General features: G+C 63.5%; 54 protein-coding genes, 2 tRNA genes and 1 pseudogene. 35 read left to right on the top strand and 22 right to left on the bottom strand.

Features of this window, described 5'->3' with window-relative positions; genetic code table 11:
• Positions 1 to 45: 45 nt before the first annotated feature.
• The 3 genes from tatA to tatC are packed head-to-tail and all read left to right on the top strand — an operon-like array spanning position 46 to position 1,636.
• Positions 46 to 282, top strand: coding sequence for a Sec-independent protein translocase subunit TatA (gene tatA, locus HFL01S_RS09695; RefSeq protein WP_066257828.1), 237 nt, complete (start codon positions 46 to 48; stop codon positions 280 to 282).
• Between the two features lie 59 nt (positions 283 to 341).
• Positions 342 to 842: a Sec-independent protein translocase subunit TatA/TatB gene (locus HFL01S_RS09690; protein ID WP_066257827.1), complete on the top strand. Its 501-nt coding sequence runs from the start codon at positions 342 to 344 to the stop codon at positions 840 to 842.
• Positions 842 to 1,636 (top strand): twin-arginine translocase subunit TatC, encoded by a 795-nt coding sequence (gene tatC / locus HFL01S_RS09685; protein ID WP_066257826.1) that lies wholly within the window; start codon positions 842 to 844, stop codon positions 1,634 to 1,636. The genes HFL01S_RS09690 and tatC overlap by 1 nt, the downstream gene beginning before the upstream one ends.
• On the opposite strand, the gene HFL01S_RS09680 is transcribed toward tatC, so the two are convergent.
• Entirely contained in the window at positions 1,637 to 2,782 is a 1,146-nt protein-coding gene (locus tag HFL01S_RS09680; RefSeq protein ID WP_066257823.1) for a trypsin-like peptidase domain-containing protein, read from the bottom strand.
• A gap of 175 nt (positions 2,783 to 2,957) precedes the next feature.
• Here HFL01S_RS09680 and HFL01S_RS24650 point away from each other — a divergent pair, with 175 nt between their 5' ends.
• The 3 genes from HFL01S_RS24650 to pdxA all read left to right on the top strand — a co-directional run bounded on the left by HFL01S_RS24650 (position 2,958) and on the right by pdxA (position 5,057).
• Positions 2,958 to 3,107, top strand: coding sequence for a DUF3149 domain-containing protein (locus tag HFL01S_RS24650; RefSeq protein ID WP_079366775.1), 150 nt, complete (start codon positions 2,958 to 2,960; stop codon positions 3,105 to 3,107).
• A gap of 98 nt (positions 3,108 to 3,205) precedes the next feature.
• Complete coding sequence (locus HFL01S_RS09675; RefSeq protein ID WP_066257995.1) at positions 3,206 to 3,991, top strand: Nif3-like dinuclear metal center hexameric protein; 786 nt, start codon at positions 3,206 to 3,208, stop codon at positions 3,989 to 3,991.
• A 58-nt stretch (positions 3,992 to 4,049) separates the two neighbouring features.
• Positions 4,050 to 5,057, top strand: coding sequence for a 4-hydroxythreonine-4-phosphate dehydrogenase PdxA (gene pdxA / locus HFL01S_RS09670; protein WP_066257822.1), 1,008 nt, complete (start codon positions 4,050 to 4,052; stop codon positions 5,055 to 5,057).
• A 52-nt stretch (positions 5,058 to 5,109) separates the two neighbouring features.
• Here the strand turns inward: pdxA and mscL are convergent, their stop codons facing one another.
• A complete protein-coding gene (gene mscL, locus HFL01S_RS09665; protein WP_066257821.1) occupies positions 5,110 to 5,523 on the bottom strand; it encodes a large conductance mechanosensitive channel protein MscL in 414 nt (137 codons plus the stop codon).
• A gap of 235 nt (positions 5,524 to 5,758) precedes the next feature.
• On the opposite strand from mscL, the gene petA reads away from it, so the two are divergent.
• The 6 genes from petA (at position 5,759) to HFL01S_RS09635 (ending at position 9,992) form a co-directional block, all read left to right on the top strand.
• Complete coding sequence (gene petA, locus HFL01S_RS09660; RefSeq protein WP_066257820.1) at positions 5,759 to 6,367, top strand: ubiquinol-cytochrome c reductase iron-sulfur subunit; 609 nt, start codon at positions 5,759 to 5,761, stop codon at positions 6,365 to 6,367.
• A 39-nt stretch (positions 6,368 to 6,406) separates the two neighbouring features.
• The gene (locus HFL01S_RS09655; protein ID WP_066257817.1) at positions 6,407 to 7,843 is read left to right on the top strand and encodes a cytochrome b; all 1,437 of its coding nucleotides are present in this window, start codon (positions 6,407 to 6,409) and stop codon (positions 7,841 to 7,843) included.
• Positions 7,844 to 7,866: 23 nt separating this feature from the next.
• Positions 7,867 to 8,622 (top strand): cytochrome c1, encoded by a 756-nt coding sequence (locus HFL01S_RS09650; protein WP_066257816.1) that lies wholly within the window; start codon positions 7,867 to 7,869, stop codon positions 8,620 to 8,622.
• A gap of 117 nt (positions 8,623 to 8,739) precedes the next feature.
• Positions 8,740 to 9,351, top strand: a complete 612-nt coding sequence (locus HFL01S_RS09645; protein ID WP_066152914.1) for a glutathione S-transferase N-terminal domain-containing protein — start codon at positions 8,740 to 8,742, stop codon at positions 9,349 to 9,351.
• A 50-nt stretch (positions 9,352 to 9,401) separates the two neighbouring features.
• Positions 9,402 to 9,902 carry a ClpXP protease specificity-enhancing factor gene (locus HFL01S_RS09640; protein WP_157538821.1) on the top strand — a complete coding sequence of 167 codons (501 nt, stop codon included), beginning with the start codon at positions 9,402 to 9,404 and terminating at the stop codon, positions 9,900 to 9,902.
• A 14-nt stretch (positions 9,903 to 9,916) separates the two neighbouring features.
• Positions 9,917 to 9,992 (top strand) — tRNA-Thr (locus tag HFL01S_RS09635).
• 10 nt (positions 9,993 to 10,002) lie between these two features.
• On the opposite strand, the gene HFL01S_RS24645 is transcribed toward HFL01S_RS09635, so the two are convergent.
• Positions 10,003 to 10,425, bottom strand: coding sequence for a DciA family protein (locus HFL01S_RS24645; RefSeq protein WP_245644770.1), 423 nt, complete (start codon positions 10,423 to 10,425; stop codon positions 10,003 to 10,005).
• On the opposite strand from HFL01S_RS24645, the gene HFL01S_RS09630 reads away from it, so the two are divergent.
• From HFL01S_RS09630 to HFL01S_RS09610, 5 genes are all read left to right on the top strand, one after another.
• Positions 10,375 to 11,325 carry a M23 family metallopeptidase gene (locus HFL01S_RS09630; protein WP_066257815.1) on the top strand — a complete coding sequence of 317 codons (951 nt, stop codon included), beginning with the start codon at positions 10,375 to 10,377 and terminating at the stop codon, positions 11,323 to 11,325. The two genes, HFL01S_RS24645 and HFL01S_RS09630, sit on opposite strands and share 51 nt — an antisense overlap.
• A gap of 161 nt (positions 11,326 to 11,486) precedes the next feature.
• Positions 11,487 to 14,231 carry a preprotein translocase subunit SecA gene (gene secA / locus HFL01S_RS09625; protein ID WP_066257812.1) on the top strand — a complete coding sequence of 915 codons (2,745 nt, stop codon included), beginning with the start codon at positions 11,487 to 11,489 and terminating at the stop codon, positions 14,229 to 14,231.
• A 26-nt stretch (positions 14,232 to 14,257) separates the two neighbouring features.
• Positions 14,258 to 15,505, top strand: a complete 1,248-nt coding sequence (gene argJ, locus HFL01S_RS09620) for a bifunctional glutamate N-acetyltransferase/amino-acid acetyltransferase ArgJ (protein ID WP_066257808.1) — start codon at positions 14,258 to 14,260, stop codon at positions 15,503 to 15,505.
• Between the two features lie 16 nt (positions 15,506 to 15,521).
• A complete protein-coding gene (locus tag HFL01S_RS09615; protein ID WP_066257806.1) occupies positions 15,522 to 16,400 on the top strand; it encodes an ATP-binding protein in 879 nt (292 codons plus the stop codon).
• Complete coding sequence (locus HFL01S_RS09610) at positions 16,397 to 16,867, top strand: NUDIX domain-containing protein (RefSeq protein WP_066257804.1); 471 nt, start codon at positions 16,397 to 16,399, stop codon at positions 16,865 to 16,867. The genes HFL01S_RS09615 and HFL01S_RS09610 overlap by 4 nt, the downstream gene beginning before the upstream one ends.
• A 6-nt stretch (positions 16,868 to 16,873) precedes the next feature.
• On the opposite strand, the gene HFL01S_RS24640 is transcribed toward HFL01S_RS09610, so the two are convergent.
• The 8 genes from HFL01S_RS24640 to HFL01S_RS09575 form a co-directional block, all read right to left on the bottom strand.
• Positions 16,874 to 17,062 carry a DNA gyrase inhibitor YacG gene (locus tag HFL01S_RS24640; protein ID WP_084383188.1) on the bottom strand — a complete coding sequence of 63 codons (189 nt, stop codon included), beginning with the start codon at positions 17,060 to 17,062 and terminating at the stop codon, positions 16,874 to 16,876.
• Between the two features lie 8 nt (positions 17,063 to 17,070).
• Positions 17,071 to 17,826 carry a cell division protein ZapD gene (zapD, locus tag HFL01S_RS09605; RefSeq protein ID WP_066257803.1) on the bottom strand — a complete coding sequence of 252 codons (756 nt, stop codon included), beginning with the start codon at positions 17,824 to 17,826 and terminating at the stop codon, positions 17,071 to 17,073.
• Positions 17,827 to 17,865: 39 nt separating this feature from the next.
• Positions 17,866 to 18,456 (bottom strand): dephospho-CoA kinase, encoded by a 591-nt coding sequence (gene coaE, locus HFL01S_RS09600; protein ID WP_066257801.1) that lies wholly within the window; start codon positions 18,454 to 18,456, stop codon positions 17,866 to 17,868.
• A gap of 14 nt (positions 18,457 to 18,470) precedes the next feature.
• Positions 18,471 to 19,313 (bottom strand): prepilin peptidase, encoded by an 843-nt coding sequence (locus HFL01S_RS09595; RefSeq protein WP_066257800.1) that lies wholly within the window; start codon positions 19,311 to 19,313, stop codon positions 18,471 to 18,473.
• Positions 19,314 to 19,318: 5 nt separating this feature from the next.
• Positions 19,319 to 20,536, bottom strand: coding sequence for a type II secretion system F family protein (locus HFL01S_RS09590; RefSeq protein ID WP_066257798.1), 1,218 nt, complete (start codon positions 20,534 to 20,536; stop codon positions 19,319 to 19,321).
• A gap of 30 nt (positions 20,537 to 20,566) precedes the next feature.
• On the bottom strand, positions 20,567 to 22,303 hold the full coding sequence (gene pilB, locus HFL01S_RS09585) for a type IV-A pilus assembly ATPase PilB (protein WP_066257796.1): 1,737 nt from the start codon (positions 22,301 to 22,303) through the stop codon (positions 20,567 to 20,569).
• 152 nt (positions 22,304 to 22,455) lie between these two features.
• A tRNA-Pro gene (locus HFL01S_RS09580) sits at positions 22,456 to 22,532 on the bottom strand.
• A 47-nt stretch (positions 22,533 to 22,579) separates the two neighbouring features.
• The gene (locus HFL01S_RS09575; RefSeq protein WP_066257795.1) at positions 22,580 to 23,509 is read right to left on the bottom strand and encodes a polyprenyl synthetase family protein; all 930 of its coding nucleotides are present in this window, start codon (positions 23,507 to 23,509) and stop codon (positions 22,580 to 22,582) included.
• Positions 23,510 to 23,791: 282 nt separating this feature from the next.
• Here HFL01S_RS09575 and rplU point away from each other — a divergent pair, with 282 nt between their 5' ends.
• From rplU to proB, 4 genes are all read left to right on the top strand, one after another.
• Positions 23,792 to 24,103 carry a 50S ribosomal protein L21 gene (rplU, locus tag HFL01S_RS09570; protein WP_066257794.1) on the top strand — a complete coding sequence of 104 codons (312 nt, stop codon included), beginning with the start codon at positions 23,792 to 23,794 and terminating at the stop codon, positions 24,101 to 24,103.
• A gap of 13 nt (positions 24,104 to 24,116) precedes the next feature.
• Positions 24,117 to 24,374, top strand: a complete 258-nt coding sequence (rpmA, locus tag HFL01S_RS09565) for a 50S ribosomal protein L27 (RefSeq protein ID WP_066257792.1) — start codon at positions 24,117 to 24,119, stop codon at positions 24,372 to 24,374.
• A 99-nt stretch (positions 24,375 to 24,473) separates the two neighbouring features.
• Positions 24,474 to 25,550, top strand: a complete 1,077-nt coding sequence (gene cgtA, locus HFL01S_RS09560) for an Obg family GTPase CgtA (protein ID WP_066257991.1) — start codon at positions 24,474 to 24,476, stop codon at positions 25,548 to 25,550.
• Between the two features lie 18 nt (positions 25,551 to 25,568).
• Positions 25,569 to 26,744 (top strand): glutamate 5-kinase, encoded by a 1,176-nt coding sequence (gene proB / locus HFL01S_RS09555; RefSeq protein WP_084383187.1) that lies wholly within the window; start codon positions 25,569 to 25,571, stop codon positions 26,742 to 26,744.
• Positions 26,745 to 26,766: 22 nt separating this feature from the next.
• Here the strand turns inward: proB and HFL01S_RS09550 are convergent, their stop codons facing one another.
• Positions 26,767 to 27,405 carry an RNA pyrophosphohydrolase gene (locus HFL01S_RS09550; protein WP_066257790.1) on the bottom strand — a complete coding sequence of 213 codons (639 nt, stop codon included), beginning with the start codon at positions 27,403 to 27,405 and terminating at the stop codon, positions 26,767 to 26,769.
• A gap of 176 nt (positions 27,406 to 27,581) precedes the next feature.
• Between HFL01S_RS09550 and HFL01S_RS09545 the strand changes: the two genes are divergently transcribed.
• Positions 27,582 to 29,327, top strand: a complete 1,746-nt coding sequence (locus tag HFL01S_RS09545) for a proline--tRNA ligase (RefSeq protein WP_066257788.1) — start codon at positions 27,582 to 27,584, stop codon at positions 29,325 to 29,327.
• Between the two features lie 73 nt (positions 29,328 to 29,400).
• The gene (locus HFL01S_RS09540; protein ID WP_369407721.1) at positions 29,401 to 30,030 is read left to right on the top strand and encodes a lytic transglycosylase domain-containing protein; all 630 of its coding nucleotides are present in this window, start codon (positions 29,401 to 29,403) and stop codon (positions 30,028 to 30,030) included.
• A 12-nt stretch (positions 30,031 to 30,042) separates the two neighbouring features.
• Here HFL01S_RS09540 and HFL01S_RS09535 read toward each other — a convergent pair whose 3' ends face one another.
• The 5 genes from HFL01S_RS09535 to hemA all read right to left on the bottom strand — a co-directional run bounded on the left by HFL01S_RS09535 (position 30,043) and on the right by hemA (position 34,922).
• Entirely contained in the window at positions 30,043 to 31,047 is a 1,005-nt protein-coding gene (locus tag HFL01S_RS09535; protein ID WP_066257784.1) for an AAA family ATPase, read from the bottom strand.
• 194 nt (positions 31,048 to 31,241) lie between these two features.
• Positions 31,242 to 31,565: a Grx4 family monothiol glutaredoxin gene (gene grxD, locus HFL01S_RS09530; protein ID WP_066257782.1), complete on the bottom strand. Its 324-nt coding sequence runs from the start codon at positions 31,563 to 31,565 to the stop codon at positions 31,242 to 31,244.
• 56 nt (positions 31,566 to 31,621) lie between these two features.
• The gene (prmC, locus tag HFL01S_RS09525; RefSeq protein WP_066257780.1) at positions 31,622 to 32,464 is read right to left on the bottom strand and encodes a peptide chain release factor N(5)-glutamine methyltransferase; all 843 of its coding nucleotides are present in this window, start codon (positions 32,462 to 32,464) and stop codon (positions 31,622 to 31,624) included.
• Positions 32,461 to 33,561 (bottom strand): peptide chain release factor 1, encoded by a 1,101-nt coding sequence (gene prfA, locus HFL01S_RS09520; RefSeq protein ID WP_066257779.1) that lies wholly within the window; start codon positions 33,559 to 33,561, stop codon positions 32,461 to 32,463. The genes prmC and prfA overlap by 4 nt, the downstream gene beginning before the upstream one ends.
• 86 nt (positions 33,562 to 33,647) lie before the next feature.
• Positions 33,648 to 34,922: a glutamyl-tRNA reductase gene (gene hemA, locus HFL01S_RS09515; protein WP_066257778.1), complete on the bottom strand. Its 1,275-nt coding sequence runs from the start codon at positions 34,920 to 34,922 to the stop codon at positions 33,648 to 33,650.
• 50 nt (positions 34,923 to 34,972) lie between these two features.
• Between hemA and HFL01S_RS09510 the strand changes: the two genes are divergently transcribed.
• Positions 34,973 to 35,242 carry a hypothetical protein gene (locus HFL01S_RS09510; RefSeq protein WP_066257776.1) on the top strand — a complete coding sequence of 90 codons (270 nt, stop codon included), beginning with the start codon at positions 34,973 to 34,975 and terminating at the stop codon, positions 35,240 to 35,242.
• A 15-nt stretch (positions 35,243 to 35,257) separates the two neighbouring features.
• On the opposite strand, the gene ugpQ is transcribed toward HFL01S_RS09510, so the two are convergent.
• From ugpQ to ugpB, 5 genes are all read right to left on the bottom strand, one after another.
• Positions 35,258 to 36,004: a glycerophosphodiester phosphodiesterase gene (ugpQ, locus tag HFL01S_RS09505; RefSeq protein WP_066257774.1), complete on the bottom strand. Its 747-nt coding sequence runs from the start codon at positions 36,002 to 36,004 to the stop codon at positions 35,258 to 35,260.
• Complete coding sequence (locus tag HFL01S_RS09500) at positions 36,001 to 37,005, bottom strand: sn-glycerol-3-phosphate import ATP-binding protein UgpC (protein WP_066257771.1); 1,005 nt, start codon at positions 37,003 to 37,005, stop codon at positions 36,001 to 36,003. Before HFL01S_RS09500 ends, ugpQ begins: the two co-directional genes overlap by 4 nt.
• 8 nt (positions 37,006 to 37,013) lie before the next feature.
• On the bottom strand, positions 37,014 to 37,868 hold the full coding sequence (ugpE, locus tag HFL01S_RS09495; protein WP_066257770.1) for a sn-glycerol-3-phosphate ABC transporter permease UgpE: 855 nt from the start codon (positions 37,866 to 37,868) through the stop codon (positions 37,014 to 37,016).
• Between the two features lie 9 nt (positions 37,869 to 37,877).
• Positions 37,878 to 38,759, bottom strand: a complete 882-nt coding sequence (ugpA, locus tag HFL01S_RS09490; protein WP_066257769.1) for a sn-glycerol-3-phosphate ABC transporter permease UgpA — start codon at positions 38,757 to 38,759, stop codon at positions 37,878 to 37,880.
• Between the two features lie 98 nt (positions 38,760 to 38,857).
• Positions 38,858 to 40,177 (bottom strand): sn-glycerol-3-phosphate ABC transporter substrate-binding protein UgpB, encoded by a 1,320-nt coding sequence (ugpB, locus tag HFL01S_RS09485; RefSeq protein ID WP_245644777.1) that lies wholly within the window; start codon positions 40,175 to 40,177, stop codon positions 38,858 to 38,860.
• A 196-nt stretch (positions 40,178 to 40,373) separates the two neighbouring features.
• On the opposite strand from ugpB, the gene HFL01S_RS09480 reads away from it, so the two are divergent.
• The 11 genes and pseudogenes from HFL01S_RS09480 to HFL01S_RS09430 all read left to right on the top strand — a co-directional run.
• A complete protein-coding gene (locus HFL01S_RS09480; RefSeq protein ID WP_066257765.1) occupies positions 40,374 to 44,264 on the top strand; it encodes a DUF3683 domain-containing protein in 3,891 nt (1,296 codons plus the stop codon).
• A gap of 17 nt (positions 44,265 to 44,281) precedes the next feature.
• Positions 44,282 to 44,695: a gamma-butyrobetaine hydroxylase family protein gene (locus HFL01S_RS09475; protein WP_066257763.1), complete on the top strand. Its 414-nt coding sequence runs from the start codon at positions 44,282 to 44,284 to the stop codon at positions 44,693 to 44,695.
• 20 nt (positions 44,696 to 44,715) lie between these two features.
• Entirely contained in the window at positions 44,716 to 45,447 is a 732-nt protein-coding gene (gene ubiE / locus HFL01S_RS09470) for a bifunctional demethylmenaquinone methyltransferase/2-methoxy-6-polyprenyl-1,4-benzoquinol methylase UbiE (protein WP_066257761.1), read from the top strand.
• 159 nt (positions 45,448 to 45,606) lie between these two features.
• Positions 45,607 to 46,089 (top strand): annotated as a pseudogene (locus tag HFL01S_RS09465) (Tim44 domain-containing protein); the annotation flags it as partial.
• Positions 46,090 to 46,123: 34 nt separating this feature from the next.
• A complete protein-coding gene (locus HFL01S_RS09460) occupies positions 46,124 to 46,696 on the top strand; it encodes a ubiquinone biosynthesis accessory factor UbiJ (RefSeq protein ID WP_245644769.1) in 573 nt (190 codons plus the stop codon).
• The gene (gene ubiB, locus HFL01S_RS09455; RefSeq protein WP_066257757.1) at positions 46,693 to 48,258 is read left to right on the top strand and encodes a ubiquinone biosynthesis regulatory protein kinase UbiB; all 1,566 of its coding nucleotides are present in this window, start codon (positions 46,693 to 46,695) and stop codon (positions 48,256 to 48,258) included. The genes HFL01S_RS09460 and ubiB overlap by 4 nt, the downstream gene beginning before the upstream one ends.
• Positions 48,259 to 48,417: 159 nt before the next feature.
• The gene (locus HFL01S_RS09450; protein WP_066257755.1) at positions 48,418 to 48,723 is read left to right on the top strand and encodes an FmdB family zinc ribbon protein; all 306 of its coding nucleotides are present in this window, start codon (positions 48,418 to 48,420) and stop codon (positions 48,721 to 48,723) included.
• A gap of 22 nt (positions 48,724 to 48,745) precedes the next feature.
• Positions 48,746 to 49,411 carry a DUF502 domain-containing protein gene (locus tag HFL01S_RS09445; RefSeq protein ID WP_066257753.1) on the top strand — a complete coding sequence of 222 codons (666 nt, stop codon included), beginning with the start codon at positions 48,746 to 48,748 and terminating at the stop codon, positions 49,409 to 49,411.
• A gap of 48 nt (positions 49,412 to 49,459) precedes the next feature.
• On the top strand, positions 49,460 to 51,262 hold the full coding sequence (aspS, locus tag HFL01S_RS09440; protein WP_066257752.1) for an aspartate--tRNA ligase: 1,803 nt from the start codon (positions 49,460 to 49,462) through the stop codon (positions 51,260 to 51,262).
• A 67-nt stretch (positions 51,263 to 51,329) separates the two neighbouring features.
• Positions 51,330 to 51,800, top strand: coding sequence for a dihydroneopterin triphosphate diphosphatase (nudB, locus tag HFL01S_RS09435; RefSeq protein ID WP_066257750.1), 471 nt, complete (start codon positions 51,330 to 51,332; stop codon positions 51,798 to 51,800).
• 215 nt (positions 51,801 to 52,015) lie between these two features.
• Positions 52,016 to 55,043: DUF4347 domain-containing protein (locus HFL01S_RS09430; RefSeq protein ID WP_157538820.1), on the top strand; the 3,028-nt coding region annotated here is incomplete at its 3' end.

The raw sequence follows: 55,043 nt of genomic DNA, 5'->3' as shown, positions 1-55,043 counted from the left end.
CATTGGCGCCAGTCGCGCATTCACACAACGTTTCTGGAGATACTCATGGGCTCTTTCTCGATTTGGCATTGGCTGATCGTGTTGCTGATCGTGGTGATGGTGTTCGGCACCAAGAAGCTGAAGAACATCGGCTCCGACCTCGGTGGCGCCGTCAAAGGCTTCAAGGACGGCATGAAGGACGGTGGCCAGACGACCGCTGATGCAACCCCGGCTGCTCAGGTCGGTCAGGATGGCCGCAGCGAAAAGACCACCATCGACGTCGAAGCCAAGCAAAAGAGCTGAGTCACTACGGTGCACGCCCATTGGTGCGCCGTATGTGACTTTCTGCCGCACACCGATCCATGATTGATCTCGGTATCTCCAAGCTTGCGCTGATCGGTGCGGTGGCGCTCATCGTCATCGGCCCCGCGAAGCTCCCGCGTGTGGCTCGCACGGTCGGGACGCTGTTGGGCAAGGCCCAGCGCTACGTGGCCGACGTGAAGGCGGAAGTCGGCCGTTCCATGGAGCTCGAAGAGCTCAAGAAAATGAAAGAGTCGGTGGAGACGGCGGCGCGCGACGTGGAGTCGTCGGTCGCCTCCGGTGCCGGCGATTTCGAAAAGTCGTGGTCCGAAGCCACCTCCGGTCTGGATGGATCGGCGTTTTCCTCCGACACCTCGGAAGCTCTGTCCCGGCTTGGGACCGACAGCTTCCCGTCTTATAAGCACCCCCGGAAGAACTGGCGCATCAAACAGAAAGCGATGCCCCAGTGGTACAAGGCCCGCACGGGCGTGCGTACGCGTGCCCAATCCGGTGCGGCCCGCGTGGCCCGATTCCGCCCGCGCCCCTCTTCCGCTTCCCGCTGATGTCCGATCCTGACAAATCCACCGACGAGCTCGCCGGTTCAGAGCAGCCGTTTGTCCAGCACCTCATGGAGCTGCGCGACCGGCTGCTCTATGGCATCGCCGGTCTGGGGGTCTGCATGGCTTTGCTGGCCATCTGGCCCGGTCCCAGCGGACTGATTGATCTGATTGCGGTGCCCATCCGGGCGCACATGCCGCCCGATGCCAAGCTGATCGCCGTGGGGGTGTTTTCGCCGTTTTTTGTGCCGCTGAAGGTGCTTGCCATGGGGGCATTGCTGCTGTCGCTGCCCTGGTGGATGTATCAGATCTGGGCGTTTGTAGCACCGGGGCTGTACAGCCATGAGAAGCGGTTTGCGGTTCCTCTGATCATCCTAGGCAGCTTGCTGGCATACGTGGGCATTGCGTTCGTCCAGTTTTTCGTGCTGGACAAGATGTTCGGCTTCATCCAGCAGTTCACCCCCCAGAGCGTGGCAGCCACCCCCGACATTGCCTCTTATGTGGAAGCAATCCTGTCGCTCTATCTCGCCTTTGGCCTGGCGTTCCAGGTGCCGATCGTGGTGGTGCTGCTGGTGAAGATGAACATGGTCAGCGTCAAGCAGCTGAAGGAGTTCCGGGGTTACTTCATCGTGGTGGCGTTCGTAGTCGCCGCCGTTGTGACCCCGCCAGACGTGATTTCACAGCTCGCGTTGGCGGTGCCCATGTGCCTGCTGTACGAACTGGGCATCTGGGGCTCGCAGTGGTTTGTGCGCAATACCAAGGCCCCCGACGAATCTGTGAAAGACGGCGCGGCGTCCTGATCAGCGGCTGGGCTGGGGCCTGGGCAGGTTGCGCTTGCCCGGCGTGATCTGGATGCGCTGTTTTCCGTCCTTCCTGACGATCTCCAGACTGGAGGGCACGCCCGGAGCGAGAGCTGCCACGGCAGACAGCAACTGGGACACGTTGCTGACCGGTGTGTCTCCCACCTGGGTCACCACATCGCCAGGACGGATGCCAGCCTGGGCGGCCGGACCGTTCTGCAGCACGCCGGTGATGATGACGCCCGTGCCTGAGGGTATCGAGAAGCTCTCGGCCAGCTCAGGGGTCAGATCCTGAGGTTCCACACCAATCCAACCTCGGGTGACCTTGCCATCGCGCACGATGGCGTCCATCACGCTGCGTGCGGTGGAGGTAGGGATGGCAAATCCGATGCCCATCGATCCACCCGAACGGGAATAGATCGCGGTGTTGATGCCCATCAGGTGTCCGTGGATGTCCACCAGCGCACCGCCCGAATTGCCCGGGTTGATGGCCGCATCGGTCTGGATGAAATTCTCGAACGTGTTGATGCCCAGCTGGGTGCGTCCCAGGGCACTGACGATGCCGCTGGTCACGGTCTGACCAACTCCGAAGGGGTTGCCAATGGCCAGCACCTGGTCGCCAATGAACAGCGCCTCGGAATTGCCCAGGGTGATCACGGGCAGGCCACCGAGATTGATCTTCAGGATGGCCAGATCGGTTTCCGGGTCGGTGCCGATGACCTGGGCGGTGCTTCGGCGTCCATCGTTGAGCACCACCTCGATCTGGTCCGCTTCTTCGATCACGTGGTTGTTGGTCAGGATGTAACCCGCTTCACTCACGATCACGCCCGAACCCAGGCCGGCTTGGGGTTGCCCCTGCCCCTGCTCCCCGAAAAAGAACCGGAACCAGGGGTCGACCATCTGGGCCTGGTCAGGTGCCTTGCTGGTGTTGATGCTCACGACCGCAGGGGATGCCCGCTTGGCAGCCTCCCTGAAGCCAGTGGCCGATGGTTCGACAGAGAGGGTTCCGGGCGATTCAATCACTGGCACCACCGCAGGCAGCACATTGCGGCGGTCCAGCCAGTGGGGTTTGAGCGTACCCACGACAAAGAGGACGGCCACCGCGACAGTGACGGTTTGGGCGAAAAGAAGCCAGATGCGTTTCATGATGACGGGTGCAAAAGGAACGGGAGCTCTGGAGCGTTTCGCGGCATCCCTGCTGACATTGTCACGTATACGACCACACGGCTCGCCGGTTCAAGCTGATTGATGCAAGTCAATGCGGACCGCATGGCTTGGGGATGCAATGGCTGCCTGTTGTCACAGAGGACTGGAGCACACGATGAAAGCCATTGCAGATCTTTTTTCCACCGACTATGGCCTTTTCAGCATCGCAGGCATCGCTTTCATGATCGGCATGGCGATCTGGTTCTACCGGTTCTTCAACCGCAAAATGGTGGAGTCCGAGCGGGCCGAGCGCAAGCGCGGCTGAGCAGCGCCTCTAGAGGCCGCGTCCCCGGTTGGGCGGTGACAGAATAGAACGCTGGCGCCAGGATGTCCCTGGTGGCCGGTTCTGATATCACCGCCTCCATGCCACCCGATTCATTCCCTGGTCAAGGCGTCCTGCGCGACGATCTGCTCGCAGCCTGCGACCGCCTTCTGCAGCCTGCGCTTTTCAAGGACTACGGACCCAACGGTCTGCAGGTGGAGGGCCGAGTGCGCGTGCACAAGCTGGTCAGCGGTGTGACCGCCAGCCTTGCGTTCATCGACGCGGCCATCGACGCCGGAGCGGACGCCCTGTTCGTGCACCACGGACTGTTCTGGCGTGGCCAGGACGGGCGTGTGACGGGCTGGATGAAGCAGCGTCTGGCGCGCCTGCTGTCGCACGACATCAACCTGCTGGCGTATCACCTGCCGCTGGATGCACATGCCGAGCTGGGCAACAACGCGCAGCTGGCACGCCGTATCGGTGTCCATGTGCTGGATGCTGGGGAAGGGCGTTTTGGCGATCAGTCGCTGGGCTTTCTGGGGTTGCGCCCGCCTGCGCCGGCGGCCGAACTGCTCAAGGACATCGAGAGTTCCTTGGGGCGCGCCGCGCTGCTGGTCGGCGATCCGGGGCGCCGTGTGGAGCGCGTGGCGATCTGCACGGGTGGTGCCCAAGGCTATTTCGAGGCGGCCATCGCCGCTGGCGCCGACGTGTTCATCACGGGTGAGATATCGGAGCCGCAGACGCACTACGCGCGGGAGGCCGGTGTGGCCTATATCGCCTGCGGTCATCACGCGTCGGAACGCTACGGCGCGCCAGCAGTGGCAGCTCACGTGGCGGAGCTCCTCGGCATTGAGCATCAGTTCATCGACATTCCCAACCCGGCGTGACACTGTGACCACTCCTGTTTTCGAGAGTCCCGGGCGTCACCGCCCGCTTGTGGTCACCATGGGAGACCCCGCCGGGATAGGGCCCGAGATTGTGGTCCGTGCCCTTCTGGAACGCCCCGATCTCCACGGGCAGGTAGTGGTGGCCGGTGACGAGGCCACCCTGCGGCGCGCAGCGGATGTGGTCCAGCCGCAGTTCGGGCGGGGGGCGCTGGACGTGGTGGTGCTCGATGGCCCCGGGGAGTGGGCTCATGCTTCTCGCCCAGGGCTTGCATTGATACAGGCCTGCGCGCCAGGCCCCTTGGTTTCATGGGGCCGGATCAGTGCCGAGGCCGGCCGTGCCGCAGCTGACAGCATTGCTGTTGCCGCACGGTGGGTGCTGACGGGCCAGGCGAGGGCACTGGTCACTGCACCCGTGCACAAAGAGTCTCTGGCCGCCGCAGGACTGCCGCACCCGGGGCACACAGAGTTCCTGCAAGCCCTGGCCGCTGAGCATGCGGGTGTGCCTGTGAGCGAGATGCCGGTGCGGATGATGCTCAGTGCTCCGGGGCTGGCCACGGTGCTGGTAAGCATCCACGTGTCGCTGCGGCAGGCGCTCGAGGCCGTCACCGCCGAACGCGTGATGGACACCATCCGCATCACCGCGGCGCACTATCGCCGCTGCGGCATGCCGGACATCCGCATCGCCGTCGCAGGACTGAATCCTCATGCAGGCGAGGGGGGCCTGTTTGGTCGGGAAGAAGTCGAGATCCTGCGGCCGGTTGTGGATCGTGCCTGTGCCGATGGATTGAAGGTCAGCGGCCCGCACGCGCCCGACACCGTGTTCATGCGGGCCCGCCAAGGTGAGTTCGATGTGGTGGTGGCGATGTACCACGACCAGGGGCTGATCCCAGTCAAGTTCCTCGGCCTGGAGCATGGTGTCAACACCACACTGGGTTTGCCCATGGTTCGCACCAGCCCAGACCATGGCACCGCCTTCGATCTGGCTGGCACCGGAAGGGCGAGTGCCACAAGCCTGCTGGCGGCGGTGGATGCGGCTATCTGGATGAGCCGCTTGAGCCAGTCTTAGCGGCTGCGGATGCCTTGGGTTGTGGTTGTCGGCCGACCCGGCGGCGGATGGCTCACTTGCGCAGGCTGTCCCTGATTTCCCTCAGCAGAACCACTTCCTCCGGCGTCGGCGCCGGTGGCGCTGGAGGTGCCTCTTTGCGCAGGCGGTTCATCTGCTTGACCATCATGAAAATGATGAACGCCAGGATCACAAAGTTCAGCGCGATGGTGATGAAGTTGCCATAGGCAAGCACCGCCCCAGCCTTTTTTGCCTCTGCCAGCGGAAGGCCTGCGGCCTGGCCCGCTAGGGCGATGTAGTAGTTGGAGAAGTCGAGGCCTCCGAATACCTTGCTGATGACGGGCATGATCAGGTCGCCCACGATCGAGTCCACGATCTTTCCGAAGGCGCCGCCAATGATCACGCCCACAGCCAGATCCATGACGTTGCCTTTGACGGCGAATTCTTTGAACTCTTGCAACATGGCCATTCGATGGGCTCCTTCAATGGACGTTCTACAAAACAATGGCCCTTTGGACCAGGAAAATTCATTCTCGCACAGAACACATTTGTATTACCCGTTCCTGACGCAGACAAAGAGGCTTGATGCCCGCAAGGTGGTTGGCCTGTCGTGTCTGATCAGTGAAAAGTTGGCTTGTAACGCTCCGGTACAATGCAGGGTTGACCCTAGTGGGCCACGTCTTGAACTTCCTTGAAAGATCCCCATGAGTGAAGCAACCGTCGCTGCGTCTGTGGACAACAGCCGCCGTACCTGGCTGATCACCTCCGCCGCCATGGGTGGCGTGGGAGCAGCAGCCGTCGCCGTTCCCTTTGTCAGTAGTTTTCAGCCGTCCGAGCGTGCAAAGGCAGCGGGTGCCGCGGTCGAAGTGGACATCACCACCTTGCAGCCCGGTGAGAAGCGCGTGGTCGAATGGCGCGGCAAACCCGTGTGGATCATGCGTCGCAGTCCTGAGCAGCTGGCGGCTCTCGAGAAGGTCGAGCCTCAGCTGGCCGACCCCACTTCCGAACGCAAGGCTTACCCGACTCCCGAATACGCCAAAAACCGTCATCGTTCAATCAAGCCGGATGTGTTCGTTGGTGTGGGTATCTGCACGCACCTGGGGTGTTCGCCTGGCGACAAGTTCACGCCTGGCCCCCAGCCCTCGCTGCCCGATGATTGGGTGGGTGGTTTCCTCTGTGCCTGCCATGGCTCGACGTTCGACCTTGCAGGCCGCGTGTTCAAGAACAAGCCGGCGCCGGACAACCTTGAAGTGCCTCCGCACTACTACACGTCCGACACCACGCTGTTGATCGGCGAAGAGAAAAAGGCCTGACCTGCTTTCAGCAGGCAATACGACCCCACAGAGGCATCCATGGCTGAATTCAAAGAAATTTCCCCCGACGCGCCCGTTGTCCAGAAGGTCACGAACTGGTTCGAGAACCGGATTCCGTCCGCCTTCTACATCTACAAGCGCGACATGGCCGAGTACTACGCGCCGAAGAACTTCAACTGGTGGTACATCTTCGGCTCGCTGGCAATGCTCGTGCTGGTGATCCAGATCGTCACGGGCATCTTCCTGGTAATGCATTACAAGCCCGACGCCAACCTCAATGCGGCTGGCGTGCCGGTGGCTTTTGCCTCGGTCGAATACATCATGCGCGACGTGCCATGGGGTTGGCTGATCCGTTACATGCACTCCACGGGGGCTTCCGCCTTCTTTGTTGTGGTGTATCTGCACATGTTTCGCGGCCTGATCTACGGCTCCTACCGCAAGCCGCGCGAGCTGGTATGGCTGTTCGGCTGCGGCATCTTCCTGGTGCTGATGGCTGAGGCCTTCATGGGCTACCTGCTGCCGTGGGGTCAAATGTCCTACTGGGGTGCGCAGGTGATCGTGAACCTGTTCTCTGCCATTCCGTTTGTGGGCCCTGACTTGGCGCTGCTGATCCGCGGCGACTACGTGGTTGGTGATGCCACCCTCAACCGCTTCTTCAGCTTCCACGTGATCGCCGTGCCGCTGGTGCTACTGGGCCTTGTGGTGGCCCACTTGATGGCGCTGCATGATGTGGGTTCGAACAACCCCGACGGTGTGGAAATCAAGGCGGGTCCCAAGGGCAATCGTTGGTCGGTGTCCGCTCCCGCCGACGGTGTTCCGTTTCATCCGTACTACACGGTGCACGACATCTTTGGTGTCTCGATGTTCCTGATGGTGTTCTCGGCCATCGTATTCTTCGCGCCAGAGTTCGGCGGCTACTTCCTGGAGTTCAACAACTTCATCCCTGCGGACCCGCTGGTCACGCCGCTGCACATCGCGCCGGTCTGGTATTTCACGCCCTTCTATTCGATGCTGCGCGCCATCACCAGCGAGATGATGTATGCGCTGATCGCCTGCGTGCTGGCTGCAGCCCTGTTCGCTGTGTTCAAGTCCAAGCTTGCAGCGATGTTCAAGGTGGTGCTGCTCGGTGCCGCGGCTGTGACCGTGGTACTTATGCTGGCCATCGATGCCAAGTTCTGGGGTGTCGTGACCATGGGCGGTGCCGTGATCATCCTGTTCTTCCTGCCCTGGCTGGACAACAGCCCGGTCAAGTCGATCCGCTACCGTCCGAGCTGGAACAAGTGGCTCTACACCGTCTTCGTGATCAACTTCCTCATCCTGGGGTACCTGGGCGTGCAGCCTCCGTCCCCCGTGGGTGAGCGTGTTTCTCAGGTTGGCACGCTGTTCTACTTCGGCTTCTTCCTTCTGATGCCGTGGTGGAGTCGCCTGGGCGAGTTCAAGCAAGTGCCCAGCCGCGTCACCTTCAAGCCCCACTGAGTGCGATCCGGAGAATCACCAACATGAAAAAGATGTTTCTGGGCCTTATGCTGGCCTTCGGTCTGAGTGGGGCAGCCATGGCAGCCGGATCCGGCTTTCCGCTGGACAAAGCGCCAGCCCGTACCAACGACATGGCTGCGCTGCAAAACGGAGCCAAGCTGTTCGTCAACTACTGCCTGAGCTGCCATTCGGCCTCGTTCATGCGCTACAACCGCCTGCGCGATATTGGCCTGACCGACAAGCAGATTGCAGAAAATCTGACCTTCACGACCGACAAGATCGGTGACACCATGAAGGCGGCCATCGATCCCAAGCAGGCGAAGGCTTGGTTCGGCGCCAACCCGCCCGACCTGACCCTGGTGGCACGCTCGCGTTCCAGCGGGGCTGGCACCGGTGCCGACTACATCTACACCCTTCTGCGCAGCTACTACCGTGATGAAACCAAGCCCACGGGCTGGAACAACCTGGTCTTCCCCAACATCGGAATGCCGCATCCGCTGTGGGAGCTGCAAGGCGAGCGCAAGCCGGTTTTCGAAAAACACGAGAGCCACGGTCAGCAAGTCGAGCTGTTCAAGAGCTGGGAGTCCGGCAAGGCTGGCACCATGTCGCAAGAGCAGTACGACCAAAATGTTGGTGACCTGGTGGCCTACCTGCAGTGGATGGCCGAGCCGGCGCAGAACAGCCGGGTGCGCATTGGCGTCTGGGTGCTTCTGTTCCTGGCGGCATTTACCATCGTGGCTTGGCGACTGAACGCTTCGTTCTGGAAAGACGTCAAGTAAATCGAGCATGCAGGGGCCCCGATGCCGTATCGGGGTCACCCATGAAATTTGCAGTGGTTTGCGGTTCTGCGGGTTCGCGGGCCAGCAAACCACTGTTTTGTCTTAGGAGACTCCCACATGATGGTCTTGTACTCGGGCACCACCTGCCCCTATTCCCACCGCTGCCGCTTCGTCCTGTTCGAGAAGGGTATGGATTTCGAGATCCGCGATGTGGACCTCTACAACAAGCCAGAAGACATCAGTGTCATGAATCCGTATGGCCAGGTGCCAATCCTGGTGGAGCGGGACCTGATCCTGTATGAGTCGAACATCATCAATGAGTACATCGACGAACGGTTCCCACATCCGCAGCTGATGCCCGGAGACCCGGTTGATCGCGCTCGGGTTCGTCTGTTCCTTCTCAACTTCGAAAAGGAACTGTTCACTCACGTGTCCGTGCTGGAATCCCGAAGCAGCAAGGGCAACGAGAAGGCGCTCGAAAAGGCGCGCGCCCACATTCGCGACCGTCTGACCCAGCTTGCACCGGTGTTCCTTAAGAACAAGTTCATGCTGGGTGACAACTTCTCGATGCTGGACGTGGCGATTGCCCCTTTGCTCTGGCGCCTGGATTTCTATGGCATTGAGCTGAGCAAGAACGCGGCACCTCTGCTGAAATACGCCGAGCGGATTTTTTCTCGTCCAGCCTACATTGAGGCGCTGACACCGTCCGAGAAGGTCATGCGCAAGTGATGAGGTCTTGCCTCACCTGACGCGAGCCTTCAGCGATGATTCGTGACGACATGGAACCAACGTCCACCCGTCCCTACCTCATACGAGCCCTGCACGAGTGGTGCACCGACAACGGGTACTCGCCCCATATCGCCGTGCGTGTGGATGGGGCGGTGAATGTGCCGATGGAGTACGTCCGCAACAGCGAGATCGTGCTCAACGTGAGCTTTGACGCGACCAATGGTTTGTGCCTGGGCAACGAGTTCATCGAGTTCAAGGCGCGGTTCGGTGGCGTTCCACGAGACGTGGTGGTGCCTACAACCCATGTGATCGCTATTTACGCGCGAGAGAACGGGCAGGGTATGGCATTTCCCCCTCCGGATGAGCTGCAAACGGCCAACGAGGAACCCGTGCAGATGACGCCGGAGTCTGGTGATCAGGCTGCGTCGGACCGCGTGTCTTCCCTACGATCGGTTCCGGTGCCGGCCGGAGCTGAAGAGGGCGGAGCGGAGCCTCCGCCGGATGGATCAGGTCGCAGTGGCGGTCGGCCCCAACTCAAGCGCGTCAAGTAGAATTTTCCCCCGAAGCCGCTTTAGCTCAGTTGGTAGAGCACTCGCCTTGTAAGCGATAGGTCGTCTGTTCGAGTCAGACAAGCGGCACCATCCAAAGACTTCAGCGCCTTGGTGTTTGGATTTTCAGACGAATGGAGGTAATCTCCATGTCGTTTTGCGCCAGACGCTGCCGCATGGACGGCAGGAGTTGGCGAAGTTTGGTTGACGCGGCGGCGCTGCTGACCAGCAGACACCATTCGCCGTTCTCCAGTGGGCCAGGCTGAACCTGTGAACGCAGCGGCGCAGGTATCAGTGCCGTGACCGCTTCCAGGCAGTTCCGGGAAGCGTGAATGCGTTCTTGCAGTAGTGCCAGAGTGGGCTCTTCGCCAACAGCCTGCTCGAGGCTGAACACGCGTCTGTTGTACCGGGAGGCGGTGGTCATGCTTAGCAGGCTTGGCAACGCTTTGCTGCCGTTGAAAGAGGTGGTCTGACAGTGCACATCATTATCACGGATGCTTGGTTGGCCAAGAGCCAGGCGCTCCATCTGAGCGGTCTCAAGCTAGCCCTTTCCGGCATTCTGTTGTCGGTAGTGGTCATGCTGGGTTCTGTGGCCGCATACCACTGGGTGTTCCTGCAAGGAGTGCGTCAGGGGTGGCCTGGCTTCGAGTCGGTGGCTCGTCTGGTGACTCAGGGTGATGTCGACTCCAAAGAGCTGTACATGCGAGAGAACCTGGACGCCATGGCGCGCAAGCTCGGCGAAATGCAGGCCCGCATGCTCCAGATCGAGTCGCTGGGGGAGCGCGTGGCCGGACTCGCAGGGCTCAAGCCTGAAGAGTTCAAGGTGCAGCCGGGATCGGGTGGGGCTTTGGTGTCCGGGCGGGACATCACGCTGCCCGAGCTGATGTCTGCAATGAACCAGCTGGACAGGGTCAGTGGCGCCGGTGTGGACTGGTTGACAGTGATCGAGTCGCGACTGTTCGACCAGAAGATACAGCGCACGCTTGTTCCGACGGAAGAGCCGGTGGCGGGTGGCCGTATCGGCTCTCCGTTTGGGTTTCGAATTGATCCCATCACTGGTCGTTCAGCGCTGCACACGGGCCTGGATTTTCCCGCAGACACCGGAACGCCCATCTTGGCTGCCGCTGGTGGCGTGGTGGTGGTTCAGGATGTGCATCCTGCCTACGGCAACATGGTCGAAGTGGATCATGGCAACGACCTGATCACCCGCTACGCCCATGCTTCACGGGTGCTGGTCAAGAAGGGGGACATTGTCAAGCGTGGTCAGGTCATTGCCGAGGTGGGCTCCACTGGACGGTCGACGGGTCCGCATCTGCACTTCGAGGTGTGGGTGTCGGGTGTACCGCAGGACCCCTCCCGGTTCCTGGCCGCAGGAGAGACGCTCGCGGCGGCCCAGCTGGTCCCGGGCAACCCGCGGAGGCCCTGATCGGGGTCACCGAAACCGCCGGGTAAAATTGCAGCTTTGCTCTTGAAACAGCAGCGTTTGCCGGCACCTTCCGCGTGCCCGTGCAAGCCAATCCGGCTGGCAGGAGTTGTTCGATCATTTCGCCTGCCTGGCATTTGCATGCCCGTTGCCGGTCCGCACCTATGGCCACAAATTTCCTCACCAAACTGTTCGGTAGTCGCAACGACCGTCTGCTCAAGACCTACCGCAAAACGGTGGAACGCATCAACAGCCTGGAGCCGCAGTTCGAGAAGCTCAGCGACGATGAGTTGAAGGCGCAGACGGAGGTCTTCAAGCGCCGCTTGGCCGACGGGGCCACCCTGGATGCGATCCTTCCCGAGGCATTTGCCGTGGTGCGTGAGGCCAGCAAGCGCGTGATGAAGATGCGCCATTTCGATGTGCAGCTGGTGGGTGGCATCGCGCTGCACTCCGGCAAGATTGCCGAGATGCGCACGGGTGAAGGTAAGACACTGACCGCCACGCTGCCGGTGTACCTCAATGCGCTGTCGGGCAAAGGCGTACACGTCGTGACTGTGAACGACTACCTTGCGAGCCGCGATGCCCAGTGGATGGGTCGGCTGTACAACTTTCTCGGGCTGTCGGTTGGCATCAACCTGCCCCAGGCCCCGCGTGAGGACAAGCAGGCCGCGTACGGTTCCGACATCACTTACGGCACCAACAACGAGTACGGCTTCGACTACTTGCGTGACAACATGGTGCATGAGGCCAAGGACCGCGTGCAGCGAGGACTGAACTTTGCGATCGTCGACGAGGTGGATTCCATCCTGATCGACGAGGCACGCACGCCGTTGATCATCAGCGGCCAGGCCGAGGACCAGACACCGGTCTACACCGCGATCAAGCAACTTGTGCCGCACCTGACCCGTCAGGAGGGCGAGGCCGACCCTCGCACCGGCGAGGGCGTGATCAAGCCGGGCGACTTCACTGTCGACGAGAAGGCGCATTCCATTCACATGACCGAGCAGGGGCACGAGAATGCCGAGCGCCTGCTCAGCCAGGCGGGGCTGCTGCCGGAAGGCGCGTCGCTGTACGACCCGGCCAATATCGCGCTGATGCACCACCTGGTGACGTCGCTCAAGGCCCACCATCTCTACCACCGCGACCAGCACTACGTGGTGCAGAACGATGAGATCGTCATCGTGGACGAATTCACCGGCCGCCTGATGTCCGGTCGCCGCTGGAGCGATGGCCTTCACCAGGCGGTGGAGGCCAAGGAAGGTGTGGCGATCCAGCCCGAGAACCAGACGCTGGCATCGATCACCTTCCAGAACTACTTCCGTCTGTACGGCAAGTTGTCGGGCATGACCGGTACCGCCGACACGGAGGCCTACGAATTCCAGGAAATCTATGGTCTGGAGACGGTGGTGATCCCGCCCAACCGGCCCAGCCAGCGCGTCGATCAGCTCGACCGTGTGTACAAGACCACCAAGGAAAAGTACGTCGCAGCGATCCAGGACATCCGCGAGTGCCACGAGCGTGGGCAGCCGGTGCTGGTGGGCACGTCCTCGATCGAGAACTCGGAAATCATCTCCAGTCTGCTGATCGCTGAAAAGCTGCCGCACGAGGTGCTCAACGCCAAGCAGCACGCCCGCGAAGCGGACATCATCGTGCAGGCGGGGCGCCCGGGTGCCATCACCATTGCCACCAACATGGCGGGCCGCGGCACCGACATCGTGCTCGGTGGCAATCTGGAAAAGATGGTCGCTGCGGTCGAGGCCGACGAGTCGCTGGACGAGGGTAGCAAGGCTCAGCGCGTTCAGTCGCTGCGCGATCAGTGGCAGTCGGACCACGAGAAGGTGAAGTCGCTCGGTGGACTGCGCATCATCGCGACCGAGCGCCATGAAAGCCGCCGCATTGACAACCAGTTGCGAGGCCGTTCGGGCCGCCAGGGCGACCCGGGTTCGTCCCGCTTCTACCTGAGCCTGGACGACTCGCTGATGCGTATCTTCGCTGGTGAGAAGGTGCGGGCGATCATGGACCGGCTGAAGATGCCCGAAGGCGAGGCCATCGAGGCCGGTATCGTCACGCGTAGCATCGAAAGTGCCCAGCGCAAGGTCGAGGCCCGCAACTTCGACATCCGCAAACAGCTGCTGGAGTACGACGACGTGTCGAACGACCAGCGCAAGGTGATCTACCAGCAGCGCAACGACATCCTGGATGCGCAGAGCCTGCGGGCCCAGATCGACGCGTTGCGTGAGGGTTGCATGACGGACCTGGTGCACCAGTTCGTGCCCGAGGGCAGTGTGGAAGAACAGTGGGACTTGCCTGGCCTCGAGCGTGTGTTGCGCGAGGAGTGGTCGGTGGACCTGCCGGTTTCCGGCTGGGTGTCCGAGTCCGAGTCGGTCGAGGTCAACGACATCGTTGAGCGCGTTCAGAAAGCCGCCAAGCAGGTGTTCGAAGACAAGGTGGCGCTGGTCGGTGATGAGAATTTCACCCAATTCGAGCGCATGGTGCTCCTGCAGACCATCGACAGCCAGTGGCGGGATCATCTGTCCGCGCTCGACTACCTGCGGCAGGGCATCCACCTGCGGGGGTACGCCCAGAAGCAGCCCAAGCAGGAGTACAAGCGGGAGGCCTTCCAGCTGTTCGGGCAGTTGCTCGACAGTGTGAAGAACGATGTGACCCGCATCCTGATGAACGTGCGCGTGCAGTCGGCCGAGCAGATCTCCGAAGCCACCGAGCAGATGGAGGCCAGCGCCGAACAGATCGCCAACGTGACCTACACCGCGCCGACCGAAACCGGTGAAGCCGAGAGCGTCATCGACCCAGCAACAGCGGTGGCCGAGATGCCGCGTGTGGGACGCAACGACCCTTGCCCCTGCGGCAGCGGTAAGAAGTACAAGCACTGCCACGGCGCGCTGACCTGATGCCCTCTTGACCGGAATCTGATGCCATGGCTGTGAACTACATCGCTCCCCAAGCCCAGGACCTGCTGCCCGTTGCGGGTGTTCGCATCGGCGTGGCCGAAGCTGGCATTCGCAAGGCGAACCGCAAGGACCTGACTGTTTTCCTGCTGGATGAGGGCAGCGTCGTCGGGGCTGTGTTCACGCAGAACCGCTACGCGGCGGCGCCCGTGCAGGTGTGCCGGGACCACCTCGCTGCAGGGCAGGGCATCCGGGCCATGGTGATCAACACGGGCAACGCCAACGCCGGTACGGGCGAGCCGGGTTTGCAGAATGCACGGCAGACCACGAATGCACTGGCGTTGGCCCTGGGGGTGCAGCACGAACAGGTGTTGCCGTTCTCGACCGGCGTGATCATGGAGCCCCTGCCGCTGGAACGGCTGCTCGTCGGATTGCCCGCGGCTCTGTCCGACGCCGGCAGTGCCGCCGGTGCCACTGGTGCTCAATGGCTCAAGGCGGCCGAGGGCATCATGACCACCGACACGCTTCCCAAGGCGATCAGCCGCCAGGCGGTGGTGGGGGGCAAGACCGTGACCGTGAGCGGCATCGCCAAAGGTGCGGGCATGATCCGCCCGAACATGGCGACCATGCTGGGGTATGTGGCCACCGACGCAGCGGTGGCGCCCGCGCTGATGCCGGCGCTGGCCAAACGGCTGGCCGACGGTTCCTTCAACCGCGTCACGGTCGATGGCGACACATCGACCAACGACTCCTTTGTTGTGGTGGCCACGGGCAAGGCCGGCAATCCGGTCGTGACCGACCTCGCCAGTGCCGACGGCCAGGCCCTGCTGGCGGCCATGACCGAAGTGGCCCAGTTCCTGGCTCATGCCATCGTGCGCGACGGTGAGGGCGCCACCAAGTTCATCACGGTGCGGGTGGAAGGCGGAGCCACCAGCGAGGAATGTCTGAAGGCAGCCTACGCCGTGGCCCACTCGCCGCTGGTCAAGACGGCTTTTTTTGCCAGCGACCCCAACCTCGGGCGGATTCTCGCTGCCGTAGGTTACGCCGGCATCGCCGATCTCGACGCTTCCAAGATTGAATTGCATCTGGGGGATGTGCATGTCGTCAAGGCGGGTGGTCGCAACCCCGACTATCGAGAAGAAGACGGGCAGCGCGTCATGAAGGCCGCCGAGATCCTGGTGCGCATAGCACTGGGGCGCGGAAACGCCACCGAAACGGTCTGGACCTGCGACTTCAGCCACGACTACGTGACCATCAACGCCGACTACCGGTCGTGACGCAAGGTCGCTGGGCATGAACGAGCAATTCGAACGGCTCCTGCAAAGAGCCGAACAGCTGATCTCCCGTATCGAGTCGGTGCTGCCCCAGCCATTGGGTGCTCCCGACTGGAGCGCCTCCATTGCATTCCGCTACCGCAAACGCAGCAGCGGTCACGGCGTCCTTGAGCCGGTGCGCCATGTGGCCCAGATGCGCTTGGCCGATCTTCAGGAAATTGACGGGCAGAAGGAAAAGACCCAGCGCAACACCGAGCAGTTCGTGCAAGGTTTGCCCGCCAACAACGTGTTGTTGACGGGGGCGCGTGGTACCGGCAAGTCGTCTTTGATCAAGGCCTGCCTGAACGAATACGCCCCGCGGGGTTTGAGACTGATCGAGGTGGACAAAGCTGATCTGGTGGACCTCCCCGACATCGTGGATGTAGTGGCCGATCGGCCCGAGCGCTTCCTGGTCTTCTGCGATGACCTGAGTTTCGAGGACGGCGAGGCGGGGTACAAGGCGCTCAAGTCCATCCTCGATGGAACGGTGTCGGCGGCAGGGCAGAACGTCCTGATCTGCGCCACCAGCAACCGCCGGCATCTTCTGCCGGAGTACATGAAGGAAAACCTCACGTACACCCACACCACCGATGGCGAAGTGCATCCCGGCGAAGTGGTGGAGGAAAAGATTTCCCTGTCCGAGCGCTTCGGGCTCTGGGTCAGCTTCTACCCGTTCAGCCAGGACGAGTACCTGAGCATCGTGGCCCAGTGGCTGGCCTCGTTTGGTGTGGCTCCTGCCGAAGTCGAAGCGGCGCGACCGCAGGCTTTGGTCTGGGCGCTCGAAAGAGGGTCGCGCAGCGGACGCGTGGCCTACCAGTTCGCCCGCGACTACGCGGGCTCTCATCGGTCGCAGCCATGAACCAGGCTGCGGTGCTGGTGGTCGATGGCGGCGGTACCACGGAGGGGGCGCAGCGCCCGGTCACCGAGGTCGCAGTCGGTATCCTCGTCGATGTCGAGGGGCGCTATCTGCTGACATCCCGACCACCCGGCAAGGTCTACGCTGGTTACTGGGAGTTCCCGGGCGGCAAGTTGGAGGTTGGAGAAAGCGTGGAGCAGGCCTTGCGACGGGAGCTGCAGGAGGAGATCGGCGTCACCATTGGCCCAGCCATGGCCTGGCGGCAATCACTGGTCGACTATCCCCACGCGCTGGTCCGCCTGAACTTCTGCAAGGTCTACGACTGGTCCGGGGACCTGCACATGCATGAGGGTCAGAGCCATCGCTGGGAGCGGTTGCCAGTGAGCTGCGAGCCCGTGTTGCCCGGGACGGTGCCGGTGCTCGCCTGGCTGGCCGAAGAAGAGGCGGGAGCTGCCTCGTCTGCCTGCTGAACCGACTCAGCGCTCTTCGAAGCCTGGCTCGCGGTCGGACGCCTGCTCAGGCACTTTGAACTGTTCGCTGGCCCAGGCGCCCAGATCCGTCTGCTTGCAACGTTCGCTGCAGAAAGGCCTGTGGCGGTTGGTGGGGGAGTACAGGCTCGCACCTCCGCATGTCGGGCATGTCACCTGTTTGGGCCTCTGGCTCATGAAGGCGTTCAGGAGCAGAGTGTGAGCTCAAAGGACGCATCCTCCCCGGCGGGATGCAGGCGTTCGTCCTCTCCCAGGCGCAGCAAGCGCACCGACAGCATCAGGCGGTTGCCACTGATCTCTGGGATCAGCCCGAGGTTCGGATTAATGGCAAGGCGCAGCAGCTGGTAGGTACGGCCTTGAGGAAGGTTTTGCTGGAACTGGCCGCCGGGCGCCACCACTTTGTGAGGGGACCCGGAGTCCCGCATCATCTTCAGCAGCAGCATGATCGCTTCGGCCAGCGGTGCCAGGGGTTGTACCCAGCGCTGAAGGTCGGCTTGGCGCAGCGGCGCTGGATGGTGCTGCCAGTGGAAGTAGCCGGGCAGGTCAAACTCACAGGTCCCACCCGGAATGCCGATGCGGCTTCGAATGGCCATCAGCCAGTCGTTGTCGGTCAGAGACTGGCCGGTTTTGCCAGTCGCACCACTGAGTTCTGAAAAGCAGGCATCCAGCTGGCCAATGACTTCGTCGAGCACCCGCTCGGAAATGGCCGGGTTGCCTCGGTAGCCGTTGAGCTGGATGCGGTGCCGGTCAATGTCTTTGAGGACGTCTGACTTCATGTCCGCGCGGGAAGCCACGTCCATGATCTCGAATATGGTCTGGATGGCGAAATGGTGATCCAGCGCGTCGGTGCGAGTCACCAGCTCGGTCAGGCGGGTGAACAGATGCTCCAGTCGGAGGTACGTCCGGACGCGCTCGTTGAAGGGGTATTCGTACAGGATCACAGCGTCAAAGGGCGCAGAGGTTCGGTCATGGGCCGTTCATCATAGTCCCAACCGGCGAGCCATTCCCAGGACCAAGGCTTGCAGCGCTGGTAGATCGATTCCATCGTTCCAGAGCACACCGTCAGCGCTGGCCAGTCGTACGGCACGTGGGCTCTGCTGGGCGATGACGCTCTCGACCTGCTGGCGGGGCCAGCCGTTGCGCGCTATGACCCGAGCGATCTGGGTTTCGCGCGCGCAGTCCACCACGAACACGGTGTCGAGGCGGGAGCGCCAGCGGCCCGATTCGACGAGCAGGGGCACATCGAACACCACGCAAGCAGTATGGCTTGTGCGCACCAGTCGCTCCAGCTCCTCATGCACCCGTGGATGGATGATCGACTCCAGCAGCACTTTGGCTTGCGGGTTTGCAAACACGTGTGTCCGCATCCTGTCGCGGTCCATGGAGCCATCAACGGAAACGAATGCTTCGCCGAAGTGGTGCCGAATGTCCGGCATGGCTGCTCCGCCAGCCTGGGTGCACATGCGCGCGACGTGATCAGCGTCCAGAACGGTGGCTCCGCACGCCTTCAGGGTGTTGGCCACGGTACTCTTTCCGCTGCCTATGCCTCCTGTGAGCCCCACGCGGCGCATGGCTGGCGGGATGGTCAGAGGCCGATCGCAGCCAGAATGGCGCGGGGCCCGAAGAACAGCGAAGTGAGCCCAGCCAGGGCCAGGAAGGGGCCGAACGGCACATAGCCCCCCTCGCGCAACTGGGAGAACACCTTGATGCCAATACCGACGATGGCTCCGATGACCGAAGCCATGAGGATGATCGGCACCAGTGCCTGCCAGCCGAACCAAGCCCCCAGCGCAGCGAAGAGCTTGAAATCGCCGTAGCCCATGCCTTCCTTGCCCGTCGCCAGCTTGAATCCCCAATACACCAGCCAGAGCGACAAATAGCCGCCGACAGCGCCCCACAACGAGTCGGCCAGAGGTACGCGAGTGAGCCCTATCGCCGACGAGCACAAGCCAGCCCATAGCAGCGGCAAGGTGATGTCGTCGGGCAGCAGCGTGGTGTCCCAGTCGATGCAGGTCAGCGCTACCAGACTTGCAGCGAATCCGCTCCACACCAACGACTCCCAGCCGAGGCCCCAGGCCCAGCCGCACCACGCGAACAGAGCGCCGGTCACGAGTTCAACCGCAGGGTAGCGGGCGCTGATGGATGTCTTACAGCCGGCACATTTCCCCCCCAGCGCCACGTAACTGACTACGGGGATGTTCTCAAACCACCGGATCTGGTGCCCGCAATGCGGACACGCAGAGCGGGGCACCATGAGGTTGTAGGGGGCTGCAGCGTTGGAGTTGTCTGCAGCGCCTTGGAGTTCCGAACATTCGGCGGCCCACCGCAACTCCATCATCTTGGGCAGTCGGTGGATGACCACATTGAGGAAGCTGCCAACCAACAGGCCCAGAACGCCCAGCAATGCAGCGTCCAGCAGGTTGACCATGCTGATCAAACGACCTGACCCAGCTTGAAGATTGGCAGGTACATCGATACCACGATGCCACCAATCACCGTGCCCAGTACCACGATGATGATGGGCTCCATCAGACTGGACAGACCCGCGACCATATCGTCCACTTCGGCCTCGTAGAAGTCAGCGGCCTTGCCCAGCATGTGGTCGATGGAACCGGACTCTTCACCGATGGCACACATCTGCAGCACCATAGAAGGGAAGATGTTGGCATTGGTCATGGCGTTGGTCAGGCTGGTGCCAGTCGACACCTCCTGCTGGATGCGCTCGGTGGCTTTGGAAAAAACCGAATTCCCTGATGCACCTCCGACAGAGTCGAGCGCTTCGACCAACGGAACGCCGGCCGCGAACATGGTGGCCAGTGTGCGGGTCCATCGTGCGATGACCGACTTTTCCACCAATGCCCCGAAGATGGGCATTTTCAACAGCAGCCGGTCCATGAACATCTGCACTTTTTCATTGCGCTTCCAAGCCTGCATGAAGAAGTAAGAAACGCCGAAGATGCCACCGAAAATCAACCACCAGTATTCGGTGAAAAACTCGCTCATCGCAATCACGAACAAGGTGGGGCCGGGCAGATCGGCTCCGAACGAGGTAAATACCTGTTTGAAGGACGGGATCACAAAGATCATGATGACCGCCACCACCACGAACGCCACGATGATCACCGCGACCGGATACATGAGGGCCGACTTGATCTTCGACTTCAGCGCCTCCGTTTTCTCCATGTAGATTGCCAGGCGGTCCAGCAACTCTTCCAGGATACCGGCCGCCTCCCCAGCTTCGATGAGATTGCAATACAGACTGTCAAAGTACAGCGGGTACTTGCGGAAGGCTGCGCTGAGAGAGGTGCCGGTCTCGACGTCGGACCGGATGTCGTTGAGCAGTTTGGAAAGGCTCGGATTGGGGTTGCCACGTCCCACAATGTCGAAGGCTTGCAGGAGAGGAACGCCTGCCTTCATCATGGTTGCCAACTGGCGGGTGAAGATAGCGATGTCCTTGGGTTTGATCCGCTTGCCCGAGCGCATCCGGCGCTTCTTGACCTTGGTGACCACAATGCCTTGGCGGCGCATGGCGGCCAGCACCTGGTTCTCTCCAATGGCCCGTGTTTCTCCCCGAACCGCTTTTCCGTTGCGATCCTTGCCTTCCCACTCGAACACGAAATCCTGAGTGCCTTTTGATGCTGCGGTAGCCATGTGTTCCTCGTTTCCCGGTCCGGATGGCGATTACTCGTTCGTGACGCTGAGCACTTCGTCCAGCGATGTCACACCCTGCTTGACCTTGAGGAGCCCCGACTCGCGCAGGCTTCTGACACCTTCACGCGACGCCTGTTGGGCAATGTCCAGAGCGCTGCCACCCTTGAGGATGATTCGCTGGATTTCCTCCGAAATAGGCATCACCTGATAGATGCCGACCCGGCCCTTGTAACCGTTGTTGCAGGATGAGCAGCCCACCGGCTTGTACGGAGTCCAGCTTCCATCCAGTTCTTCTGCCTTGTACCCGGCATCCAGCAAGGCTTTGCGCGGCACATCCAGCGGTGCTTTGCAATTTGGGCACAGGCGCCTTGCAAGTCGCTGGGCGGTGATGAGAATCACGCTGGAAGCAATGTTGAACGTGGGGATACCCATGTTCATCATGCGCGTGAGTGTGGTCGGGGCGTCATTGGTATGCAGTGTCGACAGGACCATGTGGCCAGTCTGGGCAGCCTTGATCGAGATGTCTGCAGTTTCAAGATCGCGAATTTCGCCGACCATGATGACGTCCGGATCTTGCCGCAGGAACGCCTTGAGCGCGGCAGCAAACGTCAGACCCGCCTTTTCGTTGACGTTGACCTGGTTGACGCCAGGCAGGTTGATTTCCGACGGGTCTTCTGCCGTGGAGATGTTGATGCCGGGCTTGTTCAGCAGGTTCAGGCAGGTATAGAGCGAGACGGTCTTGCCCGAGCCCGTCGGACCTGTGACGAGCACCATGCCGTATGGTCGTGAGATCGCGCTGAGCAGACGCTCCTTCTCCTCCGGCTCGTAGCCGAGGGCATCGATGCCCACTTTGGCACTGCTGGGGTCGAGAATACGGATCACGATCTTCTCACCGAACAGCGTTGGCAAAGTGCTGACACGAAAGTCGATCACCCGCTCAGGCCCTACCTTGAGCTTCATGCGGCCGTCTTGGGGAACCCGTTTCTCGGAGATGTCCATTCTGGAAATCACCTTGATGCGGGACGCGAGCTTGTCCTTGATCGCAACTGGCGGCGAGGCGATTTCGCGCAACTCCCCGTCGATGCGAAAACGCACCCGGTAGTTGTGCTCGTATGGCTCAAAGTGGAGGTCCGACGCCCGCATGTTGAACGCGTCCAGCAACATCTTGTGCAAGAACTTAACCACCGGCGCGTCATCGACTTCCGACGATGTGGTCTTGTCGGATTCGGTCGTGACAGCTTCAGCTGCAAACTCGTCGAACTCGAACTCGCCGCCGACGATCTGGTCCATCGCCTCATTGGCGGTGGTGGATTGCGCTTCAATGAGCTTGCTGAGCTTGTCGTACTCGGCGATGACCCAGTCCACACCCAACTGGGTCGCAAACTTGATCTTCTCTGCAGCCTGCTGATCGGCCGGGTCGGCCGTAGCCACCATCAAACGGTTGTTGCGTTTGCTGAGGACAACAATGCGGTAATCGCTGCAGATCTTGGGGTCTAGCAGGCCTTTGGGCAGTCTCTGAAGGTCGATCGCATCAAGATCCAGCAGGGGCGCTGCGAACGCCGTGGACATGGTGTGAGCGAGATCGGAAGCGGAAACGGCCCCAGAACCTGTCAGTTCTGCAATGAAGCTGGTGCGCCCGCTTTGAGCCTTCTTGTACAGATCTTCGGCGGCCTTTTGTCCCAGCTTTCCTGCGCTCACCAGCGCCCTGCCCAATCCGGGCAGAGCCATGGAAGGCGTATCTTGAGGGGCTGTTTCGACAGATGCCATAACCGCGTAATCTATCGTAAATCAACAACTTGGAAGACACAATTCACCCAAACTGTGTCGAAATCGTACCTGCGCATAGGCAGTGCGTTGTATGAAGGTATCGATTGATGCCCGCGAGGCCGGTGGAAACCGGTGCAGGCAGACAAAAAACTTGGTCGGGGTGAGAGGATTCGAACCTCCGGCCTCTACGTCCCGAACGTAGCGCTCTACCAGGCTAAGCTACACCCCGCCGAAGCGCGCGATCTGGCGTAAGCCGATCTGCGCCGTTTTTGTCTGTCAGGAGCGTCGCTCCAACAAGTCAGCCGCCAATTGTAGCAAAGCCGAACGGTGCGGGTTGTCCGGCAGCGTTCGAGCTGCTTCCATGGCTCGGCGGGCCTCGGCCATGGCACTTGATCGGGCGGCCTCGAGGGCGCCTGTTTCTCGAGTGATGTGCAGGATGGTGTCCATGTGTTCCACGTCTCCTTCAACGATGGCGGCCTGCAGTAGTCGCTGCTGTTCGGGCGATGCCTTTTTGAGTGCGCAGATGATGGGGAGCGTCACCTTTCCTTCGCGCAGGTCATCGCCCAGGTTTTTGCCCAACTCCTGTGCATCTCCCTCGTAGTCAAGGACATCGTCAATCACCTGGAACGCAGTACCCAGCGCCTGGCCATAGACGGCACATGCGCTTTCCACCTCGGCAGACGCTCCTGCAAGGATCGGAGCCAGTCGGGCGCTTGCTTCAAACAGCTTGGCGGTTTTAGATCGGATCACGCGGAGATAGGCGGTCTCGTCGAGAGAGGGGTCGTGCATGTTCACCAACTGCTGCACTTCTCCTTCGGCAATGACATTGGTGGCATCGGAAAGCACCTGCATGACCCGCATGTTGTCCACATCTACCATCATCTGGAATGCGCGGGAATACAAGAAGTCACCCACCAGCACGCTGGGTGCATTTCCGAACCGTTCGTTGGCGGTGGCGCGGCCTCTCCGCAGTGTGGATTCGTCCACCACATCGTCATGCAAAAGGGTTGCGGTGTGGATGAACTCAACCACAGCGGCCAGGGTGTGTCGGTGCTGGTGGTCGCTCCCCAGGGCGCCGCTGACGAGCAGCAGCAGGGCTGGTCGCAATCGCTTGCCGCCCGCAGAGATGATGTATTGGGACACTTCCTTGACCAGAGGAACCTCGGAGGTGAGGCGCTCATTGATCACCAGGTCAACGGCCCGCATGTCCAGCCGTATCAGGTCGAGAGGCGAGTCGTTGGGAGGGCTTGCTGGTGTCAAGATCGGCTACCGCGGTTCGGCTGAGTGAAGTGCGCGGATTATAGGAACCGGGCAGGGCGTGCCTGATCGGCGTCCATGTGGGAGTGGCGACCTTCCGGTTGCTCGCTTTGGGATGTGTCGTGCCACTTCCTGTTGGAGGTTGAAGGGTGCTACAATTCGCGGTTCGGCGGAAGTCCGTCTGCCGAGTGCCAGGCAAATCCCTGCTGGCAAAAACTTCATGAGGTTCCTATGTACGCGGTCATAAAAACCGGTGGCAAGCAATATCGCGTTGCTGCCGGCGAAAAAATTAAAGTAGAACAGATTGCTGCGGAAGTGGGCCAGGAAATCGTGATCGACCAGGTTCTGGCTGTCGGCAATGGCAGCGAACTCAAGGTTGGCACTCCCCTGGTCTCTGGCGCAACAGTCAAGGCCACCGTGGTGGCTCATGGTCGGCACGACAAGGTGCGCATTTTCAAGATGCGTCGTCGCAAGCACTACCAGAAGCGCCAGGGTCATCGTCAAAATTTCACCGAGCTGCAGATCGCTGTGATCGCCGCCTGAGGAGTAGTTTGAAATGGCACAGAAAAAAGGCGGCGGCTCTACGCGAAACGGGCGTGATTCCAAGCCCAAGATGCTCGGTGTGAAGGCATTCGGTGGTGAGCTGGTCAGTGCCGGTTCCATCATCGTGCGCCAGCGCGGTACCAAGTTCCATCCCGGCACCAACGTCGGTGTGGGCAAGGACCACACCCTGTTCGCGACTGCGGACGGGCATGTGACCTTCGCTACCAAGGGTGCACTGAACCGTCATACCGTGAGCATCACGCCGGTGTGATGCGGTGGCCCTTCCGGGCCACTGGCTGTATGGCAGCATCCTGTGGAAAGGCCCGCCGTTCGCGGGCCTTTTTTGTTTGATTTTTCGGAAGCACTGATCATGAAGTTTGTGGACGAAGCCACGATCGATGTCGCTGCAGGCGATGGCGGCAACGGCTGCGCGTCGTTCCGGCATGAGAAGTACAAGGAGTTCGGTGGTCCGGACGGTGGGGACGGTGGCCGTGGCGGCCATGTCTACGCTCTTGCAGATGCCAGCCTGAACACACTGGTGGACTTTCGTTACACGCGCCGTTTTGAGGCGCAGCGAGGCGAGCACGGCAAGGGGTCCGACATGTTTGGCGTCAAGGGTGATGACATCGTCCTCAAGATGCCGGTGGGAACCATCATTTCCGACGCAGAGACGGGTGACGTGCTGTTCGAGTTGCTCCAGCCGGGTGAACAGATCACCATTGCCAAAGGCGGTGATGGTGGCTTTGGCAACATGCACTACAAGAGTTCCACCAACCGGGCGCCCCGGCAGAAGACGCCCGGTTGGCCCGGGGAGCGGCGCACGCTCAAGCTGGAGCTCAAGGTACTGGCGGATGTCGGTCTGCTGGGAATGCCGAATGCGGGCAAGTCGACTCTGATTGCAGCCATTTCCAACGCGCGGCCGAAGATCGCGGACTACCCGTTCACCACGCTGCACCCCAACTTGGGGGTGGTGCGCGTGGGGCCAGAGAAGAGCTTTGTGGTGGCCGATGTGCCGGGCCTGATCGAGGGTGCCTCGGAAGGAGCAGGTCTGGGGCATCAGTTCCTTCGTCACCTGCAGCGCACCCGGCTGTTGCTGCATCTTGTGGATGTGGCGCCCTTCGACGACACGGTAGATCCGGTGCAGCAGGCCAAGGCCATTGCGGCCGAGCTCAAGAAGTTCGATCCGGAGCTGTACGCCAAGCCTCGATGGCTGGTGCTCAACAAGCTGGACATGGTCCCGGCCGAAGAGCGGGAATCCCGGGTGAAAGACATCGTCAAGAGGCTCAGGCACAAGGGACCGATGTTCGAGATTTCAGCGCTCACCCGTGAAGGCTGCGAACTGCTGGTCCAAAAGATCTGCGCACACATTGCCAAGGTTCACGAAGATGCGCAGGCACCTGCTGTGGTAGACCCACGCTTTGCTGGCAGTGATCAACAACCCGATTGACGAAACACCGATACGACCATGGCAGATGTGGGAAGCCCAGCGACCGCTCATATCAACGACCTGAGCGGTATTCCTCCGGTGGTGAGGTCTGCGCGACGCATTGTCGTCAAAGTGGGATCCAGTCTGGTCACCAATGAAGGGCGGGGGCTGGACGAGGCGGCCATCGGCCACTGGAGTCAGCAGCTGGCAGCCCTTGTTCAAGACGGGCGTGAGCTGATCATGGTCAGCAGCGGTGCCGTCGCCGAGGGCATGAAGCGGCTGGGCTGGACGAGCCGTCCGAAAGAAATCAACGAACTGCAGGCTGCGGCAGCCGTCGGGCAAATGGGGCTGGTCCAGATGTATGAGACCAAGCTGCGCGAGTGTGGCGTCGGCAGTGCGCAGGTGCTGCTGACACACGCGGATCTGGCTGATCGCGAGCGCTATCTCAACGCACGGTCCACACTGCTGACATTGCTTCAGCTTGGAGTGGTTCCGGTGATCAACGAAAACGACACCGTTGTCAACGACGAGATCAAGTTCGGTGACAACGACACGCTGGGCGCCCTGGTGGCCAATCTGGTTGAGGCGGATGTATTGATCATCCTGACGGACCAGAAAGGGTTGTACACCGCAGATCCGCGCCGTGATCCTTCGGCGACCTTTGTGCATGTGGCGCGCGCAGGTGACCCGCAACTGGAGGCCATGGCCGGTGGCGCGGGTTCTGGCATTGGCAAGGGCGGAATGATCACCAAGATCCTGGCGGCCAAACGTGCCGCCGGTTCGGGGGCGTCCACCGTGATCGCGTGGGGGCGTGAGCCGCGCGTGTTGCAGCGCCTTTGTGATGGTGAGGCCATTGGAACCTGTCTGGTGGCTCAGACCGCGAAACAGCAGGCGCGAAAGCAGTGGATGGCCGACCACTTGCAGATGCGAGGTGCGGTCTTGGTCGACGCAGGGGCAGTCGAAAAGATCGTGGGCGAAGGCAAAAGCCTGCTGCCCATCGGCATGACCGGTGTCGAGGGGGAGTTCTCGCGCGGCGACGTGATTGCGGTACGGGGTGCGGACGGAACAGAGATAGCGCGCGGCCTGGCGAACTACGCCAGCCCGGAAGCGCGACTGATCTGCCGCAGATCGTCTGCAGATTTTGAACGTCTGCTGGGCTACGCCGCCGAGCCCGAGATGATCCACCGAGACAACCTGGTGCTCACGCGCACCTGAGCAGGGGACTTGTCCCGGGTGGTCAGTCCAGGCCGGGACGAGGCTGGGCCTGGGGGTCGGGGTCGAAGCTGGCGCCTGGCGGCAGTTCCATGCCGCCGGGACACAGACGGGGCATGGCGTGAGGGATCTGTTCCGCGCCGGATCGCTGCGGCCTGACACCCGAGCGCAGGTAGCGGTTGCGGTGGTCGTTCTTGGGCAGGTAACGCGCCAGTTCGGTCAACGCCATTTCGTACACACCGCGCTTGAACTCGACCACCACATCGAGTGGCACCCAGTAGTCGTGCCAGCGCCAGGCATCGAATTCAGGATGGTCGGTGGCACGCAGGTTCAGGTTCCAGTCCTGCGCGACGAGGCGCAGCAGGTACCAGATCTGTTTCTGACCTTTGTAGTGACCGCGGGCATCTCTGCGGATGAACCGGTCTGGCACTTCGTAGCGCAACCAGTCCCGCGTGCGGGCGACGATGCAGACATGTTCGGGCTTGAGCCCCACCTCTTCGTGCAGCTCCCGGTACATGGCCTGCTCGGGGGTTTCCCCTCGGTCGATGCCGCCCTGCGGAAACTGCCAAGAGTGGGAGCGGATGCGCTTGCCCCAGAACACCTGATTTCGCTGGTTGAGCAGAATGATGCCGACATTGGGCCTGAAGCCTTCTCTGTCAAGCATAATCAACCCCAAATTTTTGAACTGTCTGGATTATGCATCGCGCATGACAAATTGCGTACCAGATGCGATGCCGCAGCGGCCCAACGCCGGGTAAACACCGACCGACGGAGCCACTGCGCTCCAGCCACTTTCCGACCTGTCTCCATGCCCTTGTCCACCTTTGTGGTGGTTTGCCCATGAAAGCCTCCCAGTTCCTCATCACCACCCTCAAGGAAGCCCCCGCCGATGCCGAGGTGGTGAGCCACCAGCTGATGACCCGTGCCGGCATGATCCGCAAGCTCGGCGCCGGTATCTACAACTACATGCCCATGGGGTTGCGCGTGATCCAGAAGGTGGAGGCCATCGTGCGCGAGGAGATGAACCGGGCTGGCGCGGTTGAGATGACCATGCCGGTCGTGCAGCCGGCCGAACTCTGGCAGGAGACCGGCCGCTTCGAGAAGATGGGGCCGGAGCTGCTGCGCATCAAAGACCGGCACGAGCGGGACTACATCATTCAGCCGACCAGCGAAGAGGTGGTGACCGACGTGGCGCGCCAGGAGCTGCGCAGCTACAAGCAGCTGCCCAAGAACCTGTACCAGATCCAGACCAAGTTCCGCGACGAGCGCCGGCCGCGCTTTGGCCTGATGCGCGGGCGCGAGTTCATCATGAAGGACGCCTATTCCTTCGACCGCGACGAGGCTGGCGCCAAGGCCAGCTACCAGGTCATGGCGGCGGCATACCGCCGCATCTTCGACCGGTTCGGCCTGAAGTACCGCGCGGTGGCTGCCGACAGCGGTGCCATTGGTGGCGATCTGAGCGAGGAGTTCCAGGTGATCGCGGCGACCGGGGAAGACGCCATCGTGTATTGCCCGGCCAGCGACTATGCGGCCAACATGGAGAAGGCCGAGGCGCTGGCGCCGGCTGGTCCGCGGCCCGCGCCGGCCAATCCGATGGTGAAGACCGCCACACCGGGCAAGAGCACCTGCGCCGATGTGGCCGAGTACCTGGGCGTGCCGCTGGTCATCACGGTCAAGTCGCTGGTACTGGCGACCGACGAGCTCAACGAGGCCGGGGAAATAGTCAAGAGCCAGGTTTGGCTGCTGCTCCTGCGCGGTGACCACGACATGAACGAGGTCAAGGTGAGCAAGGTGCCTGGTCTGGACAAGGGGTTCCGCTTCGCAAGCATCCCCGAGATCGACGCGCACTTCGGCTGCAAGCCCGGGTACCTGGGGCCGGTCGGTCTGAAGCAGTCGCTCAAGATCGTGGCCGACCGCGAGGTGGCGGTGATGGCCGATTGGATCTGCGGTTCCAACGAGCCCGATTTCCACACCACGGGCGTGAACTGGGGTCGCGATCTGCCCGAGCCTGACCTGGTGGCGGATCTGCGCAATGTCGTTGAAGGCGATCCTTCGCCTGATGGCAAGGGGCCGTTGGCTATCGAGCGCGGCATCGAGGTCGGTCACGTGTTCTACCTGGGCACCAAGTACAGCAAGGCCATGAACGCGACCTTCCTGGACACCGATGGCAAGCCCAAGCATTTCGAGATGGGTTGCTACGGCATCGGCATCACGCGCCTGCCGGCGGCGGCCATTGAGCAGAACCATGATGAGCGTGGCATCGTCTGGCCCGACGCGATCGCACCCTTCACCGTTGTGGTTTGCCCGGTCGGTGCCGACCGCAGCGAGGCTGTGAAAGCCGCGGCGGACGAACTCTACGCTGGCTTGCTGGCCGCGGGCGTGGACGTGATCCTGGACGACCGCGGTGAGCGCCCGGGTGCCATGTTCGCGGACTGGGAACTGATCGGCGTGCCACACCGCTTAACCATCGGTGATCGGGGTCTCAAGGAAGGCATGGTCGAGTACCAGCACCGCCGCGACGCCGCTGCGACCAAGGTGCCGGCCGCTGAAGCCCTGGCCTTCGTCAAGGGTCGACTGGGCGCGTGAACGCCGAACGGCCGCTCCGAAGGTGTTCAGCCCTGCAGTGCGCAGCACGGAAGGTTGCTCGATGACCGCAACCATGTCCTCTTTGGACCGCCGCCAGTGCCTGCTGCGTGTGGCGGCGTTGGGTTCGGCCGGATGGCTGGGCACAGGTCTGGTGCATGCCGGCGGTCAGGTGGAAGAGCCCCTGGCCGATTCGGTGCGCACGGCGCTCAGTTCGGCCATCGCCAACAGCGCGCCGCCGGTGCCCGAGTTCACCGACACCGAGAAGCGGCTGGCCTATCTGCGCTGGATGAGCGCGATGAGCGAGCGTCTTAAGAAGCGCAAGCCGGATTTCCAGACCCGCATCGAATTCCTTCAGACCGTCTGGTATGAGACCCGCCGCGCCGGGCTGGACACGACCATGGTGATGGGGCTGATCCAGGTCGAGAGCGCGTTCCGCAAGTTCGCCATCTCGCGTGTGGGCGCACGCGGCTACATGCAGATCATGCCGTTCTGGTCGCGCCTGATCGGCGACGGTGACCCTGGCAAGCTGTTCCACATGCAGACCAACATCCGCTTCGGCTGTGTGATCCTGCGCCACTACCTGGACCGCGAGCGTGGCGACACCTTCATGGCGCTGGGGCGCTACAACGGCAGCCGTGGCCGCGCCGAGTACCCCAACGCGGTGTACGCGGCGGCCCGAAACTGGGTGCTTCCGGCCGTCTGAGGGCCAGAGCGCTCACTGCAGGAAACCGATCCTTGTTTTGCCGCTGCCCGCCTTGGGCAGATCGCCCGATTCCACGCTGAACCGGTCCGCCAGGCGGGCGTTGCCAAAGGCCGTGACCAAGGCACGCCGCATCTCCCGCGGCGCCATGGTGGCGAGCAGGTCGAGCACATCGTCGGCCGGTTCCGGATCGAAGCGCTTGCCCCAGTCGTGTTCTCCCCGGATGCTGCCGTAGAGGTGTGCGGCAATGCGGCGCGCCGCTTCGGGCGAGGGAGGCTGGATTTCGAACACGTTCATCCGGTTGAGGATGGGGTCGGGGATGCTGCGCTCGTCGTTGGCGGTGGTGATCCAGATCACCTGACTGGCATCGATCGGCACTTCCGCGAACTCGTCGATGAAGTTCTGCGCCGTGTCGTGCTCCAACAGGCCGTAGAGCGCACCGAGCGGGTCGTACTGCGCGTCGGCCGCCGCCTTGTCGATCTCGTCGACCACGATCACCGGGTTGGCGTACTGACCGTCCACCAGCGCTTCGAACACCTTGCCAGGCTTGGCGCCCTTCCACTGCGAAGAAGAGCCCGACAGCAGCCAGCCGGCGGTCATGCTGCTCATGGGGACGAGGCTCATTCCGGTGCCCAGCAGGTCGGCGATCTGCTTGGCGAAGTGGGTCTTGCCGACGCCTGGTGGGCCGAGCAGCAGGATGGGGGTGACTTCCAGGCTGTCGTGGCTGTCCTGGCTCAGGGCTACGTGGCGCTTGACGTCATCGAGCACCTCGGTGAAGTTGGGCAGCAGGTCGTACAGCGGGGCCATGTCGGGCACGCCCGAAGGCTTGACAGCGAAACGCTGGGGACCACGTTCGAGCATGCGCTGGTAGGTGTTGCGCAGGCCTTCGTGTTCGCGCTCGTTGCCACTGGCCTGGAGCTGGCCAAGCTTGAGCTCGACCGCGTCGGCGCTGAACACACTGCGCATCCGGGCGATGGGCAGTCCGAGGGTGGGGGAAGCGACCAGGCTGCAAGAGCTCATTCGGTTCTCCTGGAGGTTCGAAGGACAGCTTCATTCAAGCACAACACGTGCCTACCCGTAACGCCGGAAGAACCCTGAAATACCAGGACTTTACGAGCGATGAAACGAAAGTGTGCAGAGCTTCACGCCGTAACTCATGCCAGAAAGTACAAAGCCGCCCGAAGGCGGCTTTCCCACAGGCGCGGGGGCGATGCTCAGGCTTGACCGCTGATGGTCTTCTGCAGTTCACCCGACTCGTACATCTCCATCATGATGTCCGAACCGCCGATGAACTCGCCCTTGACGTAGAGCTGGGGGATGGTGGGCCAGTTGCTGTATTCCTTGATGCCTGCGCGGATGCCGTCGTCTTCCAGCACGTTGACGGTCTTGAGCGCCTTGGTGTCCACGCCGCAGGCCTTGAGGATCTGGATGGCGCGGCCGGAGAAGCCGCACATGGGGAAGCTGGCGCTGCCCTTCATGAACAGCACGATGTCGTTGGATTTGACCAGCTGGTCGATCTGGGATTGCACGTCGCTCATGGGCTTGTCCTGTGTCGGTTCGTTGAGGGCGCCGGAAGCTGCCGGCCGATAGCGGATTATCGCAAGCCGGGCCAGCGGCCGCCGCTGCAGCGTTCAATGCCCGCCAGATCGGTCCGGCTGCAAAAGTCTTCGAACCCCCGGGTGCCCAGCAGTTCCCGCACGGCCGCCGCCTGGTCGTGGCCATGCTCCAGCAGCAACCAGCCGCCAGTGTGCAGCGCGGCGGGCGCTTGCGCCACGATCTGGCGGAGGTCGTCCAGTCCGTCGGGGCCGGCGGTCAGGGCGGTGAGGGGTTCGTGGCTGAGGGCGGGCAGGTGCGGGTCGCCTTCGGCGATGTAGGGCGGGTTGCTGGCGATCACGTGGAAGCGCTCGCCTGGCACTGCGGCCAGCCAGGCGCCCTGGGCGAAGCGCACCGGCAGGTTCAGCCGTTGTGCATTGGCTTGCGCGACCACCAAGGCCTCGGCGCTGGCGTCGGTGGCGATGACCTGTGCATCTGGTCGGCGGGAGGCGACGGTCAGCGCGATGGCGCCGCTGCCGGTGCCCAGGTCCAGCAGGCGGGGCGCTTCGGCACCACCGGGCGTTGGCAGTGCGTCCAGTGCCCAGTCCACCAGCACCTCGGTGTCCGGGCGCGGCACCAGCACGCGGGCGTCGACCTGCAGGTTCAGGCCGCCAAACTCCTTCTCGCCGAGCAGGTAGGCCACCGGCTCGCCCGTCTGGCGTCGTCGCTGTAGCGTCTGCCAGCGCGTCGCCGCTTCCGGCGGTAGCGGGTCGCTGTCGTGTGTGATCAGCCAGGCGCGGTCGTGCGGCGAGCGGCCCAGCGCATGCAGCAGCAGCATCTGCGCGTCGAGCCGGTCAAGGCCAGCGGCCGCGGCCTGCCGCAGGGCTTCTTGCAGCGCGTTCATCGGCTGTTCTGCTGTTCGAGATCGGCCAGCAACTCGGCCCCCCGCGCCACCTGCAGCGCGTGGATCACGTCGCCCAGGTCGCCCTCCATCACCTGCAGCAGCTTGTAGAGCGTGAGGTTGATGCGGTGGTCGGTCAGGCGGCCCTGGGGGAAGTTGTAGGTGCGGATGCGGTCGCTGCGGTCGCCGCTGCCGACCAGGCCCTTGCGCGTGGCGGCTTCCTTGGCGGCGCGTTCGCTGCGCTCCTTTTCCTGGATGCGCGCCTGCAGCACCTGCAGCGCCTTGGCCTTGTTGCTGTGCTGGCTGCGGCCGTCCTGGCACTCAGCCACGATGCCGGTGGGCAGGTGCACCACGCGCACGGCAGAGTCTGTCTTGTTGATGTGCTGGCCGCCGGCGCCGCTGGCGCGGAAGGTGTCAATGCGCAGGTCGGCCGGGTTGAGTTTGACCGCCTCGGCCTCGTCGGGCTCGGGCATCACCGCCACGGTGGCGGCGCTGGTGTGGATGCGGCCCTGTGTCTCAGTGGCGGGCACGCGCTGCACGCGATGGCCGCCCGATTCGAAGCGCAGCTGGCCGTAGACGTTGGCGCCCGGGCCACGCCCGGCGATGCGCAGCACCACCTCCTTGTAGCCACCCAGTTCGCTGGGCGATTCGCTCACGATTTCGGTGGTCCAGCCCTGGCTGTCGGCGTAGCGGGTGTACAGGCGGGCCAGGTCGCCCGCGAACAGCGCCGACTCGTCGCCGCCGGTGCCGGCGCGGATTTCGACGAAGGCTGGGCGTTCGTCGTCCGGGTCTTTAGGCAGCAGCAGGTGTTGCAGCTCTTCGTCCAGCCGTTCCAGGTCGGCTTTTGCCGTGTCGATTTCCTCCTGCGCCATGTCAGCCATCTCGGGGTCGGCCAACATCTCCTGCGCAGCAGCCAGATCGGCCTCGCGCTGCTGGTGGCGGTCGAACGCCTCCACGATCACCGAAGCGTCAGCGTGTTCGCGGCTGAGCGTGCGAAAACGCTCCAGATCGCTCACCACGTCGGGAGCGGAGAGCAGGGCGTCCAGCTCGTGCAGGCGGGCTTTCTGGCGCAGCAGGGTGTCGCGGACAAAGGGTTTCATGCGAAAGGCAAAAGGAAGCGACGGCGGCAAGGGGCGCACGGGGCCGGCGGACCGTGCAGGGCGCCCGAGGGCGCCGGGCGGCGTCGCTAGGACTTTTCGCGCAGGAACAGGCGCGAGACGGTCTGTGCCGTGGCGGCGCGGGTCTCGGCGTCGCCGGCGTGCAGCTCGGCCAGGGTGCCGTGCAGCATCTTCTGCGTCAGTCCCTTGGACAGGGCTTCGAGCACGTTCTCGACCGGCTCGCCCTTGGCCAGCAGCTTCTTCGCACGGGCCAGTTCGGCGGCGCGCCAGGCGTCGGCCTGGGCGTTGATTTGTTGGATCAGGGGCACCACGCCGCCCTTGGCAGGGTTGCGCTGGTCCAGCCAGTGCATGAAGCTGAGCACGCCCGCGTCGATGATGGCCTCGGCCTGGGCCACGGCGGCCTGGCGGTTTTCCTTGCCGGTCTGCACCACGCTGGCCAGGTCGTCCACGGTGTAGAGGTACACGTCGGACAGGCCTTTGACCTCGATCTCGATGTCGCGCGGCACGGCCAGGTCGACCATGAACATGGGGCGGTGCCGGCGCTTCTTGAGCGCCCGTTCCACGGCACCCAGGCCGATGATGGGCAGGGTGCTGGCGGTGCAGCTGACCACCGCGTCGAACTCGTGCAGGCGTTCGGGGATGTCGGCCAGGCGCATGACCTGGGCACCGAAGCGACCGGCCAGGGCCTCTCCGCGTTCCAGTGTGCGGTTGGCGATGGCCATGCTCTTGGGGGTCTTGGCCGCGAAGTGCGTGGCGGCCAGTTCGATCATTTCGCCGGCGCCGACGAACAGCACCTTGATGTCCTTGAGGTCTTCGAACAGCTGCGAAGCCAGGCGCACGGCTGCGGCGGTCATGCTGATCGAGTGGGCACCGATCTCGGTGGAGGTGCGAACCTGCTTGGCGACCGCAAAGGAGCGCTGGAACAGCTGGTGCAGCGTGGTGCCCAGGGCGCCCGCTTCGTCGGCGGCGCGCACCGCGTCCTTCATCTGGCCGAGGATCTGGGCCTCGCCCAGCACCATGCTGTCCAGCCCGCTGGCGACGCGGAAGGCGTGGCGCGCGGCCTCACCTTCGCGAAGGATGTAGGCGTGGTCCTTGAGCACATGGGTGCTGACGCCGCCGGTCTGGGCCAGCCAGTCCAGGGTGGGCTCGACAGCCGACTGTTCGCCCGCGGCGTACAGCTCGGTGCGGTTGCAGGTGGACAGCAGTGTGGCCTCGGGCTGGAGCGACAGACTGCTGCGGTAGCCATCGAGCGTGCGCGGGATCTGGTCGAGCGCAAAGGCAAAGCGGCCCCGCAAATCAAGCGGAGCCGTGTGGTGGTTGATGCCGAGGGCCCAGACAGACATGGCGCGGATTATAAAATTCGCCGCCTCTGCCCGGACGGATTTCAACACCTATGTCGTTTCTGGCCCTGATCGGGCACTTTGCCAACTTCATCGCCCCGGCCATCGGGGTGGCCGTGTTGCTGTGGGGCCTGCCCCGGATCTTGCCGAAAGCGCGGGTGGGGCGGTGGGGCGCACGCCGCGAACTGCTGGCGCTCTGCGCGCTGGGCGCGGTGGTGTTGCTGGCCGGGCTGGTCCTTTTCGGCCGGGACGGCAAGATGCTCAGCTACACAGTGCTGGTGCTGGCCCAGGGCTCTCTGGGCTGGTGGCTGCGCAGGCGCTGACCGGGCGCCGCGCCGTCAGTCGGGCGCGAACAGGTCGACCCGGTCGGTGATCAGGCCGTCGATGCCCAGTCCCCAGAGCCGTTCGGCTTCCTGCGGCTCGTTCACCGTGTAGGCCAGAGCGCGCATCTGGCTGCCATGCACAGCGGCCATCACCTCGGCCGTCCAGAGCACCTGATCGCAGACCACGGCCACGCAGTCCAGCCGCTGCGTCATCTCCAGCCAGCCGTCCCACAGTGTCTCCAGCAACAGGCCACGAGGGAGCTGCGGCGCGGTTTCTTTGGCCCCGGCCAGTGACTCTGGCTGAAACGATGTCAGCAACGGCGGGATGGGGGCGTCCGCCCACAGACGGGCTGCTTCCCGCGCGACGACCCGCCCGGTTTCTTCATCCAGTCCCGGTGTGGGCTTGATTTCGATGTTGAGCAGGCAGGCATTCGCACGACAGAAGCACGCCACGCCCTCCAGCGTGGGCAGGCGCTCACCCGCGTACTGGCGCGAGTGCCAACTGCCGGCGTCGCGCAGGCTCAGTTCCGCCCAGGGCTGATGGCCGGCGATGCCCTGGCCATCGGTGGTGCGGTCCAGCGTGTCGTCGTGAAGCAGGAAGACCTGGCCATCGGCGCTGAGCTTGGCGTCGCACTCGGCCATGCGGTAGCCGTGCTGCGCGCCCAGACGGAACGCGGCCAGGGTGTTTTCCGGGGCCAGCTTGCCGGCGCCGCGGTGGGCGATCCAGCGCGGGTAGGGCCAGGGGGTGGGGGTGTCCTTCACAGGCGTGCTCCTGTCTGCTGGTCGAACCAGTGCAGCCGGTCCTGGCGCGGGCACGCCACCACTGTGCTGCCGACTTCGGGTGCGCCCTGGTCCTCGTGGGTGCGGATGATCAGCGTCTCGTCGCCCAGGCGGGCGTGGATCAGTCGCTCGGCACCGAGCAATTCCACTGTCTCGACCTGCAGGCTCCAGCCCTCCGGCGCGAGATCGATGTGTTCGGGGCGGATGCCCATGGTGCAGCCCGGCCGCCCCCCAGGCGCGTTGTTCAGCAGGTTCATCGGGGGCGATCCCATGAAGCTGGCGACGAAGGTGGTGGCGGGGCGGGAGTAGACCTCTTCGGGGGTGCCGAACTGCTCCATGCGGCCAGCGTTCATCACGATCATGCGTTGCGCCAGCGTCATCGCCTCGACCTGGTCGTGCGTGACGAACAGCGAGGTGATGCCCAGCTCACGGTGCAGCTTCTGGATCTCCAGCCGGGTCTGGGCGCGCAGCTTGGCGTCGAGGTTGGACAGCGGTTCGTCGAACAGAAACACCTGGGGCTGGCGCACGATGGCGCGGCCCATGGCGACGCGCTGGCGCTGCCCGCCCGAGAGCTGGCGCGGCTTGCGGTCCAGCAGGTGACCGAGTTCGAGGATGGCGGCGGCCTTGTCCACGCGCTGGCGGATCTCGGCGGCTAGCAGCTTCTTGATCTTCAGCCCGTAGGCCATGTTCTCGAACACGCTCATGTGCGGGTAGAGCGCGTAGTTCTGGAACACCATGGCAATGTCGCGGTCGGCGGGTTCGAGCTGGTTGACCACGCGCTCGCCGATGCGGATCTCGCCACCGCTGATTTCTTCAAGCCCGGCCACCATGCGCAGCAGCGTCGACTTGCCGCAGCCCGAGGGGCCGACGATGACGATGAACTCGCCGTCGGCGATCTCGGCGTTGACGCCGTGGATGACCTGCAGCGACTGCTTGCCCTGGTGGTATTGCTTGACGACGTTTCGGAAGGAGAGAGAGGCCATGAGGGTGTTTATTTTTCGGTGTCGACCAGGCCCTTGACGAACCATTTCTGCATGAGGATGACGACAAGTGCCGGCGGAATCATCGCCAGCATGGCGGTGGCCATGACCACGTTCCATTCGGTGTAGGCCTCGCCCGAGATCAGGCGCTTGATGCCCAGCACCACCGGGTACATGCTTTCGTCGGTAGTCACCAGCAGCGGCCAGAGGTACTGGTTCCAGCCGTAGATGAACTGGATCACGAACAGCGCCGCGATGGATGTGGCCGACATGGGCAGCAGGATGTCATTGAAGAAGCGCATCGGCCCGGCGCCATCCACCCGCGCGGCCTCCACCAGTTCGTCTGGCACGGTCAGGAAGAATTGCCGGAACAGGAAGGTGGCGGTGGCCGAGGCGATCAGGGGCACGGTGAGGCCGGCGTAGGTGTTGAGCATGCCCAGACTGGCCACCACCTCGTAGGTGGGACCGATGCGCACCTCCACTGGCAGCATCAGCGTGACGAAGATCATCCAGAACACGAGGTTTCGCAGCGGAAAGCGGAAGTAGACGATGGCGAAAGCCGACAGCAGCGAGATCGCGATCTTGCCGATGGCGATCACCAGCGCGCTGATCAGGCTCACCAGCATCATCGGACCGCCCGCAGCGAAGGTGCTGCCCAGGCTGGTCTTTCCGCCAAACAGGGCCAGACGGTAGGTCTCCAGAAAATGCGAACCCGGTACGAGCGACATCGGGCGGCTCTGGGCGATCTGCTCGGCCGACTGGGTGGACCCCACCAGCGTGAGGTAGACAGGGAAGGCCACGATGGCCACGCCGATGATCAATACCGCGTGAGCCACAAAATCAAGAACAGGACGTCGTTCGATCATGGGTGACCCTCAATACTGGACTTTGCGCTCGACGTAGCGGAACTGCACCACTGTGAGCGCGATCACGATCACCATCAGGATCACCGACTGGGCCGCCGAGCCGCCCATGTCCAGCGCCTTGAAGCCGTCGTAGTAGACCTTGTAGACCAGGATGGCGGTGTCCTTGCCAGGCCCCCCCTGCGTGGCTGCATCGACGATGGCGAAGGTGTCGAAGAAGGCGTACACCACGTTGATGACCAGCAGGAAGAAGGTGGTGGGCGAGAGCAGCGGGAACACGATGGTCCAGAAGCGCCGCGCGGGCGAGGCGCCATCGATGGCCGCGGCCTCGATCAGCGACTTGGGAATCGACTGCAGGCCCGCCAGGAAAAACAGGAAGTTGTAGGAGATCTGCTTCCACACCGCGGCCATCACGATCAGTGCCATGGCGTGTTCGCTCTTGAGCAGGTGGTTCCACTCGATGCCCACGAACTGCAGTGCATAGGCCACCACCCCCATGGGCGATGCAAACATGAACACCCAGAGCACGCCGGCCACCGCTGGTGCCACCGCGTAAGGCCAGATCAGCAGTGTCTTGTAGATGCTGGCACCCCTGACCACGCGGTCCGCCATCACTGCCAGCAGCAGCGCGATGCTGAGCCCGGACACGGCGACAAGCACCGAAAACAGCGCGGTGGTCTTGAACGATGCCAGGTAGGTGTCGTCCTCCCACAGGCGCTGGAAGTTCTGCAGGCCGACGAACTCGGTCGAGGTGCCGAAGGCGTCCTGCTGGAGCAGGCTCTGGAACAGCGCCTGGGTGGCCGGCCAGAAAAAGAACACCAGCACGATGACCAGCTGCGGCGCCACCAGCAGCCAGGGCAGCCAGGTGGATCGGAATCGGACGCGTTTTTCCATGGGAGCGGGTAGAGTGACCACGCCGCCCGCAAGCCAGGCTTGCGGGCGGCGTGGTCAGTGGGGTTGCATGCCGGCGGGGGTGCGGTGCCTGCAGGCGGTCACATCTTGCCCTGGTTGGCCTTCTGGAAGCGCTCCAGCTGTTCGTTGCCACGGGTCACGGCCGTGTCCAGGGCCTCCTTGCCGCCCTTTTTGCCGGCCCAGACCTGCTCCAGCTCCTCGTCGATGATGGTGCGGATCTGCACGAAGTTGCCCAGGCGGATGCCACGCGATTTGTCGGTGGTCTTGCGGATCATCTGCGTGACCGACACGTCGGTGCCGGGATTCTGCTTGTAGAAGCCACTCTTGTCGGTCAGCTCGAACGACGCGACGGTCACCGGCAGGTAGCCAGTGCGCTGGTGGCTCTTGGCTGCTTCGTCGGGCTTGGAGAGGTGGGCAAAGAACTGCGCCACACCCTTGTATTCGTCGGCCTTCTTGCCTGACATCACCCACAGGCTGGCGCCGCCGATCACCGTGTTCTGCGGTGCGCCGGCCACATCGGGGTAGTACGGCAGAGTGCCGATACCGGCCGCAAACTTGCTGTTGCGCTTGATGTTGCCGTACAGCGCCGACGAGCCTGTGATCATGGCGCACTCGCCCGAAACAAACACCGCGTCGGCCGCGTTGCCACGGCCCTTGTAGACGAACAGCCCGGTCTTGGCCATGTTGGCCAGGTTCTCGATGTGGCGCACATGCAGCGGGCTGTTGAAGGTCAGGCGGGCGTCGATGCCGCGCATGCCGTTGCCCTTGGTGGCGAACTCGGTGTTGTGCCAAGCCGAAAAGCTCTCCAGCTGGGTCCAGCTGATCCAGCTGGTGGTGAAGGGGCACTTGTGGCCGCTGGCCTTGAGTTTGCCGGCGGCCAGGGCCACTTCGGGCCAGGTCTTGGGCGGATTTTCGGGGTCCAGGCCAGCCGCCTTGAAGGCGTCCTTGTTGTAGTGGAAGACGGGCGTCGAGCTGTTGAACGGGAGGCTGAGCATCTGACCGTTCGGCGCCGTGTAGTAGCCCGCCACCGCCGGTACGTAGGCGGCCGGTTCGAACTTCACGCCGGCATCGGCCATGACTTTGCCCACCGGCACGATGGCGCCCTTGCTGGCCATCATGGTGGCGGTGCCGACTTCGAACACCTGGAGGATGTGTGGCGCATTGCCGGAACGGAAGGCCGCGATGGCGGCTGTCATCGACTCGTCATAGCTTCCCTTGAAAGTGGGAACCACCTTGTACTGGGTCTGGCTGGCGTTGAAGTCCTTGGCCAGGTCGTTGACCCACTCGCCCAGTGCCCCGCCCATCGAGTGCCACCACTGGATTTCAGTCTGTGCCTGGGCGTTGCTGCTGAAACCAAACACAAGCAGAGCGGCGGTGAGGGTCGAGAGGTGTTGGCGCATGGGCATGGTGGGTCTCCTGTAGGTTGAGAGCGGGTTCGATGACACAAAAAAAGCCAGCCTAGGCAACGAATGTGACCGGGACATTGCAGCTTTCTTTCCGAGGGGTGACAACAGGGGCTTTCCATGAGAAGGTGTCGCGCATGTTGCGCTGCGGTACCATCCTTGGTTCAGCTCCGTTTGCTGGCCCATTTCCCTCATGAACGCCCCCACGCCGCTCCCGCTTCTGGAAACCGCCGCAGACGAATCGCCCCGTTTGCGAGAGATCCCCTACAACTACACGTCGTTCTCGGATCGTGAAATCGTGATGCGGTTGTTGGGCTCCCGGGCCTGGGCGCTGCTGGACGAATTGCGCGGTGAGCGACGCACCGGCCGCTCGGCCCGCATGCTCTACGAGGTGCTCGGCGACATCTGGGTCGTGCAGCGCAACCCTTACCTGCAGGACGATCTGCTGGACAACCCCAAGCGCCGCTCGGCGCTGGTTGATGCCCTGCACCACCGCCTGGGCGAGGTGCAGAAGCGCCGCACGCCGCAGGACGATCCGGCGCGCGACGAGTCGGTGGGTCAGCTGCTGACCGCGGCCAAGGGGGCGGTCGAGTCGTTTGCTCGGTCTTTTGAAGAGATGGCCGAACTGCGCCAGCGCACGAACAAGGTGCTGCGCAAGCTGACCGCCAAGGACAACATCAAGTTCGACGGGCTCTCGCGCGTGTCGCACGTGACAGACGCGACCGACTGGCGCGTGGAATACCCCTTCGTGGTGCTTACGCCCGATACCGAAGCCGAGATGGCACACCTGGTCAAGGGCTGCGTCGAGCTGGGCCTGACCATCATCCCGCGCGGCGGCGGCACCGGCTACACCGGCGGTGCGATCCCGCTCACGTGGAAAAGCGTGGTCATCAACACCGAGAAGCTCGAAGCCATGACCGAGGTCGAGCACGTCTCGATTCCGGGCCATGCGCAGCCTGTGGCCACCGTGTGGACCGAGGCCGGTGTGGTCACCCAGCGCGTGGCCGACGCGGCCGAGCGCGCGGGCTATGTGTTCGCGGTCGACCCGACGTCGGCCGAAGCCTCCTGCGTGGGCGGCAACATCGCCATGAATGCGGGTGGCAAGAAGGCGGTGCTCTGGGGCACGGCGCTGGACAACCTGGTGAGCTGGCGCATGGTGACGCCGCAGGCCGAATGGCTGGAGGTCACCCGACAGGACCACAACCTGGGCAAGATCCACGACGCCGAGGTCGCGACGTTCGAATTGAAGTACTTCGCCGCCGACGGCAAGACGCCGCTGCGCACCGAGCAGCTGGCCATTCCGGGCAAGACCTTCCGCAAGGAAGGTCTGGGCAAGGACGTGACCGACAAGTTCCTCAGCGGCCTGCCAGGCATTCAGAAGGAAGGCTGCGACGGCCTCATCACCAGCGGCCGCTGGGTGGTGCACCGCATGCCCGAGCACACCCGCACCGTGTGCCTGGAGTTCTTCGGCAACCCCAAGGACGGCGTGCCTTCGATTGTCGAGATCAAGGACTTCATGTTCGCCGAGCAGAAGCGATCAGGCACGCTGCTGGCGGGCCTGGAGCACCTGGATGACCGCTACCTCAAGGCCGTGGGTTACGCGACCAAGAGCAAGCGCGGCACCCTGCCCAAGATGGTCCTGATCGGCGACATCGTCGGTGACGACGCCGACGCCGTGGCGCGCGCCACCAGCGAGGTGATCCGCCTGGCCAACGGCCGCAGCGGCGAGGGTTTCATCGCCATCAGCTACGAGGCGCGCAAGAAGTTCTGGCTGGACCGCAAGCGGACAGCGGCGATCAGCAAGCACACCAACGCCTTCAAGATCAACGAAGACGTGGTGATCCCGCTGCCGCGCATGGGCGAGTACACCCTGGGCATCGAGCGCATCAACATCGAGCTGTCGCTGCGCAACAAGCTCAAGCTGTGCGACGCGCTGGAGGCATTTTTTGCCCGGGGCAGCCTGCCGCTGGGCAAGACCGACGACGCCAACGACATCCCCAGTGCCGAGCTGCTGGAAGACCGTGTGCAGCAGGCGCTGGCGCTGGTGCGCGAGGTGCGGGCCTTGTGGGCCGGCTGGCTGCGCGACGTGGAAGCGCTGTTCCCGCAGCTGCAGGACCACTCGCTGCGCGCGAGCTGGAAGACTCAGATCCGCGCACCGCTTCAGCAGATCTTCACCGGCGCGGCCTTCGGCCCCATCCTGGCCGAGTGCAATGCCATCCACAAGCGCGTGCTCAAGGGCCGCGTCTGGGTGGCGCTGCACATGCACGCCGGTGACGGCAACGTGCACACCAACATCCCGGTCAACAGCGACGACTACGAGATGCTGCAGACCGCGCACGAGGCGGTGGCCCGCATCATGGTGCTGGCGCGCAGCCTGGACGGGGTGATCTCGGGCGAGCACGGCATCGGTATCACCAAGCTGGAATTCCTGGCCGACGACGAGCTGAACCCGTTCGCTGAGTACAAGGCCAAGGTCGACCCCGAAGGCCGCTTCAACAAGGGCAAGCTCCTGCGGGGTGCGGCACATCAGGCGCTGGTGGCGGGCGATGCCAGCGTGCGCCAGGCCGATCTGGCCAACGCTTACACGCCCTCGTTCGGCCTGATGGGGCACGAGTCGCTGATCATGCAGCAGAGCGACATCGGCGCCATCGCCGATTCGGTCAAGGACTGCCTGCGTTGTGGCAAGTGCAAACCGGTGTGTGCCACGCACGTGCCGCGCGCCAACCTGCTCTACAGCCCGCGCAACAAGATCCTCGCGACTTCGCTGCTGATCGAGGCCTTCCTGTATGAAGAGCAGACGCGCCGCGGCATCAGCATCAAGCATTGGGAAGAGTTCGAGGACGTGGCCGACCACTGCACGGTCTGCCACAAGTGCCTGAGCCCGTGTCCGGTGAAGATCGACTTCGGCGACGTGTCGATGAACATGCGCAACCTGCTGCGCAAGATGGGGCAGAAGAGCTGGCGTCCGGGCAATGCTGCGGCCATGTTCTTCCTCAACGCCACGAACCCCGAGACCATCAAGTTCATGCGTTCGGCCATGGTGGATGTGGGCTTCAAGGCCCAGCGCTTGGCCAACAACCTGCTCAAGCCGGCCGCCAGGGCGCAGAGCAGCGCGCCACCCGCCAGCCTGGGTCCCGCGCCTATCAAGGAGCAGGTGATCCACTTCATCAACAAGAAGATGCCGGGTGGCCTGCCCAAGAAGACAGCGCGTGCGCTGCTGGACATCGAAGACAAGGACTACGTCCCGATCATCCGCAACCCGCAGGGCACCACCAGCGAGACCGAAGCGGTGTTCTATTTCCCGGGTTGCGGCTCGGAGCGCCTGTTCAGCCAGGTCGGCCTGGCCACGCAGGCCATGTTGTGGCACGCGGGTGTTCAGACCGTGCTGCCGCCCGGCTACCTGTGCTGTGGCTACCCGCAGCGCGGCTCGGGCCAGTTCGACAAGGCCGAGAAGATGATCACCGACAACCGGGTGCTGTTCCACCGCGTGGCCAACACGCTGAACTACCTGGACATCAAGACGGTGGTGGTGTCCTGTGGCACCTGCTACGACCAGCTCGCGGGCTACGAGTTCGACAAGATCTTCCCCGGCTGCCGCATCATCGACATTCACGAGTACCTGCTGGAGAAGGGCATCACGCTGCCGGCGGGGCAGGGTGGCTATCTCTACCACGACCCCTGCCACAGCCCGATGAAGCTGCAGGACCCGATGAAGACCGTCAAGGCCTTGGTGGGCGATGGCGTGGTCAAGAGCGAGCGCTGTTGCGGCGAGAGCGGCACGCTCGGTGTGAGCAGGCCCGACATTTCGACCCAGATCCGCTTCCGCAAGGAAGAGGAAATCCGCAAGGGCGAAGCGGCCCTGCGCGCTGCCGGCACGGTGGGCGAGAAGGCCAACGTCAAGATGCTGACCTCCTGCCCGAGCTGCCTGCAGGGCCTGTCGCGCTACACCGACGACCTGCAGAACGGGCTGCTCGAGGCCGACTACATCGTGGTCGAGATGGCGCGCCAGATTCTGGGCGAGAACTGGCTGCCCGAATACGTCGAGAAAGCAAACCAGGGCGGTATCGAGCGCGTGCTGGTCTGAATACACTGGAGGCCCCCATGGCTGGACTCAACAAAGACACCCCGACGCCGCAGGAAATCACGGTGCACAGCGCCTCGCGCGTGCTCGAGGTGGCGTTTTCGGATGGGGCGAGTTTTCGCATTCCGTTCGAGCTGATGCGCGTCTATTCGCCTTCGGCCGAGGTGCAAGGCCATGGGCCAGGACAGGAAACGCTGCAGACCGGCAAGCGCGATGTGACCCTGGTGGCGCTGGAGCCGGTGGGCAACTACGCGGTGCAGCCCACCTTCTCGGATGGTCATGATTCCGGCATCTATGCCTGGGATTACCTGTATTTCCTGGGATCACAGCAGGAACAACTCTGGAACGATTACCACCAGCGGCTTCAGGCCGCGGGGGTGGACCGCGACGCACCCATGCCGGAAAAAGGCGGGCACGCCTGCGGCAGCCACTGACCCCGACGGAGACCCATTTCATGGCCACGACTCATTTCGGCTTCCAGACCGTCGACGAACAGGAGAAGGCGAAACACGTGCGCAGCGTGTTCGATTCGGTCGCGCCCAAGTACGACGTGATGAACGATCTCATGTCGGCAGGCCTGCACCGCATCTGGAAGCGCTACACCATCACTGTGGCCAACCCGCAACCGGGCCAGCAGGTGCTGGACATCGCGGGCGGCACCGGCGACCTTTCGCGCGCGTTCGCGAAACGTGTCGGCCCGACAGGCCGCGTGGTGCACACAGACATCAACGAGGCCATGTTGCGCGAAGGCCGCAACCGCCTGCTTGATGAAGGCCTGGTGTTGCCCGCCATGGTCTGCGACGCCGAGAAGCTGCCATTTGCCGACAACAGCTTCGATCTGGTGTCCGTGGCCTTCGGTTTGCGCAACATGACGCACAAGGAGCAGGCCCTGTCCGAGATGCGGCGTGTCCTCAAACCGGGGGGTAAATTGCTTGTCTTGGAGTTTTCCCGTGTCGCCAAGCCACTGGAAAAGGCTTATGACTGGTATTCGTTCAACGTGTTGCCGAAGCTGGGTCAGATGGTGGCGGGCGATGCCCACAGCTACCAGTACCTGGCGGAGTCGATCCGCATGCACCCTGGGCAGGAGGAACTGCGCCAACTGATGAAGTCGGTGGGCTTCGGTCATGTGGACGTGCACAACCTCAGCGCGGGGGTGGTGGCACTCCACGTCGGTATCAAGTGTTGATGACGGGGACAAAAGGAGGACAGCGTCATGGAAGCTCGGTGGTGGTCGGATTTGCTGGGGGGGCGCCGTGCGCAGCGCAAGACGCTGCGCCGCAACGATTCCACGACCGGAGCGCCCGGCCTGCTCGCAGGGGTGGGACCAGACAGTGCGGTGTCGGCGCCCCGGGGGTACAGCCCTAAGAACGTGGGCAACGATGCGTCGGCGCGGCCCTGGGAATCTCTGGCGGATGCCCCGCATCCGCCCGAACCGGCTGCGCACAAGGCTGGCGGGTTTGATGCCGAAAGCTTCCTGCGGGCTTCCAAGACGAATTTCGTGAATCTCCAGGATGCCTGGGACCGCTCCGACATTGCCAGCCTGCGCGCCATGATGACTGGTGGCATGCTGGCCGAGATCCAGACCCAGCTGGCCGAGCGCGAGCGTGCTGGCGCTGCCCCAAACAAGACCGAGGTGGTCACGCTGGAAGCGCAGCTGCTTGGGCTGGAAGAGCAGGACGAGGCCTACCTGGCGAGCGTGGAGTTCTCCGGGCTGATCCGGGAGGAGCCGTCGGCCGGTCCGAACCCGTTCCGGGAGATCTGGAACATCACCCGCCCCAAGTCTGGTGATGCTGGCTGGCTGGTGGCTGGGGTGCAGGCGCTGAGGTAGAAGCGCACCGGTTATCCGTCAGAATCGGGGGATCATGAACAGCGAATCCCCCAACCCTTCGACCAGTTCCCGTTCTCCTCTGGGCATGCTCCAGTCCCTGCTGGGCAGTGTCCGGCCACCGGAATGGGTGGTGGACGAGGTTCAGAACCGGGTGGTGCTGTTCCTCAACCATGTCCTGATGCAGGAGCCCCAGGCGCAGCAGCGCCTGCGCCGCCAGTTGGGCAAGCCGGTGCGCGTGGCCTGGGGCGACTTCCACCTCACCCTGGCCCCCACTGCCGCAGGCCTGCTGGAGCGGCCGACCGGTGATCGGCAGCCCGAGCTGCACGTGACCGTGACCCAGACCTCGCCCTTCGCCCTGGCCCAGCAGGTGCTGGGCGGCGAACGGCCGAATGTCGACATCCAGGGCGATGTCCAGCTGGCGGCCGAGGTGGCTTGGCTGGTGGACAACGTGCGCTGGGATGTCGAGGAGGACCTGTCCCGGATCGTTGGTGATGCCGCCGCGCACACCCTGGTGGGTGGCGCCAAGTCGGCCGCGGCCGGTCTCAAGGCGTTCGTCGGGCGCCGTTCGCCGACCGAACCGGGTCACAGCGACGGACCCTCGGCATGACGCGGTTGCTCCGCGGCCTGTTCATCGTCTGGGTGGTGCTGCGCCACGGCCTGGACGAGCTGGTGCTGTCCAGCTTCCAGCGACCGGGCATCCGGCTGCTGACGCGCATCGTTTCCGTCGGTCGCAACCTGGACGCCCCGCGGGGGCAGCGTCTGCGCGAGGCGCTGGAGCGCCTGGGTCCCATCTTCGTCAAGTTCGGTCAGGTGCTCTCGACCCGACGCGACCTGCTGCCGCCCGATATCGCCGACGAACTGGCGCGTCTGCAGGACCGGGTGCCGCCGTTCGACAGCGCCATCGCCGTGGCCACCATCGAACGGGCCTTTGGCAAGCCGCTGGATGCGGTGTTCAGTTATTTCGACCACACGCCGGTGGCCAGCGCCTCGATCGCCCAGGTGCACTTCGCCACCTTGCGGGACGGGCGCCATGGCGGGCGCGAGGTGGCGGTGAAAGTGCTGCGACCCAACATGCTGCCCGTGATCGAGAAAGACCTGAGCCTGATGCGCATGATGGCCGGCTGGGTCGAAAAGCTCTCGGCCGATGGCAAGCGACTCAAGCCGCTGGAGGTGGTGGCGGAGTTCGACAAGTACCTGCACGACGAGCTGGACCTGCTTCGGGAGGCCGCCAACGCGGCCCAGTTGCGCCGCAACATGGCGGGTCTGGACCTGGTGCTGATCCCGGAGATGTTCTGGGACTACTGCCACACCGAGGTGATGGTGATGGAGCGCATGCACGGCGTTCCGATCAATCGGGTGGACGAGCTGCGCCAGAAGGGCGTGGACATCCCGAAACTGGCGCGCGACGGCGTGACCATCTTCTTCACCCAGGTGTTCCGCGACGGCTTTTTCCACGCCGACATGCACCCGGGCAATATCCAGGTCAGCGTCGATCCGGCCACCTTTGGTCGCTACATCTCGCTTGATTTCGGCATCGTCGGCACGCTGACCGAGTTCGACAAGGAATACCTGGCGCAGAACTTCACCGCCTTTTTCCGGCGCGACTACAAGCGCGTGGCCGAGCTGCACATCGAAAGCGGCTGGGTGCCGCCCGAAACCCGGGTGGACGAGCTGGAATCGGCCATCAGGGCGGTGTGCGAACCCTACTTCGACCGGCCGCTCAAGGAAATCTCGCTGGGCATGGTGCTGATGCGCCTGTTCCAGACCTCGCGCCGCTTCCATGTCGAAATCCAACCCCAGCTGGTGCTGCTGCAGAAGACCCTGCTCAACATCGAGGGCCTGGGCCGCGATCTGGACCCTGAGCTGGACCTGTGGAACACCGCCAAGCCCTTCCTGGAGAAGTGGATGCTGGAGCAGGTGGGCCCGCAAAAGCTGCTGCAGCAGCTCAAGGCCGAGGCGCCGCAGTACGCCAAGCTGCTTCCGGCCCTGCCGCGCCTGCTGCAGGATTACCTGCAGCACCGGCCACACCAGCTGAGGGCCGAACTGGACGAACTCATGGCGGAACAGCGGCGGACCAACCGCCTGCTGCAGTACATCATCTACGGCGGCATCGGCTTCGTGCTGGGGCTGATCGTCACCCAGGTGATGCTGCGCATCCGCCTGTGGTGAGGGGCCGACCGGCGGGCCGCCCTTGAAGGCGTGGGTGGGGTGCCCCACCTATAATGACGGGTTTTGTTCAACTTCCCGGCGCCCTGCCGTTTTTGCACCGCTGCGGTGCATTTCGGGCCCTTGGGGCTGTGGTCGCCGGACCATTCCACCGTTCACGCCATGCCGATCTATGCCTACAAGTGCGAGTCCTGCGGCCATGCCAAGGACGTCCTGCAGAAAATCTCCGACGCGCCTCTGACGGATTGCCCCGCCTGTGGTGCCTCCACGTTCAACAAGCAGCTGACCGCCGCTGGCTTCCAGCTCAAAGGTTCGGGCTGGTACGCGACCGACTTCAAGGGCAGCACAGGTGGTTCGGCTGCCACGGCCGCCGGATCGGCCACCGCTTCCTCGACCGAGTCCAAACCGGCCGAAGCCGCCAGTGCCGCGCCGGCCACCCCCTGTGGCGGCTCCTGCGCCTGCCACTGAGCGAACCGGAAAGACCTTCCCTGTGGCCAACCTGCGCAAGTGGCTGTTCTCGGGCCTGCTGGTCCTGGTGCCCCTGGTCATCACCCTCTGGGTGCTGGACTGGGTCGTCACCACGCTGGACCAGACCCTGCGCATCCTGCCTGGCGCCTGGCAGCCGGACCAGCTGTTCGGCTTCCACGTGCCCGGCCTTGGCGTGATCTTTGCGCTGGTGGTGGTGCTCTCCATCGGTGCCCTGGCGTCCAACATCATCGGCCACCGGCTGGTGAACTGGTGGCACGCGCTGCTGCACCGCATTCCGGTGGTGCGGTCCATCTACTCGGGGGTCAAGCAGGTCTCCGACACGCTGTTTTCAGAAAAGGGCAACGCCTTCCGCAAGGCACTGCTGGTGCAGTGGCCGCACGAGGGCATGTGGACCATCGCCTTCCTGACCGGTACGCCGCAGGGCGAGGTGCTGCAGCAGCTGCGCGCCAAACCGGGCAGTGCCCCTGACGACGACTTTGTCAGCATCTACGTGCCTACCACCCCCAACCCCACGGGCGGCTACTTCGTCATGGTGCGCGCGCGCGACTGCGTGGAGCTGCAGATGTCGGTGGACGAAGCCCTGACCTACATCGTCTCCATGGGTGTGATCGTGCCCGGTGGACCCAAGAACCCCAACCTCAAGGCGACCGCTCCCGCGACCGCCTGACACCCGTGGCTGCAGCCTTGCAGCCCGCCTGCTGAAAGAAGAACCGATATGGCCATGCGTTCCCACTATTGCGGTCTGGTGACCGAAGCCCTGCTGGGGCAAACCGTGCAACTCTGCGGCTGGGTCAACCGCCGCCGCGACCATGGCGGCGTGATCTTCATCGACCTGCGCGACCGCGAAGGCTATGTGCAGGTGGTCTGCGATCCGGACCGTCCCGAGATGTTCAAGACCGCCGAGGACGTGCGCAACGAGTTCTGCGTGCAGGTCACCGGCGTGGTGCGCGCCCGCCCCGCCGGCACCACCAACGACAAGCTCAAAAGCGGCCAGATCGAAGTGCTGTGTCACGAGCTCAAGGTGCTCAACGCCTCGGTCACGCCGCCGTTCCAGCTGGACGATGACAACCTGAGCGAAACCACGCGCCTGACGCACCGCGTGCTCGACCTGCGCCGCCCCTACATGCAGAACAACCTGATGCTGCGCTACCGCGTGGCCATGGAAGTGCGCAAGTTCCTGGACGCCAATGGTTTCGTCGACATCGAAACCCCGATGCTGACCAAGAGCACGCCCGAAGGCGCGCGCGACTACCTGGTGCCCAGCCGCGTGCACGACGGCCACTTCTTCGCGCTGCCGCAGTCGCCCCAGCTGTTCAAGCAGCTGCTGATGGTCGCGGGCTTCGACCGCTATTACCAGATCACCAAGTGCTTCCGTGACGAAGACCTGCGCGCCGACCGCCAGCCCGAGTTCACCCAGATCGATATCGAGACCTCGTTCCTGACCGAGCAGGACATCCGTGACATGTTCCAGGGCATGATCAAGACGGTGTTCCAGAACACCCTGGGTGTGGACCTGGGCGAGTTCCCGGTGATGGCCTACAGCGAAGCCATGCACCGCTACGGCTCGGACAAGCCCGACCTGCGCGTGAAGATGGAGTTCACCGAGCTGACCGACGTGATGGCCGATGTGGACTTCAAGGTCTTCAGCGCGCCCGCTACCATGAAGAACGGCCGCGTGGTTGCCCTGTGCGTGCGCGGCGGCGCCGAGATGAGCCGCAGCGAGATCGACGCCTACACCGAGTTCGTGAAGATCTACGGCGCCAAGGGCCTGGCCTGGATCAAGGTCAACGAAGCGGCCAAGGGCAAGGACGGCCTGCAGTCGCCCATCGTCAAGAACCTGCACGACAAGGCGATTGCCGAGATCCTCTCGCGCACCGGCGCGCAGGACGGCGACATCATCTTCTTCGGCGCCGACAAGGCCAAGGTCGTCAACGACGCCATCGGCGCGCTGCGCCTGAAGATCGGCCACAGCGAACTGGGCAAGAAGAACGGCCTGTTCGAGGACCGCTGGGCGCCGATGTGGGTGGTGGACTTCCCGATGTTCGAACACGATGAGGAAGAAGACCGCTGGACGGCCGTGCACCACCCCTTCACGGCACCCAAGGACGGCCACGAGGACTGGATGGTCACCGCGCCCGAGAAGTGCATCGCCAAAGGCTACGACATGGTGCTCAATGGCTGGGAAATCGGTGGCGGTTCGGTCCGTATCCACCGCGCCGATGTGCAGCAGAAGGTGTTCGACGCACTGAAGATCACGCCTGAGGAAGCCCAGCTCAAGTTCGGCTTCCTGCTGGATGCGCTGCAGTACGGTGCGCCCCCGCATGGCGGCCTGGCCTTCGGTCTGGACCGCATCGTCACGCTGATGACCGGCGCCGAGTCGATCCGCGACGTGATCGCCTTCCCCAAGACGCAGCGCGCCCAGTGTCTGCTGACCCAGGCGCCCAGCCCGGTGGACGAGAAGCAGCTGCGCGAGCTGCACATCCGCCTGCGCAACCCGGACGCGGTCAAGCCGGCCTGAAACTAGGCTTCGGCTAGGATGAAAGGGCGCCTGCGGGCGCCTTTTTTGCGCCATTGACCGAACCGCTGTGCCGTCCTCTCCTCCCTACAAGATCCCCGAGTCGGTGCTGGTGGTGATCCACACCCCGGCGCTGGAGGTGCTGCTGATCGAGCGGGCCGAGTCGCCGGGTTTCTGGCAATCGGTGACCGGCTCCAAGGACGCGTGGGACGAGCCGTTTGAAGCCACGGCCGCGCGGGAGGTGGCCGAAGAAACCGGGCTGGATGTGTCCGCGCCAGGTCACCGGCTCAGCGATTGGGGCCTGCAGAACATCTACGAGATCTATCCGCAGTGGCGCCATCGGTACGCGCCCGGGGTGGTCCTGAACACCGAGCGCGTGTTCGGCCTGTGCGTGCCCGGGACGCGGCCGGTGGTGCTGAACCCGCGGGAACACCGGGCGCAGGTCTGGTTGCCCCGGCTGGCGGCGGCGGACCGGTGCTACTCGTTCTCCAATGCAGAGGCCATCTTGCAGCTGCCGCGCATTTTCCGAGCACAAAAATAGGCTCGTTGCAACTTTCGGCTGGGCCGGCCCTTGTGTTCTTTTTGTCATAGGTGGGGGACCATCTGTGCATCATTACCGTGCAGGAAATTACGGAAATGTGAACCAAAAGGGCTATGCGCGGGCTGGCGCATCATCAATTTTGATAACCTCGGCTGGTACATCGTAAGTAACAAATTAGGCCCTTTGTAGCGCCTTGTTACAACAAGAACACCAGCATGAACAAGTCATACAAGTCGATCTGGAACGAATCCCTCGGAACCTACGTGGCCGCATCAGAGGCCGCCACGTCCGGTGGTCGCAAGGTGTCGTCGGGACGCAAGGCGCGCAGGGCGCCGGAGCGGGCCCTGTCGAGCCAGATCGTCCTGGAGCAGCGCATCGTTTTTGATGCGGCTTTGCCGGCCACGGTGCTCGACGTTGCGACCGACACCGGCTCTGCGGACAGCGCGGCGGAACAGACATCCGATGAGCCCGGGGCCGACCAGCCGGTGGTCGCTCCGGCAACCTCCACGACTGCCACGGTGTCCGATGAAACGCCTGCGGCCGAAGAGGTGGCGGCCGACACCGACACCGACGCCGACGCCGACACCAGTGCCGATGCAGATGCCGATGCGGACGCCGACACTGAACTGGCTGGCTCGGACGAGACGGCCCCAGCGGACGCGGAGGCGCCAGAGGCCACTGGTACGGACACCACGGCCGATGAGACCGCCGACACCACGGCCTCGGACGATCTGGCGACCGACGAAGCTGCCGTCGCCGACACCGACGAGCGCGTCGAGATCATCTTCGTGGACGCGGTGGCCGCCGACGTGGTCGGGCAGCTGGACTGGCACCCGGGCGAGGTCTACGTGCTGGACGCGGACCGCGACGGCCTTGAGCAGATGGCCGAAATCCTGAATGGCCGCACCGGCATTGACGCGATCCACATCATCAGCCACGGCACACCGGGCCGTCTGGAGCTGGGCAACACCGCCCTGGACACCACCTCGATCACGGGGATGCACGCCGACGAGCTGGCCGTCATCCGCGCGTCACTCGCCGAAGAGGCGGACATCCTTCTGTACGGGTGCGATGTGTCGTCGTCTGCCGACGGGGTGGCCTTCGTCGAAGCCCTGGCCGATGCAACGGGCGCCGATGTGGCGGCTTCCAGCGACGACACCGGCGCCGAGGCCCTTGGTGGCAACTGGGTGCTTGAAACCCAGGTGGGCGACTCGATCGAGACCACGGTGATCTCGGCCACCGAATGGGCCGGCGTGCTGACCACGGCGGTCAACGTGGGCGCAGGCGCCGTGCTCGGCACCATCGGGAAAGACATCTACAGCATCGACCTCACCACTGGCAGGGCCACGTTGCTGACCACGGTGCCTGCCACCGTCGGCGGCATTTCGACGGGCTCGCTGCAGAACTCCCTGGCGGTAAACCACACCGCCGGACTGATCTACTACGTGTCCAACGACACGGTCAACTCCAACCGTGCGCTGTTTGCCTACGACTACATCAACAACGTCCACATCCTGGTCGATGCCGATCTGACCAGCAACGGCGGGGCCGGCAACATCACCGTCGGCAACACGGGTGTTGGCAGCGGCGGTGCCGTGTACGCCAATGGCGCGCTGTACTTTGGTGTGGAGAACAACTCGGGCGGGGACGGTGGCGGCACCGTCAGCGATGACGCCATCTACCGGATCGTGATGGCTGCTGACGGCCGGTCGGTCAACACCGCTGCGGGGTCGGTGACGCTCCTGGTGAGCAACATCACCGGCAACGACTGGGGTGATCTGGGGTATCACGCCGGGTCCAACGCCTTGCTCAGTTCCGATGGTGACTCGCTCACGCGTTACGCCTTGAACGCCGGTGGCACCGCGGTCACCGCCACCTCGACGCTCACCAACGGAGGCGTGGGGTCCGGGGTTCAGCTGGCGGAGAGCCAGACCGGGAACAACTACCGCATGGGGACGCAGATCCAGCAGATCAACGCGACCACGGGCGCGGTGATCGGCACTGCCATCAACATCACCACCAACGGCACCACATCGCTGGGCTCGCTGAACGACGCCGCCAGCTGGACGCCGCCCACGGCACAGATCGGCGACCGGGTCTTCACCGACGTCGACGGCAACGGCAGCTTCGACGGCGCCGACACCGGCATTGCCGGTGTGACCGTGCGTCTGGTGGACGATGTGAACAACAACGGCGTGGTGGATGCCGGCGAGCGGGTGCTGGCCACCGACACCACCGATGCGAACGGCAACTACCTGTTCACCGGCGCGCTGCCTGGCAGCTACATCGTGCAGGTGACCGACACCGGCAACGTGCTGGGTGCCGGTCGCACCTACACCACGGCCGGTGGCAACACCAATGCCACTGCAGACGTCAACCAGATCGGTTCCACCAACCTGGCGATCGACTTCGGCCTGAACAACCGCCCGCCGGTCAACGTGGTGCCGGGTGCACAGACCGTGGCCGAGGACGGCACGCTGACCATCACCGGTGTGTCGACCAGCGACCCGGACGGCAACCTGGCCACCACCCAGCTCAGCGTGACCAACGGCGTGCTGAACGTGAGCCTGGCGGGGGGGGCCACCATTTCTGCGGGCGCCAACGGCAGCAGCACCCTGACCCTGTCGGGCACCTCGGCCCAGATCAACGCGGCGCTGGCTTCCATTGGCTACCAGCCCACGGCCAACTACTTCGGTCCGGCGGTGCTGACCGTCCGGTCGACCGACGTGGGCGGGCTCTCTGACAGCGACATGGTCAACATCACGGTGAGCGCCGTGAACGACCCGCCGGTCGACGGCAACGAGACGAACACGGTCACCGAAGACACCACGCTGACGGTGGCCAACGGCGCCGTGGGCGATCTGCTGAACAACACCATCGACGTCGACGGCGGCACGGCCACCATCACCGGCTTCACCGTGCCCGGCGTCGGTGCGGGTGTGGTGGGCGCGCCCCTGGTGATTCCCCGCGTGGGCTCGATCACCATCAACAGCAACGGCAGCTACAGCTTCACGCCGCAACCCAATTTCGCGGGAGTCGTTCCGGTCATCACCTACACCGTCTCCGATGGAGCTGGCGGCACCGATACCTCCACGCTGACGCTCACGATGACGCCGGTCAACGATCTGCCGGTGGACGGCGACGAGACCAATACGGTCACGGAAGACACGACGCTGACGGTGACCGACGGCGCCACGGGCGACCTGTTGAACAACGCCAGCGATGTGGATGGCAATCCGCTCT

Origin of the sequence: Hydrogenophaga flava NBRC 102514 (assembly GCF_001571145.1) — a bacterium.
In the GTDB taxonomy this organism is placed as follows: domain Bacteria; phylum Pseudomonadota; class Gammaproteobacteria; order Burkholderiales; family Burkholderiaceae_C; genus Hydrogenophaga; species Hydrogenophaga flava.
The sequence above is the reverse complement of the archived record's forward strand: the minus strand, read 5'-3'. Positions and strand labels throughout refer to the sequence as shown.

What these genes read in the sequence shown, in the direction of transcription:
- tatA (WP_066257828.1), top strand. Translation starts at nt 46, where the DNA reads ATGGGCTCTTTCTCGATTTGGCATTGGCTGATCGTGTTGCTGATCGTG.
- HFL01S_RS09690 (WP_066257827.1), top strand. Translation starts at nt 342, where the DNA reads ATGATTGATCTCGGTATCTCCAAGCTTGCGCTGATCGGTGCGGTGGCG.
- tatC (WP_066257826.1), top strand. Translation starts at nt 842, where the DNA reads ATGTCCGATCCTGACAAATCCACCGACGAGCTCGCCGGTTCAGAGCAG.
- HFL01S_RS09680 (WP_066257823.1), bottom strand. Translation starts at nt 2,782, where the DNA reads ATGAAACGCATCTGGCTTCTTTTCGCCCAAACCGTCACTGTCGCGGTG.
- HFL01S_RS24650 (WP_079366775.1), top strand. Translation starts at nt 2,958, where the DNA reads ATGAAAGCCATTGCAGATCTTTTTTCCACCGACTATGGCCTTTTCAGC.
- HFL01S_RS09675 (WP_066257995.1), top strand. Translation starts at nt 3,206, where the DNA reads ATGCCACCCGATTCATTCCCTGGTCAAGGCGTCCTGCGCGACGATCTG.
- pdxA (WP_066257822.1), top strand. Translation starts at nt 4,050, where the DNA reads ATGGGAGACCCCGCCGGGATAGGGCCCGAGATTGTGGTCCGTGCCCTT.
- mscL (WP_066257821.1), bottom strand. Translation starts at nt 5,523, where the DNA reads ATGGCCATGTTGCAAGAGTTCAAAGAATTCGCCGTCAAAGGCAACGTC.
- petA (WP_066257820.1), top strand. Translation starts at nt 5,759, where the DNA reads ATGAGTGAAGCAACCGTCGCTGCGTCTGTGGACAACAGCCGCCGTACC.
- HFL01S_RS09655 (WP_066257817.1), top strand. Translation starts at nt 6,407, where the DNA reads ATGGCTGAATTCAAAGAAATTTCCCCCGACGCGCCCGTTGTCCAGAAG.
- HFL01S_RS09650 (WP_066257816.1), top strand. Translation starts at nt 7,867, where the DNA reads ATGAAAAAGATGTTTCTGGGCCTTATGCTGGCCTTCGGTCTGAGTGGG.
- HFL01S_RS09645 (WP_066152914.1), top strand. Translation starts at nt 8,740, where the DNA reads ATGATGGTCTTGTACTCGGGCACCACCTGCCCCTATTCCCACCGCTGC.
- HFL01S_RS09640 (WP_157538821.1), top strand. Translation starts at nt 9,402, where the DNA reads ATGGAACCAACGTCCACCCGTCCCTACCTCATACGAGCCCTGCACGAG.
- HFL01S_RS24645 (WP_245644770.1), bottom strand. Translation starts at nt 10,425, where the DNA reads ATGGAGCGCCTGGCTCTTGGCCAACCAAGCATCCGTGATAATGATGTG.
- secA (WP_066257812.1), top strand. Translation starts at nt 11,487, where the DNA reads ATGGCCACAAATTTCCTCACCAAACTGTTCGGTAGTCGCAACGACCGT.
- argJ (WP_066257808.1), top strand. Translation starts at nt 14,258, where the DNA reads ATGGCTGTGAACTACATCGCTCCCCAAGCCCAGGACCTGCTGCCCGTT.
- HFL01S_RS09615 (WP_066257806.1), top strand. Translation starts at nt 15,522, where the DNA reads ATGAACGAGCAATTCGAACGGCTCCTGCAAAGAGCCGAACAGCTGATC.
- HFL01S_RS09610 (WP_066257804.1), top strand. Translation starts at nt 16,397, where the DNA reads ATGAACCAGGCTGCGGTGCTGGTGGTCGATGGCGGCGGTACCACGGAG.
- HFL01S_RS24640 (WP_084383188.1), bottom strand. Translation starts at nt 17,062, where the DNA reads ATGAGCCAGAGGCCCAAACAGGTGACATGCCCGACATGCGGAGGTGCG.
- coaE (WP_066257801.1), bottom strand. Translation starts at nt 18,456, where the DNA reads ATGCGCCGCGTGGGGCTCACAGGAGGCATAGGCAGCGGAAAGAGTACC.
- HFL01S_RS09595 (WP_066257800.1), bottom strand. Translation starts at nt 19,313, where the DNA reads ATGGTCAACCTGCTGGACGCTGCATTGCTGGGCGTTCTGGGCCTGTTG.
- HFL01S_RS09590 (WP_066257798.1), bottom strand. Translation starts at nt 20,536, where the DNA reads ATGGCTACCGCAGCATCAAAAGGCACTCAGGATTTCGTGTTCGAGTGG.
- pilB (WP_066257796.1), bottom strand. Translation starts at nt 22,303, where the DNA reads ATGGCATCTGTCGAAACAGCCCCTCAAGATACGCCTTCCATGGCTCTG.
- HFL01S_RS09575 (WP_066257795.1), bottom strand. Translation starts at nt 23,509, where the DNA reads ATGCGGGCCGTTGACCTGGTGATCAATGAGCGCCTCACCTCCGAGGTT.
- rplU (WP_066257794.1), top strand. Translation starts at nt 23,792, where the DNA reads ATGTACGCGGTCATAAAAACCGGTGGCAAGCAATATCGCGTTGCTGCC.
- rpmA (WP_066257792.1), top strand. Translation starts at nt 24,117, where the DNA reads ATGGCACAGAAAAAAGGCGGCGGCTCTACGCGAAACGGGCGTGATTCC.
- cgtA (WP_066257991.1), top strand. Translation starts at nt 24,474, where the DNA reads ATGAAGTTTGTGGACGAAGCCACGATCGATGTCGCTGCAGGCGATGGC.
- proB (WP_084383187.1), top strand. Translation starts at nt 25,569, where the DNA reads ATGGCAGATGTGGGAAGCCCAGCGACCGCTCATATCAACGACCTGAGC.
- HFL01S_RS09550 (WP_066257790.1), bottom strand. Translation starts at nt 27,405, where the DNA reads ATGCTTGACAGAGAAGGCTTCAGGCCCAATGTCGGCATCATTCTGCTC.
- HFL01S_RS09545 (WP_066257788.1), top strand. Translation starts at nt 27,582, where the DNA reads ATGAAAGCCTCCCAGTTCCTCATCACCACCCTCAAGGAAGCCCCCGCC.
- HFL01S_RS09540 (WP_369407721.1), top strand. Translation starts at nt 29,401, where the DNA reads ATGTCCTCTTTGGACCGCCGCCAGTGCCTGCTGCGTGTGGCGGCGTTG.
- HFL01S_RS09535 (WP_066257784.1), bottom strand. Translation starts at nt 31,047, where the DNA reads ATGAGCTCTTGCAGCCTGGTCGCTTCCCCCACCCTCGGACTGCCCATC.
- grxD (WP_066257782.1), bottom strand. Translation starts at nt 31,565, where the DNA reads ATGAGCGACGTGCAATCCCAGATCGACCAGCTGGTCAAATCCAACGAC.
- prmC (WP_066257780.1), bottom strand. Translation starts at nt 32,464, where the DNA reads ATGAACGCGCTGCAAGAAGCCCTGCGGCAGGCCGCGGCCGCTGGCCTT.
- prfA (WP_066257779.1), bottom strand. Translation starts at nt 33,561, where the DNA reads ATGAAACCCTTTGTCCGCGACACCCTGCTGCGCCAGAAAGCCCGCCTG.
- hemA (WP_066257778.1), bottom strand. Translation starts at nt 34,922, where the DNA reads ATGTCTGTCTGGGCCCTCGGCATCAACCACCACACGGCTCCGCTTGAT.
- HFL01S_RS09510 (WP_066257776.1), top strand. Translation starts at nt 34,973, where the DNA reads ATGTCGTTTCTGGCCCTGATCGGGCACTTTGCCAACTTCATCGCCCCG.
- HFL01S_RS09500 (WP_066257771.1), bottom strand. Translation starts at nt 37,005, where the DNA reads ATGGCCTCTCTCTCCTTCCGAAACGTCGTCAAGCAATACCACCAGGGC.
- ugpE (WP_066257770.1), bottom strand. Translation starts at nt 37,868, where the DNA reads ATGATCGAACGACGTCCTGTTCTTGATTTTGTGGCTCACGCGGTATTG.
- ugpA (WP_066257769.1), bottom strand. Translation starts at nt 38,759, where the DNA reads ATGGAAAAACGCGTCCGATTCCGATCCACCTGGCTGCCCTGGCTGCTG.
- ugpB (WP_245644777.1), bottom strand. Translation starts at nt 40,177, where the DNA reads ATGCGCCAACACCTCTCGACCCTCACCGCCGCTCTGCTTGTGTTTGGT.
- HFL01S_RS09480 (WP_066257765.1), top strand. Translation starts at nt 40,374, where the DNA reads ATGAACGCCCCCACGCCGCTCCCGCTTCTGGAAACCGCCGCAGACGAA.
- HFL01S_RS09475 (WP_066257763.1), top strand. Translation starts at nt 44,282, where the DNA reads ATGGCTGGACTCAACAAAGACACCCCGACGCCGCAGGAAATCACGGTG.
- ubiE (WP_066257761.1), top strand. Translation starts at nt 44,716, where the DNA reads ATGGCCACGACTCATTTCGGCTTCCAGACCGTCGACGAACAGGAGAAG.
- HFL01S_RS09460 (WP_245644769.1), top strand. Translation starts at nt 46,124, where the DNA reads ATGAACAGCGAATCCCCCAACCCTTCGACCAGTTCCCGTTCTCCTCTG.
- ubiB (WP_066257757.1), top strand. Translation starts at nt 46,693, where the DNA reads ATGACGCGGTTGCTCCGCGGCCTGTTCATCGTCTGGGTGGTGCTGCGC.
- HFL01S_RS09450 (WP_066257755.1), top strand. Translation starts at nt 48,418, where the DNA reads ATGCCGATCTATGCCTACAAGTGCGAGTCCTGCGGCCATGCCAAGGAC.
- aspS (WP_066257752.1), top strand. Translation starts at nt 49,460, where the DNA reads ATGGCCATGCGTTCCCACTATTGCGGTCTGGTGACCGAAGCCCTGCTG.